The sequence below is a fragment of the Exilibacterium tricleocarpae genome, from assembly GCF_007004655.1.
Classification (GTDB): domain Bacteria; phylum Pseudomonadota; class Gammaproteobacteria; order Pseudomonadales; family Cellvibrionaceae; genus Exilibacterium; species Exilibacterium tricleocarpae.
On record NZ_ML660096.1, the window covers coordinates 211,401 to 269,071 of the forward strand.

Sequence of the window (57,671 nt, forward strand, 5' to 3'; positions counted from 1 at the left end):
AGTCTTCTATGGGATATTTCGACAACAGCGCCATACCGAACTGTCCGGGAAAAAAACCAAAGCCGTAGGCATCGCCGGGACCCGTAGTGGAACCGTCGTTATCGAAATCCTTGCCGGAGGGCACGCCAGTATTGGAGGGCGCGTTAAACGTGTAGTCGAAGTGAATGGCAGGCTGACCGTTCTGGCTGACGCCCAGGTAGTTTTCCTGGAACAACGCCAGTGCTTCACCATTGCCATCGTAATCAAACTCGTTCAGCAACAGCACATCGGGCCGCACCCGCTGGATAATCTCCGCCACCGCCTTTATCTGCACATCGGCATCGTTACCCGCTTCCATCTGGTCGTCCGGATCGCGCAGATCGGCGATCAACTGGCCTTCGGTGTTGCGATTGAGAAAAGCGTTGAAGGTGGCAAAGCGCACCAGACCGTGATCGCCGCGCTCGGCGGCCCGAGACAGATCAGCGCTCATACAGCCATAGGGGCCATCGGCCTGGGCATGCAGACAGAAACCGGCTAAAGCGGCAATCAAATACGACATCCTGAGGTGTTTCATAAACATTCTCCTGACATGGGTCATTAGATAACCCAGCATTAATGCCACTCAAACTTTACAGTCTGTTGAAGCTGGGATGAAGCTTTTGGGGCAAATATTAACTTTGCTCAGGATGTTGATCAGTCGCTGTTTTTTTGAGGTTAAACGTCGTGCTAACATGGCCGGCTCACGCCGGAGAGGAAAGAAAAAGAAAAAAACCGCCTGTAAATTGAAGTCACTCGGGCGACGGTTATAAACCTTCCCCGTCGCTGCGAAGACACCCAACACTTTCCCTTTTTGAAACAAATCAGTGCAGCGCGCACCACATGCGCGCACCGCCGCCCGCTGTTTACCCCAGACAGAAACCGAGAACTCAAACGATTTCAACCACTTATCCATGAGATAGAGATTGGCGCGCATATTGCTGCATCCGGTATTACCAAGACCTGAGATCGTAATACTGAGATCGTAATAAAGAGGAGAACCCGATGATATCCCTACCACGACTGGTATTGAGCCTTGCCGCAACGCTGGCACTGACCGCGGCAGTCCAGGCGGCGCCCCCCTTGAAGATCGGCTACAGCGATTGGCCGGGCTGGGTCGCCTGGGAGATCGCTATCGAAAAAGGCATGTTCGAACAGGCCGGCGTCGATGTGGAATTCGAGTGGTTCGACTACGTCGCCAGTATGGAAGCGTTTGCCGCAGGCCAGTTGGATGCCGTCGCCATGACCAACGGCGATACCCTGGTAACCGGCGCCACCGGTGCCCGCGGCGTGATGGTCCTGATCAACGACTACAGCAACGGCAACGATATGGTGATCGCCAAACCGGGTATCAATTCAGTCAAAGAACTGAAAGGCAAAAAAGTGGGCGTGGAAATCGGCTTCGTCAGCCACCTGTTGCTGCTCAACGCGCTGGAGAAAAACGGTCTCAAGGAATCCGAGGTGGAGTTAGTCAATGTGCCCACCAACGAAACGCCGCAGGTGCTGGCCTCCGGCCAGGTCGATGCCATAGTCGCCTGGCAGCCCAATTCCGGCCAGGCGCTGAAGCTGGTGCCGGGCGCAACACGCATTTACTCGAGCGCCGACGAGCCCGGGCTGATCTACGATGTACTGGCGGTAGCCCCGACCAGCCTCGCCACCCGGCGCGATGACTGGAAAAAAGTCCTGCAAGTCTGGTATCGGGCCATCGCTTACCTGCAAGCCCCCGCCACCCGCGCCGATGCCATCAAGATTATGGCCGCGCGCGTGGGTATTGCACCCGACGCCTATGCCGAGTTTATCGACGGCACCAAAATACTGACGCTCGAGGAGGCCCTGCCGTTGATGCGCAAGGCGGACGGCTTCAGATCACTCTACGGCTCATCAAAAATTGCCGACGCTTTCAATGTCGACAACAAAGTTTACGACAAAGCGCAGAAGATCGAGACCTATATCGATGCTTCGTTGATGGAAAGCCTTTAAGGCAACACGCCGGCAGCGGCACCCTGTACACTGATAATCGCCACAGCGGAACAGGCATATGGCAGTAAAAAAATGGTTCGCAATCCGCAAGACCCTGCAACCGCAGGCACGGATGGCCGTATCGGTCACCAGCTTTCTACTGCCGCTGTTGATCTGGAGCCTGGTAAGTTATGTGCCTTTTCTCTGGCACCCGAAAGTGGAAGTCGTGACACCAGGCGACGTCAGCTACTTTACCGAGGGAATGCTGGTCGACCGACCGCTGTTTGAAAAAGAAAAACAAACTGTGATCGAGGCCGGCGGGGTGACGCCCCGGGGCGTGCGGGCCAACCCGATCTATCTGCCCGCCCCCCACGAAGTGGTGACGGCGTTTTACACCGCGTTTACCACCGAACCGAAACGCCGCAGCGAAAAGTGGCTGCACGAAAGCCTGTGGGAAAGTGTGCAGGTGATTTTCTGGGGCTTCCTGCTGTCCTCCCTGATCGGCGTGCCCCTCGGCATACTCGCCGGCACCTATGATTTCTTTTCACGCCTGTTTGAGCCGTTTATCGAATTCTTTCGCTACCTGCCGGCACCGGCATTCGGTGCTTTGGCGGTCGCCATTCTGGGGATTCACCACGCCCCCAAAATCGCGATTATCTTTATCGGCACTTTTTTCCAACAGGTGCTGGTCATCGCCAACACCACTCGCCAGCTCGACCCGGCGCTGCTGGAGGCGGCACAAACCCTCGGCGCCAAAAACCGGGCGCTGCTGTTTCGTGTGGTAGTGCCGGGCATATTGCCGGAGTTGTACCGGGATATGCGTATTTTGCTGGGCTGGGCCTGGACTTACCTGATCGTCGCCGAGTTGATCGGCAGCAGCTCGGGTATCACCTGGTTTATCACTCAACAGGCGCGCTACAAGAATTTCGAAAACGTCTTCGCCGCCATCGTGATGATCGGCATTATCGGCCTGGCCACCGATATGATCATGGCCTGGTGCGGGCGCCGGCTGTTCCCCTGGCAACAGCAGGCCGGCGGCGCCGGCAAGTAGGAGGTCAATACTGTGACATCGAAGCCGAAACTACCGGACTATTTGTTGATGCAAAGCAGCACCGTCAAAGACAGGTTCGAGCGTCTGAAACAAAGACCGGTAACTCTCGAAGTCAATAACCTGGTGAAAGTTTTCGACACGCCGCAAGGCGATGTTACCGCCCTGCAGGCTATCAACTTCACCGTGCACCGGCGCGAATTTGTCTGTGTGGTGGGCGCCTCCGGCTGCGGCAAATCCACCCTGGTCCGCATCCTGGCAGGCCTGGAAACACCCAGCGCCGGCACCATCCGTCTCAACGGCGCCGCCGTCGAGGGCCCCGGCCCCGATCGGGGCATGGTGTTTCAGGGTTACACGCTGTTCCCGTGGCTGACGGTAAAACAAAATGTCATGTTCGGCCTGCGCTGCACCGGCCACAGTCGCTACACCGCCGAGCAGGACGCGCTGCAGTGGATCGACCTGGTCGGGCTCAACCGCTTTGCCGACAGCTACCCGCACCAGTTGTCCGGCGGTATGAAGCAGCGCGTCGCCATCGCCCGGGCGCTGGCCAACCAACCGAAAGTACTGCTGATGGACGAGCCCTTCGGCGCCCTCGACGCCCAGACCCGGGCCCGCATGCAGGCTTACCTGCTGGAGATTTGGCAAAATATCGACATTACCGTCGTGTTTATTACCCACGACCTGGACGAAGCCGTCTATCTGGCCGACCGCATCCTGGTGCTGAAAGCCAACCCGGGCGAAGTCCAAGAGATGATTGAGGTCCCGGTGCCTCACCCGCGCACACCGGCGCAGTTTTTGAGCGCTGAATTTCTCGCCACCAAAAGACGCCTGGAAGAGCTTATTCACCCGCCGGTCACCGTCACCGAGGACGCAGACCGCCTCAATATGGTGAGAATGGTTGCCGTCGACGACGCTGTCGGCAGTGTTTTTTAGTCTGGTCGTGATGTCTTTAACCTGTTTTAATCGGGAGAGTTTGCACCGCCAATGAATTCTCAAGCCCCCAAACCGCCGCCGTCGTCGCAAAAAGTCAGCCGCATCAGTATTTCCCTGCCCGAGGAACTGCTCGGGCAGTTTGACGGGATGGTGCTCGCGCGCGGTTTCGAAAGCCGCTCGCAGGCCATTTGCGATATGATCAACCAGCAACTGAACGACCACCGTCGCGACCTGGACGGCGGCATCATGGCCGGCACTATCAACCTGGTATACAACCACGCCGTCATCGGCGTGCAGAAAAAACTGCACGATCTGCAGTACGAGTATATCGATGAAGTGATCAGCACCCTGAATGTGAACCTGACCCACACCAACACCTTATCGGTGGTCCTGGTCCAGGGTCCGGCCGTCACACTGAAAACCATCGCCGATAAAATGATTACCCAGCGCGGCGTGATAACCGGCAAGCTGCTGCTCAGTTCGGCCATTATGCCGCCGCTGCACCCACTCCCCGCTCAGCACGGGAGCCAGACATGAGTAAACCTTACTACAGCACCACCCTGCCCGGCGCCAGCCACTGGTCGTTGCGCCTGCACCGGGGTGTTCAATTGACCCTCACCGATCTCAACGGCGGCGCCAACGTCGGCATGCTGTTTTACAACCCCGAGGACCTGCTCGAGCGCTACAATGCGCCGGATACGCTGAAGTGCCAGCACACCTTCAAACTCACCCGCGGGCATTGCCTCTACTCCGATATGGGGCGCATCTTCTGCTCGATTACCGAGGATACGCTGGGTTGGCACGAAACCGTCTGCGGCACCAGCACCGCCGCCAAGGTAGCGCAACGGTGGGGTGGCAGCACATACCAGGAGGCCCGCAACCAGCGCCGGCAAAACGGTTACGACAGTTTTCTGGTGGAACTGGCGAAGTATGGCCTGACGGCGAAAGATATGGCGGCAAACGTCAATTTTTTCAGCAAAGTCGCAGTGGACGAGACCGGCAACCTGAGCCTGGCCGCAGGGCATTCCCAGGCCGGCGCCCGGGTTTCGCTGCGCTTCGAAATGGACACCCTGGTCATTATGCACAACTGCCCGCACCCGCTGAGCGAAGCCGGTGACTATCCGCACACGCCGATCGGGTGTGAGTTGGCACAGGCGCAGCCGGTGGGTAGCGACGACGAATGCATGAACGCCTGTGCGGAAAATCGCCGGGGTTTTGAAAACAACCGCCTCTACCATTTCGGCCTTTCTTAACCGGCCGCGGGATCAAGCGATGATAAAAGCAAGCACTCTCAAACGCGAAGACGCGATATTCAGCCAGGTGGTGCCGGCGGGCGACTACCTGCTGCAGACAGTCGACAGCGGCCAGACCTGTCGCATCCTCGATCTCGAAGGTAACCAGGCCGCCGACACACTTTTTTACTGTCGCCACGATATTTCCGAACGCTACAGTGCCATGGATACCATTCGCGAACAGGGCAATGTGTATCTGACCGCCGGCTCCGTTCTACGCTCAAACCTGGGTAACCCCATGTTGACCATTAGCGCCGATACCTGCGGCCGCCACGATACCCTCGGCGGCGCCTGTGCCACCGAGAGCAACACCGTGCGCTACGCCCTCGACAAACGCTGTATGCACGCCTGCCGCGACAGTTGGCTGCTGGCGCTGGCAGCGCATCAGGAGCTGGGGTTGAGCAAGCGGGATATCACCCACAATATCAATTTCTTTATGAATGTGCCCATCACCCCGGCGGGCGGACTGATGTTTGCCGACGGTATTTCGGCCCCGGGAAAATACGTGGAACTGACGGCGACGATGGATGTGATCGTCCTGATTTCCAACTGTCCCCAGCTCAACAATCCGTGCAACGGCCACAATCCGACACCGATAGAGTTTTTGCTGTGGCAATAAAGCCGACACCGGCGCCACACCGCCGCGCAGGACGACCTGCACGGCACCTTTTCACCCGGGACGACCCGCCAGACGCAAGTAACCAACATGTTTACCAGAGTGCTGATCGCCAACCGCGGCGCCATTGCCGTACGTATCATACGCACCCTTAAAAAGCTGGGCATCCACGCCATCGCGGTGTATCACGAGGCGGACGCGCAGTCGCTGCATGTGCGCCGCGCAGATACGGCTATCAGCCTGGGCGCCGGCAGCGCTGCCGACACCTATCTGAATATCGACAAGATTCTCCGCGCCGCAGCGCAGAGCGGCGCGCAGGCCGTTCACCCAGGTTACGGTTTTCTGAGCGAGAACACCGACTTCGTAGCGCGCTGTGAAAGCGCCGGTCTGCACTTTATCGGCCCCAGCGCCGAGCAGATTACCCTGTTCGGTTTAAAACACGAGGCGCGCGCCGCCGCCGAGCGGGCCGCCGTGCCGCTGGTGCCCGGCTCCCCGCTGCTGACCGATATCGAAGACGCGCTTGATCGGGCTGCGCAAATAGGGTTCCCCGTCATGCTGAAAAGCACCGCCGGCGGCGGCGGTATCGGCATGCAGGTCTGCCACAGCACAGCGGATTTGCGCAGTGCCTGGGACAGCGTGCGGCGCCTCGGCGCCAACTACTTCGCCAATGACGGCGTGTTTCTGGAAAAATATATTGCCCGGGCGCGCCATATCGAGGTGCAGGTATTCGGCGACGGCGCGGGCAACACCGTTTCCCTCGGGGAGCGGGACTGCTCGGCGCAACGGCGCAACCAGAAAGTCATCGAGGAAACCCCGGCACCCAATTTACCGGCGCCGCTGCGCCGGCGGTTACACACCACCGCCGAACGCCTGATGGCGTCGGTCGACTATCGCAACGCCGGCACCGTGGAATTTATTTACGACACCGATGCCGGGGCGTTTTACTTTCTCGAGGTCAATACCCGCCTGCAGGTGGAACACGGCATTACCGAAGCCGTGTGGTCGGTCGACCTGGTCGAGTGGATGCTCAAACAGGCGGCCGGCGAACTCGGTGACCTGCAACAGCGCAAACACCAACTGGAGCCCGGCGGACACGCCATTCAGGCCCGCCTCTACGCCGAGGACCCCAACCGGGAATTCCAGCCCTGTGCCGGGCTGCTGACCGAAGTCCACTGGCCCGCGGCGGCCGGCCTGCGTATCGACCACTGGATCGAAGCTGGCCTCGAAGTGCCGGCGCTGTTCGATCCGATGCTGGCAAAAGTTATTGTCTGCGCCGCCGACCGCGAGACCGCCCGGGAACAACTGGATCGGCATCTGGCCGCCAGCACGCTCTACGGTATTGAAACCAACCTGGATTATGTGCGCGCCGTTCTCAACACCGAACCGTTCCGGCAGGGCCGGCTGCACACCGCCAGCCTCGCCGATTTCACTTTTACGCCTCACACACTGGATGTATTGCAGTCCGGCACCCAGACCACAATTCAGGACTACCCGGGCCGCACCGACCTGTGGCATATCGGCGTGCCGCCCTCGGGGCCCATGGACACATTAAACTTTCGCCTGGCCAATAAGCTGGTGGACAATCCCGAAACAGCAGCCGGCCTGGAAATCACTTTACACGGCCCCACCCTGTCATTTAACCGGCCCTGTCGCATAGCGTTAACCGGTGCGACCATCGAAGCCAGTATCGACGGCGCGCCTGTGGCCATGTACCAAACGCTTGAAGTGCCTGCCAAAGCCGTGCTGCGGCTCGGCGCTATCACCGGCAAGGGGGCCAGGGCTTACCTGGCACTGGCCGGCGGTATTCAATGCCCGGATTATCTGGGCTCAAAGTCCACCTTTACCCTGGGACAGTTTGGGGGGCATGGGGGACGCGCCCTGCGCAGCGGTGATGTATTGCATCTGGGCGGCAATACCAGCGAGGTTCTCTCCGGAACTTTTACCTCCGAAACTTTTACCTCCGGAACTTTTACCTCCGAAACTGTTACCCCCGAGACCGTCACCTCCCGGGCTCTCACCTCCGAGCCTTCCACGAAGACTCTCACCGGGAGTCCTGCCAAGACTTTTGCTGAAACACCTACCAATGCAAAAGCATCCACGCCACCGGCAAGCATCGCTCCCGAGCACCGGCCCGCACTGCCCGAGGTGTGGGAGCTGCGGGTCATTTACGGTCCCCATGGCGCGCCGGACTTTTTTTCCGACAGGGATATCGAACAATTCTTTTCCCACACCTGGGAAGTGCACTACAACTCCAGCCGCACCGGTGTGCGCCTGATCGGCCCCAAACCGCAGTGGGCCCGCGACAGTGGTGGCGAGGCGGGGCTGCACCCTTCCAACATTCACGACAACGCCTACGCCTTTGGCACGGTGGACTTCACCGGCGATATGCCGGTTATCCTCGGGCCCGACGGTCCATCCCTCGGTGGTTTTGTGTGCCCCGCGACGGTAGTTCAAGCCGACCTGTGGAAGCTTGGGCAGCTAAAAGCCGGAGCCAAACTCAAGTTCACACCCGTCACCCACGCCTGGGCAACCGCGCTGGAAGCCGCACAAACCGCCGCCATCGCCCAGCTTCGCGCCGATACCACCGCCGTTGCGGCAACCGCTTCACTGCCGTCGCCTATTGCGGGGCGCGCACGCCTTGGCGACGACGAGGTGGTATATCGACTGGCGGGCGATCACTTCCTGCTGCTGGAACTGGGACCACTCGAATTGAATATCGAGCGCCGCTTTCGGGTGCACGCACTGATGTTGTGGCTGCAGGATCACACGCTTACCGGTATCAGGGAATTGACGCCGGGCATTCGCTCCCTGCAAATTCACTACGATCCCCAACAGCTCGATCTGCAAAAACTGCTCGCCCACCTGGATACCGCCGTCGCCGCCGTGGCACAAAATCCGGACAGCTCGGTGCCGGCTCGCATCGTACACCTGCCGCTCAGTTGGGATGACGAAGCCTGCCAGCAGGCCGTCGACAGATATATGCAAACAGTGCGACAGGACGCGCCCTGGTGTCCGAGCAATCTGGAGTTTATCCGCCGTATCAACGGCTTGCCCGATATCGCCGCCGTCAAAGAGATCGTCTTTAACGCCGCTTACCTGGTGCTGGGGCTGGGCGATGTATACCTGGGCGCACCGGTGGCGACACCGCTGGACCCGCGCCACCGGCTGGTAACCACCAAGTACAATCCCGCCCGCACCTGGACGGCGGAGAATTCGGTGGGCATAGGCGGCGCTTACCTCTGTGTCTACGGTATGGAAGGGCCGGGTGGTTATCAGTTTGTCGGCCGCACCCTGCAGATGTGGAATCGCTACCGCCAGACAGAGGTTTTTGAAAAACCCTGGCTACTGCGCTTTTTCGACCAGATTCGGTTTTACGAGGTCAGCGCCGGCGAACTGGCACAGATACGCCGGGATTTTCCTCTCGGCAACTATCCTTTGAAAATTGAACACACTCGCTTTGACCTGGCCGACTACCAGCGCTTTCTGGATGCCAACGCCGGCGCGATCGAACAATTCCAGCAACGGCGCCAGACCGCTTTCGATGCCGAACTCTCTCGCTGGCGCGCCGGTGGCCAGTTGACTTACGAGCCGCAGGTGCAGTCCCCGACAGAGGATTCGCAACCACCGCTGCCGGCGGGTACCAACGGTATCGACAGCCCGGTATCCGGCAGTGTGTGGCAATTGAAAGTGGCGGCGGGACAGCAGGTCCGGGAAGGCGACACCCTGATGGCACTGGAGTCGATGAAAATGGAAATTGAAATCAATGCCGACCGCAGTGGCAAGGTGGTAAAAGTACTCAAAGATCAAGGCCAGGCGGTAACCGCTGGTGAAACCCTGCTTTGGGTGGAGGAGTCGTAAGGTGTGGTTCGTTGTTGCTCGCTTCGAGTGTTATTGGCGGGAGTCTAACCGATAGGCGCTTGCGTAAGAGAAAGTGTGCCATTTGATCGGTCTAGCGCGGGATAGGGGTTTCAGAAACACGTCGTAAACCCTTCCCTGGGGACTTCCCGACAGCATCCCTGCTGTCGAGAGTTTCTGAAACCCCTATCCCGCGCTAGACCTACCCGCAGTATTCTTAACTAATAAGGCTTAGGCAAGGAACGATCACCGGGTGCAAATCCTTTTAATTAAATACGATTGGCATCTGTACCAAAAATCCAGTTTCCAGCCATATCGCACACAGCGGAGTTCGGGAGAAAACTTTGACTATTTTCAATTTACGTTTACCAGTACTGCGGGAAAACTATCGCAACGGCGTCACCACCCCGCGCGAACTGATTTTCACACTGCGAAGGCAGGCCGAGGCACAAGCCGATTATAACGCTTGGGTTACACTGTTGGACGAACGACAGTTGGAGAACCATCTCGCATTTTTGGAGGGTCAATCACCCGACACCCTGCCCCTCTACGGCATTCCCTTTGCCATCAAGGACAATATCGATCTGGCCGGCGTCCCCACCACCGCCGGCTGCCCGGACTTCGCTTACACACCGCCACAATCGGCCCCCGTTGTGACAGCGTTGCTCGCCGCCGGCGCCATCCCGCTGGGCAAAACCAATCTGGACCAATTCGCCACCGGCCTGGTGGGTGTCCGCTCGCCCTACGGCGAGGGCAAGAACGCCTTTAACCCGGATTATATTTCCGGCGGCAGCAGCGCCGGCTCCGCTATTGCCACTGCGCTCGGGCAGGTTAGCTTTGCGCTGGGCACAGACACGGCCGGTTCCGGCCGGGTGCCGGCGGTGCTTAACAACCTGATCGGCCACAAGCCGAGCAAAGGCCTGATCAGCACCCGCGGCGTGGTGCCGGCCTGCCGGTCCCTGGATTGTGTCAGCCTGTTTGCTCTGCACACCGATGATATCGCGATACTGTGGGACCTGGTAACACAGTTCGATCCGCTCGATCCCTACGCGCGCAGCAACCACTATGCCAACCGCAACCGCTACTACGCGGCGGCCGCACCGGCGGCGTTTCGTTTCGGCGTGCCGCGCGAACTGGATTTCCAGGGCGACGGCGACATCCGGACACTGTTCGAAAAAAGTGTCGAGCACTTATCCCGCCTGGGCGGCACGCCTGTGCCGATAGATTTTGAACCTTTCCTGAGCGCGGCAAGACTTTTGTATGAAGGCCCCTGGGTCGCCGAACGCCAACTCGCTACCAAAGACGTGGCGCGGGAGGCTCTGCTGCCGGTGATTCGCCAGGTTATCGACGGCAGTGCGACCGGCAGTGCCGCCGACGCCTTTGCCGCGCAATACCGGCTGGCGGCACTAAAACGGCAGTGCGACAACGTGATGGCGGATGTGGATATCCTACTCACCCCCACCACACCAACGCTATACGCGCGCGCCGACATTGCTAAAGACCCGATCCGCCACAACGCCAGCCTCGGCACCTATACCAACTTTATGAACCTGCTGGATTACTGCGGCACCGCCGTGCCGGTGGGTTTTACGGATTGCGGTGTACCCTGGGGCGTTACCCTGTTCGCCACCGCGTTCGCCGATATCGAGGTATTGAGTTTTGCCGGCGCCCTGCAGCGCGCCTGCCGCTTACCCCTGGGCGCCACCCGGCACACCCAACCCGAACTGACATCCGCAGCCGTGCTCACCCCGCCCCGCACCATCGATATCGTTGTCTGCGGCGCTCACCTGCAGGGCCAGCCGTTAAACTGGCAGTTGACGGAGCGCGGCGGCAAGTTGAAAGAACTGACCGCCAGCTCAGCCAACTACCAGCTTTTTGCACTGGCTGACGGCAAGCGACCGGCCATGATTCGCAACGTGACACGAGGCTGCGCCATAGAGGTCGAGGTCTGGACCCTGCCGGCCGAGACCTTCGGCGATTTCGTGGCCGCAATACCCGCGCCCCTGGGCATCGGTAAGGTCGAACTGGCCGACGGCCGCTGGTTGAGCGGTTTTATCTGCGACGGCTATGGAACCGGCGGCGCCAAAAACATCACTGAGTTTGGCGGTTGGCGCAGTTGGCTACAACAGACAAGCTAACCCGGATATTGGAGCCCCGGGGCCTATTCGCGCCAGCGGGACTATGACCGGGTTTCGCCCGCCATCAGGCCGGGGCACCAGTCCGGTTGCAACGCGCAATCCCCATGTGAAAAACCGACAGACGAGTGGCCTGCGGTTCAGCGGCTGGCGTGGCCCCGCAGCCAAACAACATATTTTCTCAATATAGGACCGCACATTCGCATCGCTGCTATACTCGCTGCTTTACGGCAGGCTGCACGGCGGGCGCTCAGGTCTGCGCCGGGTGACTGCCGCGACGGACAGACGCTGCTGTACAAAGATCGAGACAAGGCATCGGAGCTATGAGGGTTTTTTGCATCTCGGATATCCATATCGACTATGAGGAGAACGCCGCCTGGCTCAGCGGCTTATCCCGCAGCGACTATCAAAATGACATCCTGATTGTGGCCGGCGATCTGACCGACAAACTGGCGCTGTTGAAAAAAGGCCTGCAACAACTGGCCGAGCGCTTTGACAAAGTATTCTTCTTGCCCGGCAACCATGAACTGTGGGTGCGCAACGGCGAGTTGCAAAACTCCCTGCAAAAATTCGATGCCATTGAGGCGCTCGCCGGGCAATTGGGCATCTTGACGCAACCCTTCTACAGCGAATCACTCAACATAGTACCGCTGCTCGGCTGGTACGACTACTCGTTCGGCCGACCCGGCCAGCAATTGCGCGACGGCTGGATGGATTATCGGGTCTGCCGCTGGCCCCATGGCTGGGATGCGGCCGCTGTCAGCCGTCATTTTACTGAACGCAACCCCCGGCAACTGCCGGCGCAGCGCGGCAGCGGCACACTGATTACTTTCTCACATTTTCTGCCGCGTATTGACTTGATGCCGAGTTATATTCCCGCCGAGCATCGATTTCTCTATCCTGTCCTCGGCAGCTATATACTTGAACAACAACTGCGCAGCTTACAAAGTGATATCCATGTCTACGGGCACAGCCACGTCAATCGGAAGGTCACCCTGAACGGGGTTTGTTATATCAACAATGCCTTTGGCTATCCCGGCGAAACGCGTATTGCGGCCAGAAAGCTGATGTGTATCCACGAGGTCTAGTGTAATGCCCGTGGAAGAATGGGAGTCTCAGCCGCAAAAAAGCACAGCTTGCCGAAGGCGTTTTTATCCGCTCGTTGGCGGTTTCAAACGCTGTCTGGTAAAGTTACGCTATTCGGCCTTAGTGTCACACGTGTCATCGAGCCATGACAAAACTGGTGAAACTACGGCAACAAGCCATGCGCCTGCAGTAAGCGTCATAAGCACAGGCATTAAATCGCGAGAGAGGAAATTAGCATGAACGATATTGATATAGGCATAAACGCTGAAGATAGAGAGAAAGTTGCCGAAGGACTGAAACGTCTTTTAGCAGACTCCTATACCTTATACCTCCAAACTCACAATTTTCACTGGAATGTAAGTGGCCCCCAATTCCGGGAGCTGCATCTCATGTTCGAAGAACACTATACCGAGTTAGCCGTCGCGGTGGACGATATAGCGGAACGTATTCGCACGCTGGGTATAGCAGCTCCAGGCACCTACAAAGAATTTGCCAGGCTTAGCTCTATCGAAGAGGTCGAGGGAACCCCAAGTTCAGAACAAATGGTCGACATATTGACAAAGGGACATGAGCAAGTGGTTAAGACTTCCAGGGAAGTGTTAAAACTTGCTCAGTCAGCAGATGATGAGTCGACGGTGGCATTGGTCTCTGACCGTATGCGGATTCATGAAAAGACATCATGGATGTTGCGAGCCACCAGGAGTTAAGCCGGAATAGCTATCAGTGCCTCTCTCAATCAGGAGCGCGAAGGGGACACGACCTATTTGGCCAGAGAATATAGGGGACATGACTTCCCACAGCTCTTTATTACCATGTTTCACACTATGGACTGAAGCTTTTTTGGGCGCGGAGGGGACACTGATAACTTAATAACTTGACCTGTTCTGCCCTTTTCTTGGCGATGGCGGATAAACATCTATGCCTTCGGTCAAGTTATAAGTTATCAGTGCTTCCCTCAATCAGAGAGCATCTTGAACGAGCGGGCCGAGGAGCCTTTCGGACTGTTGACGATGCTCGCAGCGATGGATATGCCAACAGCGAGCGAACGTCGCCGCTAGAGAGCTGAGGGGACGGCCAACTTCACAACTGTATGCCTTCAATAAATACCATATGTTTTGCGGGAAATTTCTTACCCTGAACCATATCCATCTCGCTGGGCCAGGCAAATAAGAGCATTATGATGTGATCTTTTTTCTTTAAAAAGGCATGTCGGACAATTTGTTTTCCGAACTTTTTATTGCTAAACAAATAGTCAACTGCATAGAAACTACCATTCGAGATAAGCATCTCGGATCGTCCCAAAACCTGAAGTGCGGGGTCTGAGTTGTATAACCCCTCAGACAGCACTTGCTCGATCAAACTGTCCTCTGCCAGATGTACATCCTGTTCAAACTCAATTCGAACAAGAAAGCTCGAGCCATCACTTTTATCGAAAAAGCCCACGAGAACGTCTTCTTCGGCATCATGTTCCTCAATTATTTTCCACACGTTTTCATTGTAATTTATGCTTATATCATGGTGCTTGGAGGACCAGGCTCCTGAATAGGCGCTGGAAATGCTTAGTATTTGCATAATTGTCAATATCAAGGAATAGATCAGTTTCATGGGTATTCCGTACAGAAGCAGAGGAACCTCAGGCTATGGCTCCTCTTACCACTGCCTGTTGGCCGTCTTGGTTAGGTGTACAGTCACCTCCGAATATGAAAGTAGTTGGCATTGGTATCTTGATTCTGCCAACCTCCGCAGCCACTTACATTGACCCTAATCTGTTGACTTGCGGCGAATGCCGCTAACAGCATAGATATTTGTTCTTTCTTATATCCGGTAAATTCAGACACACATACCAACCACTTCCACAAGGGGAGCCATCATCTTTGTGCGCCGCCGACGTTCTAAACCTAAATGCTCCATTTGATCCTCCAAACGTTTGCATCTCGGTAACAGTACCCCAGTCAGACCATAGACCCGCAGACGCTGGTAAAGTTAAGACAAGAAATAGACCCGCAATAGATAAGTTAGCCTTCATAGGCTGTCCCCTTGATATCAGTTTTGGCAGAACACTCGTTTGAATGGTAAATAGGCGTCTCGATGTTCGCACTTTAACCAGCGCAGCCCTGGTCTTCGGCGGACCTGATTCCGATTATCATCCACTGATCAGCTTCCAAGCATCATGAGGTTTCCTTTGTTTCTACCTCGGCTACCCCTTAACTCTTCGCCTGACTGACACACCCTACAACTTATAATAATCTAACATGCGCCACATCTGCATAAGACGTATTTTCCCAAACTGTCGTGCAAGTGCTGGCGACAAATATATTAACTGTCTTCTTAGCGGCATAAGCTGCAAGCAGTAAACTGAACCATGTCTTATTGGTTGCCGGGTTGAGAATAACATGTCCATTTTCATTTACCTGGCAATTGTCAGGATTTGTAAAAGATGAAAGTGTTATTATCACCGTCGTATCATTGACGGCGTAAATCCCTTCAATAGTTGCCTCGCCTGACCACCCTGCAGCAGATGCTTGATACGTAACTAGGCTTGTGGTTATTGCTAGTAAAAACCCAATTTTTCTAATCATAAACGTCCCTCTTAACACACTAAAAAAATGGCAATTCCATACTTAAGGCCACTGACAGTTCAAAAATTTTCCACAGACTACTTCAATCAGAATGCAGATGACAATTTTTTCTTGGGTCTAGCCATTATATCTGTCTGCCTTTTCTGTACCTACTACCACTAACGTCTGTCTCTTGATCTTTTTTCGACGGGTCCTTTTTTCTGGAACTTCTCTCCTCGGCAATTAGTCTCGCCCACTGTGTCCGACCTCTCATTTTCTGAATTTCTTCGAGTGGCGCCCTGATCGTCTTCCTACTCATTTCTTACGCTCCTTACTCCTAGCCGGTCTCATTTCTTTAACTTCCTGCTCTGTTAAATGAGGAGTATCTGGATCGGAAATTATTTGTTCAAGAATATCTACGTCGGTCGTTTCATCAAACTTCTCCTGATCAGACTCACTCTTCATTTTCTCCAACTCATCTAACGAGTATCTCTTCCTTTTAGTCATAGCACACTCCGCACATGAAATGTCATAGTCTCATATTCCCTTCATTCCCTTTTGTCTGCCTTTCTGGCCGATATGATCCGAATCACCTCTTCCCCATCTTCATAGGTACGCTCTGTGTAAACCACTAGTAATATCCCAAGCCTTGATTTTCCGATAGTTTGAATCCTGGTTTCACCATAATTATGGCGCAGGTCGACACGCTCTTGCCTCATTTGATCTTTCCATATTAGAGCCGCATCAATGAAGTCTATACCTCTATCCCTGAGCGTTTCCTCACGCTTATCTTCATCCCATTCGAATTGCATGACACCCCCTCCTTTTTATTCATTGTACTAGCAGCCAAATATAAAAAATAGCGAGCTTTATTACCACGACCAATCATAAAAATATATAAATGAAGTTCTTTCCTCTTGAAAAATCAGAGCTTAACAATTCGAGCTAGCCTCGGCGAGGCAAAGCCTGATTCTGTAGAGTAAAAAAGCCTTTCAGGAACCTGGAGATGTTTATCTGCAATTCTATTGCGAAAGTCAAGCAAATATAGGTTGAATATTTTTCAAAGACTTTTACAACAATCCTTGTCACTTAGCCGACAAGTTGCCAGGCGAACAATTAATACAGTAAAGATGGCTAAAAGAATATCGTATTGAGAAGGTCGTTTTTCACCGCTATGTGAACATCCTTCAACCCCGGATTCCACATCCAGCATAAATGACGGCAAGCCGCTAACGCACCAACCCCGGCAGCCGTTCAACAAGATACAAAGGCAGAGAGATAAGTTCGTAATCAACCTTAACCTCTTTACCGGCCTTGCGAATGCGGGTACTGATGGTTTGTACTGAGTGTAAGCCCGTATCAAATCGAACGGCCAAAGGGACCTGTCTTTCGCCCACAAACTGGTGCAGGGATTTCAAGCTGCCTGTGGCTCCTGCTTTAATTTCAATCGGGACGATCTGCCCGTTTAATCCCAGCACATAATCAACTTCGGCATTAGAGGAACGCCCCTCTCTAAGCCAATATGTGAGTTCTCTATTGGGAGCGCTCGAGAGAATATCTTGAAGATGTTGACCGATAAATTGCTCTGCGATAGCTCCCTCGTTGACAAGTTGGGCATCTTTCATTTGTGAAACGGTATTCCAGTCAAGGCCACACGTCGCATTCATCAAGCCCACATCCAGAAACAACAGCTTATAGCTCTTCTCCTCTAAATCTGCCTGCAGTGGCAGGCCGCTACAATGGCTGTGTATTACTTTGGACAGAACGCGAGCCATGCACAAAAGTTCGATATCTTTTTTAATGGTGGCACTTTTGTCTTGGCTCGAAAACTGAGCATATTTCACTTTTTTACCGACATTGCGCGCGGCAAAGTTAAATACCTGATGAATTCGGGACAAGTTTCTTGACCCCATATATTTTGGAAAATCCTCTCGATAAGTCTCAATAATGGAATTGTGAACCTCGCTGACTTCCTTCAGGCGTTTAGACGTTACGTAGGTTTTAACCGCTTCGGGCATACCGCCAACGAAAAAATAGGTTCGCAGCAGCTCCAACAGCCTGGTATGAAAGATCGGATTTACAGTGTCGCCGATATTAAAATTCTGAATGATCGAGGCGAGCTTGGTTTCATCCAGGGCATCGAGAAATTCAGTGAATGTCATCGGTCCCATATGCAGATATTCCACCCTTCCCACGGGCATGGAAAATTGATGGCCCGACAGGGCAAACTCAAGTAGAGAACCCGCTGCCAGAACTGGCAATTGACGCATATCCTCATAAAAATACCGCAATGCGGGAATAGCTTCGGGAACGGCCTGGATTTCATCAAAGAACAGAAGGGACTGCTCAGTCAATGCACCTGTGTGGGGCAGCGCATCCAGCAGATTCAGCAGGTGTTGCGGGTCATTGTGGCTAAAGGCCTGCGCCAGGTCTGCCTGCATGGGCCCCAATCGCTCTTAATTAACCTCTACCAGAGGCCGATTAAAGTGTTCGGAAAACAGCTTCACCAAGGTGGACTTGCCCACCTGACGGGCCCCTCTGAGGATAATGGGCTTACGTGTAGCCTTTTTTAGCCAGTTTTCTATATAAATCAAATGCTTATGTTTCAATCCAAACTCCAGAACTGGTTATTTTCTGTAATATTATTGAGGGTTGTACTTTTTTACAGGTCAAATACCAACCTGACAGGTCTAAAATATGGGTGTGTTTTAGACCTCCAGTAGAGTTGAATACACAATCTCCAGGGGTATCCACAACAGGGAGATAGAGGAAAGGGGTGAGGAAAGGGGTCCGAGGAAAGGGGTCGTAGTGCTTACATTCTAGCCAGTGCGGTCTTGCCTGCCGAGAGGTTTGATACCAGGTCTCGTTAGCTGATCAATTCCCATGCACTACGACCCCTTCGAAAGTCATGCGCCGGCGGGGCAGTGAAACCACTACCCCGCGACTATCGAAAAGGCTCTCTAGCCCCTTAATGGTAAGGGTACCACCAGCGCCTCTTCTTAGACTTGATATACAACCGCAGCCAACGGCGCAAATCCTTTCGATCGATAACACCGTCCCGGTTCACATCACTCGGGTCGTTGTCACCGTCGGCCGCCTTGTGCAAACGGGAGACCAGGATGCGCAGGTCCCTGATGGAAAGACGGCCGTCACCATTGATATCGCCCGCCCTATGGCTGAGGTCGAGCAACAGCACAATCGGATCGTGGTCCGACGCCCGATAAGGCCCGGCACTGTATAGATCCACCGCCTGTAGCGGCGACTTGTCCTCCAGGTTGTAATCGAGCGCGCGTGGCTCATCGGCATTGATCAACCACTCGGTAAGGTCCACCACCTGGCCGCCCATAGCCGGGTTGGCAAGCGCATAATCGAGATAGCCCGACTGGCCTCGGAATACAAAAGAGTGAGCCGCGGGCCCCACAAACTGCGCCACCAGGTCAGCATAACCGGCCGCCGCTAACGCCTGAATCGGGTCTTCCTTAGCGTAGGCATTGATATCCCCGATAATCAGAAAGTCGCTGTCGTTGCTGTTGGTGGGATCGGTCGCCACCCACCGGGCCAGTGCCCCGGCTGCCGAGGTACGGGTCAGGTTACAGTTGCCCTGGCCGTCGCCGATATCGGGATCACCGATATTGTCACAAGGGGTTCCCTTGGACTTCAAGTGTGTCACCGCAACAGTGAACACACCCTGGCTGGCAAAACTGCGAAACGTCTGCGCCAGCACCGGCCGGTTGCGGGTGTCGATAAAATCCGGGTCCACCGAAGCGTCGAGAATGGCGGCGGCATTCACCAGTTCGACCACCTGCGGGCGGTAGATAAAACCGACGGCAATCTGATCGGTACCAATGACGTTAACACCGGGGTCGACCAGGGCGTAGTCGGCACCCGCGGCATTGAGACCATTGACCAGGTCCTGAATCGCGCTATCGCTGCCGTAACCGTCGTTCTCGATTTCCACCAGGCCGATAATATCCGCATCCAGCGCCAGAATGGCACTGATGGTCTTGGCCCGCTGGCGTTCAAACTCCAACAGTGAATCGGCACCGCGCGAAGTCGGAAAACCGCCGCCTTGACCATCACCGTTAAAGTAGTTGAGCACATTGAGCGAGGCGACCCGCACATCTCCCTGCCCAACCAACTCCGGCGCCGCCGTGCGCGGGTTGGTGGGAATAAACACCGGCGTCTCGGTAGGCTGCAACCGGTACTCGCCGAAACTGAAATTCAGCACGCCGGTCAGCGGCGCTACACTGTCGCCGACGCGCAGGGTATTGTCCGCGGTCAGTCTCGGCGCCGGGTAGGGAATAGTCGCCGGATTTCCCGCGGTGCTGCCGTCGTCCAGAAACAGGCGGTTGAGATTGTTGGCCGCCAGCACCGCCAGGGCATCGGCGCCGGGCGTCGCCACCTGGGTCGGCTGCAGCAACCGGCTGTCGGCGGACAGCAACACTGAACCGAAACTCCCGAGGTTGAAGTTTTCGGAGATCACCAGCGTTTGCGACGTGGTCACCGCCATACCTTCGAAGCGCTCAAGTTCACCGGGAACAGTTTGCGGCAATGCTACCACAGCTGCCTCGAAACTCGCACCGCTGCCGCACACGGTAACGCCGGACAGGTTATCGAGCCGCGTCATACCGAAAAATTCCCTGACCGAGCCACCCACGCGCACAATATCACCCACATTGACGGCGACCGCACCGCTGCCGTCGAACACAAAAATGCCCTCGGAGGTCTGCGGGTCGCCGTCCTGGTCCGCCTGTTCCTCCTGCACGAAAAAGCCCTCAAGTGCATCCTCTCCCTGGAAGTCACCAACCACCACCCCCTCGATAATCTGGCTGCTGCCAACCAGGGGACTGACCGCACCCGCGCCTTGAATAGCATGGATGGCAGTGGCCGGATCACCGCACTGCCCGATCACCACCGGACTGCACCGGTTGGGCGCACCGGGGGTTGCCAGTTCCTGGATATAGGTGTCGGTGTTGCGCGGTCCGCCGCTGCCGTTCTCACAGCGCTGGTTGGAATGGCTGGTGACGTTACCGGCTCCAGCCTCGTTGACCTGCGCCTGCCCGGGGTTGAGCAGGACCAGCAAATCGCTGTCGTCGGCATCATTGGTGTCGTAGACCAGCGCGTCCACCAGGCCGGCGGTGGTCACCGGCGTGCCATTGGGAAAGTCGGCGGCCGCGGCCCGGTACAGCGCCACCGCGTCGGCACCGTTTTGCAAACCGTCATTGGGGAAAACCAGATCGACGCTGGCCACCGCACTGTTGCCCGCGACGAAGTAGCCGTTGCTGTCGGTCTGACGACCGCTGAGATCGAGGGTTCGATAACTGGCGTCGCCGTTGCCGTTGAAAAACACCAATACCAGGCCGTCGAGGCTGGTATTGCCGGCGCCGCCGTCAAACAGCTCCACAAATTCCAACATATCCCTGTCCGGCGTATCGGCATCGACTTCGTTAATCAGCACATCGCCGCCGGGTGGCGGGCCATCGCCGGCGCGGCCCAAATCGTCAAAGGTGTCTTGCGGAAAACCATCCCATTCCAGAGCCGGCTCAAAGGGATCGTTGGGATCGGTATCGCCGCCGTCCACCGAGGCCGCCCGGCGCAGGGTGTTGTTTTGGGTGCTGGCGTCGCCGCTGCCCCACTGGGAGCCGGGATCAAAACCGACCTGGCCGATGGCGTCTATCACCGCGCCGCCGAACAGCAGCACCACCGCATCGTCGCCGTTAAACCAGCCGGCGCCGTTGGTCTGATCGGCTTCGGCCAGTATTTCCGGGCCGGCATTACTCTGGGCGACCACATGCACCTCGCCGTCGGCGACGTTACCAACCAGGGGGATGGTCAGACCGGGATTGGCATTGCCGTTGAAATACATTTGTATTTCATAGCCGCCGAGGTCGATTGTGGCGCCGGTGTCGTTGAAAATTTCCAGCGCTTTGTTATTGCTCGACCCCTCTATATATTCAGAGAAAAACAAATCGGTGGCCGACCAGGCAGCCGCCGGCAATACGGCGACGACCGCGGCAACGGACGATAGCAGACGCTTCATTTGGATAGTCCCTATATTTAGATTGTGGCTTTGCTGAGTTAAACCCCGGGACTCTACTCGATCGGTATGAACGAAAAATGTGATTTCGGTGACGGTGCGGTTACAGTTGCGCCGGTTACTCACACTCGGGGCGTGCTGCCGGCGGCCCTGCCCGAATTGCAGCGGTATCCGGCGCCAGCCGAAATGGCGCGGAATGATTTGCGGGCTTCCGTCTGCCCGGCTCGGTGCGTTGCACCGGTGTCTTTTATATAACGCGCCTGCCGGCGGCGCAAGCGGGGTGGCTGTACTTGGGGTTGGAATGGACAAACTACTATCGCCAGCGCGATCGCTGCGAAAATGCGCGACACCGCCCAACCGATAACACGCCTGCTGGGTATATTGAACCAGACTGTCACCGTGCTCACACCCTCACGGAAGCGGCTGGTTGAGTGCTCACATCAACGCGCAGATACCACAACCCTCACCGGGCTAGGTGGGGCCGATCAGTGGCCCCTACTTTTTAAGAAATAAAAGAGCGACAAAAAACTAAAACTGCGTCATCCCCCCATCGACCACAAACTCCGCACCGGTGACATAAGATGCATCACTGGACAACAAAAACGCAGCGACAGCAGCCACTTCTTCCGGGCGACCAAAACGACCCAAAGGCACCTGGGCCTCAATGGCTTTGCCAAACTCCGCGATAGTGGCCTGGTCGAGCCCGGTCCGATCGAAAAAGTTGGTGCCAATGGGGCCCGGACTGACAGCATTTACCCGTACGCCCCGCGGCGCCAACTCTCGCGCCAGGGATCGGGTCAGGGTGCGCACCGCGCCTTTGGTAGAGGAGTAAATGGCCATATTCTGGGGCGCACTGTGGCGCGCCACCGAGGTGTTTAATACCACCGCGGCATCAGCCTTCAGCAATGGCGTCAATGCCTGCACCTGCAGTAAGGGCCCGCGCACATTGACATGGTATTGGGCGTCAAACTCCTCAGCGGTGTATTCACCCAGCGGTTGCATTCTGCCGAACCCGGCATTGAGGAAAGCACCGTCTAAGCTGCCCGCCCGCTTCTCGACTTCTCGAGCCAGTTCCACTGCAGCCTCTGGCAAGCCGGCATCATTGCTAATCGCCGCGGCGCCCTCGATACTGCGCTCGACCTCTGCGAGGCGCTCGGGATTGGTGCCGGTAACTATGACATTGGCGCCTTCCTCGACAAGTCGGTGCACGGTGGCCAGGCCAATACCGCTGGTACCGCCGGTGACTAACAATGTTTGGTTTTCAAAGCGTTTCATAATTGCGATCTCCAGGATTGTTTAACGGTGACGGGGTCTCCCGCCAACCACCTTGGCCAGCATATTATTGGTTGACACAATGAGAATAAACAGTGATATTTTCAATTTATTAATCTAATTATTAGAACAACCAGAATAGGATTAACTGATGAATCGTTTTGATGCCATGGAAGTTTATGTGGCGGTGGTGGAAGCCGGCAGTCTCAGCGCCGCCGCCGAGCGCCTCAACCTGGCAAAGTCGGCCGTCAGCCGGCGCATCGCCGAACTCGAAAACCACCTGGGCGTGCAACTGCTGACCCGCACCACCCGCCGGCAGACCCTGACGGATACCGGCCGGGCTTACTATCAGCAGTGCCTGCGCATTCTCAACGATGTCGCCGAACTGGAGTCGTCTATTGCCAGCCAGACTTCCGCCCTCAAGGGTCGGTTGCGCATCGCCGCCCCGTTGACGTTTGGTGTCTATCACCTGACCCAGGCCATCAACGAGTTTATTGCCAGGCACCCGGCGATCGAGTTCGACCTGGATTTCAATGACCGGCTGATTGATCTGGTGCACGAGGGCTTCGACGTATCGCTGCGCATCGGCAGTTTGGAAAATTCGTCGATGATCGCCCGCCGCCTGGCAGCGATTCACCATGTGGTCTGCGCAAGCCCCAACTATCTAAAGACCCGGGGCAGGCCGCAACACCCGGATGAGCTGCGCGGGCACCGGGTTATCCACTACAGCAACCTGCCGGACAGTTCCTGGCACTACCGCCACGGCGACGGCACCCAGGGCACGGCTGCAGTGCCGGCAAAAATTCTCGCCAACAACGGCGATTTTATTCGCTGCGCCGCCGTCGCCGGTCACGGCATCACTATGTTACCCACGTTTATCGTGCATGAGTCCATCCGCAGCGGCGCCCTGGTGCCGCTGTTGACCGAATACCGGTGGCGGGGCGTAAACGCTTATGCGATCTATCCACCGACACGGCATTTGTCCCTGCGCGTCAGGGCGTTTATCGACTTTCTGGCGGAGAGGTTCAGCGGCACGCCGAGTTGGGACCGGGACTTGCCGGGGCTGGCGTTTGAGGTATAAGGTGGATGCTGTGTTTGCCTAAACCCCCGATGGAAGGCAAGCCCTTGTTTATAACCTTGCTACTGGATAGCGGCTCCAGGACAGAGATTGGTATGACTGAATCAGGCTACAGGACACCACGGGTGTACCACCGCCGGAGCGCCAACCCTTTATGAGTATCACACACTACGTAAAATGTATAACCCCCGCTGCGGCGAAATCAAGAGGAGCACCACCGACAGCGCCAATTTCACACCTCACTACGATGGAGACACCAAGTTGAAGTTAAAACAATACACCATTCTATTTTTAAAAATATTTTCTTGCCTCATACTGCTCGCAGAATATTGTTTGGCCAGCTCAAAAGAATTGGCAGTTGAACAAGCGATTCAACGAATAACAAGTAACCTTATTGTGCAAACCTCTTTTGAAGGAGAGCCTCAATACAAGCCTTTAAACGAGAGAATGAAACACTACAACACCCCGGGCGTCAGCATCGCCGTTGTGGAAGACTTCAAATTAGAATGGGCAAGAGGTTTTGGGGTAAAAGAAAAGGGCAAGTCAACCCCCGTAACAGATACTACGCTATTTCAAGCTGGTTCTATCAGCAAACCGATATTCGCCGTCGGTGTAATGAAGCTTTTTGAGAGCGGCAGGTTTGAATTGGATGAAAACATAAACAACATCCTTACGAGTTGGAAAGTTCCCAGCAACGGAAGCTGGAGTCCCGTCGTTACCTTGAGGCACTTGCTTAGCCACTCAGCAGGAACAACCGTCCACGGCTTCCCGGGGTACACGACAAGTGAGGCAATTCCCAGCTTAGTCGATATTTTGAATGGCTCGGCACCGGCAAATACCGATCGGGTAGAAGTAAACATTATACCCGGCATCAATACACGCTACTCGGGGGGAGGCACCACCATCGCTCAACTGGCAGTCATGGATAGGTTGCAAATGCCCTTCCCGGAAATAATGAGAAAAACTGTTTTCGAGCCGTTAGACTTGAAAAACAGTACATTTCAGCAGCCTCTCTCCGGCAACTGGAAAAAAAGAGCGGCTACGGCACACCCATGGAAAGGCAGAAAAGTTGAGGGAAAATGGCATATCTACCCTGAAATGGCCGCCGCAGGGCTGTGGACAACACCCAGCGATCTGGCGCTTGTCGGGATTGAGATACAAAAAACACTAAGAGGGAACCACAAAAGTTTACTGAGCGATAAAGCGGTTAAAGAAATGTTATCGCCGGTTGTTTCTCAAGACATTGGTATCGGCTTTTTCCTGTCCGGCGATAAAAATTCCGCAAAATTTGGCCATGATGGATGGGATGAAGGTTTTGTCGCCCGCATGACAATGTTTAAAGAAACAGGACAAGGGTTCGTTGTAATGATCAATTCAAATGAAGGCGCCTCGATTATAAAGGAAATAGAGAATGCAATAGCAAAGGAATACGACTGGCCCGGCTACAACATTGAACCGACGGCCTTCAATATCCCTTTGGAAAAACTAAAATCCTACGCCGGCACCTATAAAACCGAATCAGGGCTGAGCGCAACGTTGACATTACAGAAAGAAAAGCTGACCCTGGCTATTGGTGAACAAAACCCTCTAAACTTGGCAGCCCATTCAGAGACAAGCTTAAGCGTTGTCGAACTAAATACAACCATGAAATTCCTACTTGAAGATAAAAAAGTCACCGGCTTCCATTTGAGCCAAGGCAACAGCGAGACGAAGTTTCTAAAGCAGTGACTTGCGGTGGCCGGCACCTTCTTCAGCAGGTCGTGGCAGATAAGACTTGTCCCACCTGCTGTCGGTCCGGCCTACCATACGCAACTTAAAACCGTGCGGACTTCACATCGACTCTGTTTAAGGTTTTAGCTCCATATCAACCCGATGCATACCCGGCCCCCAACCATCTTTAATTTCGCCAATAGCCACCGCACCATGCTTTGAGAAAAAGCCTCGGGACAAGTGACTCGCTGCAATACTAATACAAGCCAAACCATCTGCGCGGGCGGACTCCATAGCTCGTCTCATAAGGAGTGAACCAATCCCCATTCCCTGCGCCGTCGGCGACAGTAGAATCCAATTTAACCTGCAGCTACCTGCATCGCTGACAAGCAATCCGAATGCCCCGGCAACACGACCATCAGATAGGCAAAGCTCATATCCTGGCGGCTCCTGATCGAGAAACTGTTCGTAATCCAATCGTTCGCCCGGAGCAAAAAATTTGGGGCAGTTTTCGTCAAAAACCGAAAGGCAACACTCTTTCCAATCAGGTGAATAAGGTCGAAACGTTACTTCAGTCTTCATCTGTTCTCCGCAACCAGGGCAGACCTGACAGGCTGACAATACCCGTGTCCACTCTACCGCAATGCGCATGCGTCGTATTTCAGTATAAGAGGGCAAGGAAGCCGGGATTTCCGGCTCACTGCAGGAAAGCAAACAGGAAGTCAGTATAAGGCAAGCACAATAGATGGCAACCCTCAAGCTTAATATAAGCGAGGGCAGTGAACTTATCGCCCAGATTTACTCGAACTGAGAGGTCGGAGAATCCAGATCGAACCGTTCCACCTCCCTTGGAAACGATTTTTTACTGATGGCACAGGCAAACAGTATGCCGCTAACACGATAGCCAGGGTGGTTGCCAGACAAAGTCTACTATCTTTTTCAAAACTTGCTTTTAAACAATTTATCCATAAAGTGTAACCACCGACCAACAACCGGCAGGTGAAGTAAACATGGCCCTACGCGGCGTTATTCTCGATTGCGACAGCCTCGGACCGGACGACCTCGATTTGACGCCACTACTGGGGACCCTGCCCAGTTGGCAGCGCTATCCGGTGACGGCAGCGGCACAAGTCGCCGGGCGTATCAGCGACGCCGATGTTGTTGTCACCAATAAGGTAGTACTCGATGCCGCCCTGCTGGTACAGGCACCCCGACTCAAGCTGGTGTGCGTCGCCGCCACCGGCACGAATAATATCGATGTCGCCGCCGCCCACCGGCAGGGCATCTGCGTCACCAATGTTGCCGGCTACGGCGTCGGCTCGGTGGCACAACATACGCTGACCCTGATGTTGTCGCTGGCAACTCAACTGCCACGCTATGCGGCCGCGGTCGAACGGGGCGACTGGTGCCGCAGCCCTTTCTTCTGCCTGCTCGACTACCCCATTGTCGAATTGGCGGACAAGGCCCTGGGCATAGTCGGCTATGGCGCTATCGGGCAAGCCGTAGCAAAGCTGGCGCGGGCGCTGGGTATGAGGGTGCTTGTCAGCGCTCGACCCGGCGCCGAAGTTCCCGTGCCCGGACGCCTCCCCTTTGCACAGGTACTCGCCGATGCCGATGTCGTCAGCCTGCACTGTCCGCTGACCGAGACCACTGCACAACTGATCAATGCCGAAACGCTTGCGCAAATGCGGCCCGGTGCCTTTCTGATCAATACGGCACGCGGCGGACTGATCGATGAGTCGGCCCTGGCGGCGGCGCTAAAGCGCAGAGCACTGGCAGGCGCCGCACTCGACAGTATCAGCGTGGAGCCGCCTCCCGCCGATCACCCAATGCTCGCCGGTGACATTCCCAACCTGTTGCTGACGCCGCACTGTGCCTGGGGCAGCCAACCGGCGCGCCAGCGCCTGGTGGGGGAACTGGCAAACAATATAGAAGCGTTCAAACAAGGTACACCACGCAACCTCGTCCTGCCCTGATTGGAGTGGATCGCGCAGGCGCGCCCAATTTGACAGGTACCTGCCGGCAAAAACTGATTTTGGCATCTATTGTCACGCAACTGACATCAAGGTTTCATATAGCCGACATACATGGTGGTTACGGTAGCCCCAAGTTAGCAATCGAGGGTGCACTGTGAATCCGACCCACACAGTCCGCTGCCGCACAGCCTGGCTGTCGGACATTCATCTCGGCAATAAAGATTGTAAAGCCGCCTACCTGATCGACTTCCTCCGCCGCCTGGACTGTGAACGCCTCTACCTGGTCGGGGATATTGTGGACCTGCTGGCAATGCGACGGCGAGTGCACTTCAGCGGCGACCACTATCAAGTCTTGTGCGAAATTCGTCGCCTGGCAGACGCGGGGACGCAGGTGATCTATGTGCCCGGCAACCACGACGCCGAACTGCGGGATTTCGTCGGCTCCAACTTGTTGAACATCGAAGTACATCGACAATTCAACCACGAAACTGTGGACGGCCGCCGCCTGCTGATTATCCACGGCGATGAACTGGACCATGTCGTTGTCTACCACAATTTCATTCGCCTGATCGGCGACCACGCTTATAACCTGATGGCGTTTATGAACCGCTGGGTGGCGCGCGGGCGGCGTCTGCTGGGTTTCAACTACTGGTCGCTGGCCACATATCTGAAAACACATCTGGCCCAGGCCCGCAAAAGCATCGATATCTTTGAACGCGCCGCTGCCGCGCTGGCGGCCAGGGGCGGCTTCGACGGCGTGGTCTGCGGCCATATCCACAAAGCCGAGATCCGCACCATCGACGGGGTGCTATACTGCAACGACGGCGACTGGACGGAGAGCTGTACCGCGCTGGTGGAAAGCGACACCGGCGATCTGCAGATCCTCCACTGGATCGAGCAGCCCTCCACCTTGAAAACACAGCCGCCGCTGGCCGCCGCCGCCTGATAAGATACACTGAGGCGCGGCTACCAAAATAATAATCGCTCGGCGACAGCCGGGCGGATAATTTCCTGGCTCTAAATGAATAAACGTGTTGTGTGGCTCCCGCAGGAACTGCGCCAGTTGCGCCGGCTGTTGCGCCTGGATATTCCCGGCCTGCGCTCCCAGTGCCTGGCTCAAGTGACGGACGGCTCGCGCGCGCTGCCGGTGGAAGCGGTGTCTATCGGCGGCGACTCACCGGGACTCCCGACAGTATTACTGGTCGGCGGCGTCCACGGCGTGGAGCGTATCGGCGCCCAGGTGGTGCTGGCTTACCTGGAATCCCTGCTGCGCCGGCTGCACTGGGACGAGGGCCTGGCCGCAGCGCTGCAAAAGGTGCGGCTGGTTTTCGTACCGGTGCTCAACCCGGTGGGCGTCATACGCCAGACTCGCAGCAACGGCAACGGCGTGGACCTGATGCGCAATGCCCCAGTGGATGCCGAGGAGGCGACACGCTGGCCGCTCGGCGGTCAATACCTCAGTCCGATATTACCCTGGTACCGCGGCCGGCGGGACGCGCCGATGGAGGCGGAATCCCAGGCGCTGTGTGATCTGGTGGAGCGACTCTGGCAGGATACGCCGCTGCTGCTGGCGCTGGATGTGCACTCCGGCTTCGGCGCCGCCGACCGCCTCTGGTTCCCCCTCGCGGGCAGTCGCAAGCCGGTGCCGCACCTGCCGGAGTACTATGCGTTGGAGCGCCTGCTGCGGCGCAGCCACCCGCATCACGATTATCTGTTCGAACCCCAGTCCCACCACTATCTGTGCCACGGCGACCTCTGGGACTATTTGTATTTGAAAGCCCAAACCCAACAGCGCCTGCTGTTGCCGTTGACGTTGGAAATGGGCTCGTGGCGCTGGGTGAAAAAAAACCCCTTGCAGTTGAAAGAATTTGCCGGCATCTTCCATCCGGTCAAACCCCACCGGGTGCAGCGGGTGCTGCGCCGCCACACGGTGCTGCTGGAATTTCTCTGGCACGCGGCACTGTCGCGCAATAACTGGCTGCCCGACGCTCGACAACGCAGCCGCTGGCGGCGCGCAGCCAACCGACACTGGTACACATCGGACAGCGGCAACAGCCGGGCAGTTTGACGATATCTGTATATACTAGTAAGACGCGCGATAAATAAAAAAACGGACGAAAGACATGAGTGATACTCTTCAGTATCCTAGAATCCTTGCAGTTGACGATATCGAAGAGAATTGCCTGCTGATCGAATATCTGCTCGACGACCTGCCACTGGTCGTAGACCGCGCCACCTCGGCGGCAGCGGCGTTGCAGAAGGTCGACAAGAACGACTACGCGCTTATTATCATGGATGTAAAGATGCCGGAGATGGACGGCTTCGAATGCCTGCGGCGCATCCGCGCCCGCGAGGCCCATCGGATTATTCCGGTTATTTTCCTGACCGCCTCCCAGCACGACCAGGCAGCCATTGAAGAGGGTTACAGCGCCGGCGCCATCGACTATCTGGTCAAGCCCTTCGACTCAACGCTGCTGGTCCGCAAGGTGGAGTCCATCGTCAATGTCTACCGCAGCAGAAAAGAGCTGGAGCAACACCGGCAAGGTAGCATTGACCAGCAAAAAAGTGACCAGCAAAAAAGTGACCAGCAAAAAAGTGACCGCTTAAATACCGATAGTCTGCTCGACAATACCGCCGATGGCATTCTCGGTGTCGATCAGGATAATATAATCACCTACGCCAATACCGCGGCCAGCGTCCTGCTGACGGAGACCAAACAAAACATTATCGGCTCGCCGGTGAAGCAGTATATCGCCCCCAAGCTGTCGGATGCCGACTGGCAGCGCTCCAGCTTCTGCCGCATCTTCAAAGAGGGTCAATGCAACCAGGAGTTCGACGAAGTGTTCTGGCGCAACCGGACCACCCCGTTTCCGGTGCAGTACACCCAGGCCACCGTTTTCGAAGGCAACAACCCCGTCGGCGGCGTTATTTCCTTCCAGGACATCAGCGAGCGCAAACTGACGGAGTACCAACTGGTCAGCCTGGCCAAGTACGACCAGCTTACGGGTGTGGCCAATCGCACCAACTACTGGGAGTTGTTGAGCAACGCCATCTCCAACGCGACGCGCAAACAACACCGGGTCACGGTGCTGCTGATCGACCTCGACCGGTTCAAAGACGTCAATGACCGCCTCGGTCACGACGCCGGTGACAATATCCTGATCGAATCGGCAAAGCGCATAAAGAACTGCCTGCGTGAGACCGATGTCGTCTGCCGCATGGGCGGCGATGAATTTGCAGTGCTGATACCCCGCCCCAAAGACGACGCCGAAAACCTGCATGTAGCCCAAAAGATACTCGCCTGCCTGACCCGCCCCTATCGCATCCAGGGTCAGCGGATACAGATCGGCGGCAGTATCGGTATCGCCAGCTATCCGAAAAACGGGACGGATGCCTCCACCCTGACCAAATCCGCCGATATGGCCATGTACACGGCCAAAGCCGACGGGCGCAACTGCTATCGTTTCTTTGACGATGAAATACAGTTGCGGATCAACAGGCAAATCGAAACCGGCAACGACCTGCGCCTGGCGATTGAAAACAATCGCCTGCAACTGGTCTATCAACCGAAATTTGATCTCAAAAGTTTTGAACTGATCGGCGTCGAGGCGCTATTGCGGTGGCAACATCCGCAGCACGGTTTTATTCCGCCCTCAATATTTGTGCCTATCGCCGAGAATTACGGCCTGATAGACACCCTCGGCGATTGGTGTTTCAAAGAAACGATCAACCAGGTCAACCAGTGGTATCGGCAGGGCCTGATCGGCGCCAAATTTTCCATTGCCGTCAATGTATCTGCCGCGCAGCTGCGGACACCCGGCTTCGCCAGTCGCTTTATCCATCAACTCGATCAAAACCAGGTACCGGGCGCTTCTATCGAAGTGGAGTTGACAGAGACGGCGATCATGGAAGAGCCGGAAGTCACATCGGAGGAACTGGCCGAGCTGCGGCAGGCCGGCGTAAAAATATCAGTGGACGATTTCGGCACCGGTTATTCATCCCTCAGCTACCTGAAGCGCCTGCCTCTGGACATACTGAAGGTGGATCGTTCTTTTGTCGCCGATATCGGTCACGATGAAAACGATGAGGCCATAGTGCGAGCCATTATCCAGCTCGCCCACAGTATCGATCTGCAGGTGGTGGCCGAAGGCCTTGAAACCAAAAGCCAACTGAAATTCCTGCAGGGGTTGAACTGTGACTTTGCCCAGGGCTTTTATTTCAGTAAACCTCTGGCGGCCAAGGAAGTGGCGGGCCTTATACAACGGGACAAGGCACTGAGGCAAGTCAAGCAGGACAAGGTATTGCGCAAATGCGGGCAATACGCCGAGCGCGGCAATCAACAGGCCAATGCCTGACAGCGACCGATCTTGACTAAAAATACTGGGGATAGGTCTGCCCTCACCAGAAAATCACCAATACGCCAAACATTGCGACTAACAGCCCGGCCGCCAGATAACGGTAGTCCCGATAAGCTTCCGGTGTTGCCGGTTGCAACAGCGCCGGATGGTATACCAGGCCCTGTAATTGTTCCGCTGTGGCCCTGCCTCCCCAGCGGCTGGCGATAACAAAAATAACGCAGCTCACAGCAAACATAAGACCTACATTGATAGAGAAGTGAATCGTCCAGATCTCCAGCCTGGCGAGAATAAAAACCACCATCCCCAACGCTGTTCCCAGCAACAGCGTAACCAGGGCGCCGGTTCCATTGCCTTTGGGGTAAAAAACCCCGAACAGGAAAATCGCCGCTATAGGGGGCACCACAATGGCAAAAACCTGCTGAAGGTAGTTCCACAGGCCGCCGAAGTTGCCGATCATAGGCGCCCAGACGGCAGCCACGGCCATCAGCGCAAAGGTTGCGATACGACCGTATCCGGCAATCTGTTTTGGCGTGGCATTGCCCAGTCGCGGCTTCAAAAAATCCACGACTATTAAGGTGGAGGCGGAGTTGAGGGTGGAGTCCACGCTCGACATAATCGCCGAGATCAGCCCTGCCAATACAATCCCCACAGCACCGACCGGCAGCAGTTCGATCACCAGAGTCGGGAACACCATATCCCGCGCGGCAATGCCGGGCAGCACACTGATCGCCATGGCGCCCGGCAGCACCATGATAAACAGCGGAATTATTTTCATAAAACCGCCCAGCATCACTCCCCAACGGGCGTGGCTGACATTCTTCGCCGCCAGCACCCGCTGGACGATATATTGATTGGTCACCCAATACCAGAAGCCCAACACCGGCACACCGATCAGGGTACCGAGCCACGGCAGGGTGGGATCGTCGAGTGGTTTGATCACCGAGAGATGCCCCGGCGGCACCGACGCCTGCAGGACAGCCCAGGAAAAACCCATTTCCCGAAACAATAGATAAGTCAGGATGCTGCACCCGACAATCAGGATAACGGCCTGCAGCGTGTCGGTGTAGACCACCGCTTTCAACCCCCCCACAGCGGTGTAAAAACCGGCAAACACCGCCAGCGCCAGCGTGGTTTGCCACAAGACGAGTTCGGGGAAAAAAACTTTCAACACGATGGCGCCGGCGTAGAGCCCGCCGGCGGTATCCACCACAATGCTGATAAAAATGGTAATCAGCGAAAACACGGTGCGCGAGCGACGGTCGAAACGCAGCTCAAGAAACTCCGGCACCGTGGTAATCCGGGCTTTCAGGTACAGGGGCACAAAAACGGCCGCCATTAAAATCAGCGGCACCCCGGCCATCCACTCATAATTGGAAACGGCAATACCGGTGCTGTAGGCGGAACCCGACAGGCCGATCAGGGTGGTGCTGGAAATATTGGAGGCGAACAGGGAAAACCCGATAAACGCCCAGGTCAGTGAGCGCCCGCCGAGAAACAGGTCATCATCGGTTCTGGTTTTTAAACCGACCCCAATCCCGATCGCCAGCACGACCAGAAAGTAGGCGCCGATAATCCAGAGATCGACACTGCTGATATTGGCAGCCATGGGATAGGTGCTTAGTAATCGCTAGAAATCCCAAGTGACACTGGCCCGGTAATGACGCCCCAGGATCGGCCGGGCAGTAAACAAATTACCAAACTCGGTGCCGTTACCGCGGGGATTACCCTCCGTCAAGCCAACTTCATCGGTCAGATTAAACCCCTGCAATCGCACGCTAAAGTTTTCGCTCAGATTGTAAGATACCCCGGCATCGATAGTCTCGTAACCGGGCAGCTCCAGGTTATTGGCAAAATCGGCAAAGCGATCGCCGCCATTAAAATAGGTAAAGTAGACATAGCCGCTGTCGTCGCCGAAGCGGTAAGTCGGGGTGATACTGAAAATTGTCTCCGGTATGCGTCGCACCTGATTGCCCGTCAAGGTACCGAAGTCCTCGTACTCCGGCTCTTGATAGGTCGCCGTGGCCGACACCTGGACGTTGTCGGTGGGATTCCAGACGACTTCCGCTTCCACGCCGAAGGTCTCGGTGCCGTAAAGCAGATTGAGCTGCGTTTGGGTACCGTCGGACAAGACCACATTGTCGTTAAAGATCTGGTCCTCCACCTCACTGGAAAAGGCCGATGCAAAAACAGACCAGTCTTCCAGCGATAATTTATAGCCCACTTCGAGTTGCGTCACCTTCGAGGCTTCGACCAGTTTTCCGGTCGCCGGCACCACCACCCGAATGGTGTCCACCGCTTTCGGAAAATCGTAACCGACACTAAAGCGCCCGAACAGTGCCTGGTCGTCGGTCAGCGTCCAGTTGGCACCCACCGTGTAGGAAATCTCCCGCAGCGAGCGGTCGTAGTCGTCGAAGCGGTCGGGAATAGCCACAGTCACCCCGTCCCGGGCCAGGAACAGGGAATCGATGGCATTGCCGTCGAAGTCCTGCGAGCCGGGCGAGACACCGAAGCTGCCCTTGTAATCGTTCTGGTCCCAGCGAAAACCGAAATCCAGTCGAAACACGTCGTTTACCTGCCACTCGTCGTAGACATAAAGCGCCAGTGTTGTCATTTCATCGGTGCTTTGCTCATAGTTGACGCCGTAACGCCAGACACCGTTTTCGGTGCGCTGCACGGGATTGCCCTCGGCATCGAGCAGCGCCGCGCCACTGGCGTCGACGAAGGTAATATCCACCAGTTCGGTGCCGTCTTTGAGGTCGTGCAAGACATTGGCCCAGTCTTTCAGATTGGTGGTTTCCATACTGCCGAAGTAAAAACCGAAGGTGATATCGTGGCTGTCGAAACTTTTCGACAGCCGCCAATCGGTGACGACGTTCTCCACATCCCAGCGCACGTCCCAAAAGCCCGTCTCGTACACCAGCCCGTTGCCATTTTGATTGGCAATGTCGAACGCCTCGCCGCTGTTGGTGTAGCGGATGACCGCATCTGCCGCCTGGCTCAGGTCGATACCATTGCTGCCGTTGTAGCGGGGGTCGGCGCTCGCCCCCAGCGCCTGGGCCCGGGCCACCAGGTCGTCCACCAGTTCCCGCGCCGAGGTGGGCTGGCCGATGGAGATGCCGGAGATAAACGAGAAGTCACCGGAGGTGTAACGCGCCTTGCCGTCGAGCAGCCAACCGTCGGCCAACTCCAGTTCGATCGCCGCCGTAAACTGGGTGGTATCGGCACCGATACCGTCAGCCATATCCGGCGAGCGATCGTTGACACCATTGGGATGGCGCAGCAGCACGCGCTGGAAGTCGGCGCTGGTGGCGGTAAACTCGCTCGCATCGGTACCGGGAATAGAGTTGGGTTCGTCGCTGAAGGCGCCGCCGGTAGGGTTCGGATTGCTGACCCCGATCGGCAGGTAAAAGATACCGCTGTCGTCTATTTTTTTGACATCAAACCACAGCCGCCCGCTGTCGATATCGCGCGCTGCCCGGACGCGAAACTGGTAGCCCTTGTTGGCGGTGAAGCCCGGCTCCCGCACGCCGTCGTCCTGGCGATAAAAGCCCCCCACCAGCATATTCCACTCGTCACTCAAAGGGCCGGTGTGAACGAAATCGGTGCGAATGTGATTGTAGTCACCCAGTTGGACTTTTATTTGCGATTCGGGCGTATCACTCGGCTCCTGCGTCACCAGGTTGATCATGCCACCGGGCGCCCCGGTGGCGAATACGGCGGCACTGCCGCCGCGCACCGCTTCAAAACGCGACACGGTAGCGTCGACTTTGGCAAAGCCGTCAACCGGCAAAAAGTTCACGCTGGGCTCGTTCAACACCGGCAGGCCGTCTTCCAACTGCTGCATGAAAATAAAACCGCCGTCTTGCGGCAGCCCGCGGATAAAGACATTGCCGGCCCCCGACTCGCCACCGGAACTCTCTGCCCAAAAACCCGGCACCACACTGATCAGGTCCACCAGATTAAGCGGCGCTTTCTGATCGATATCCGCCGCACTTTTCGTGGTAATCGCAACACTCGATTCGAGCTTGGTCAAGGGGTTGCCGCCACCGACACCGGTCACAATCACCTCTTCCAGGGCCAGGGCATCGTAGGGCTCGCGCTCCTGGGCCAGGGTGCATAAGGGGGTGGTGAGCGCGACGCCCACGCCCAGGCTCAACAGTTTCTTGGCTGGCAGTTTCCGTCTCATCTTCTCAATCCTCTCTGTGTAGATTGCTTTTTCTGTTATGGCTGCTTTTTTTGCGACCACTTTTTTATAACGCAATATCTTCGGAGTTTCTTAAGACTGTTCTCAATTATTCTTTTCGTTCTATAACGATTAAGTTGGGGACCTTACGTTACCCAAAATCGCCGGCGCAAGGCAATAGCCAAAACGACTTAACTTAAACTTAATTTTTTCAGTTTTTGATTTTTATATGTTCCGGAAATTTGCAAAAATCTTTTTATTAAATTTATCTAATAGCCTTTGTTTTTTTCGACAAAAACCCAGGCTCCTGCTGGACACAGGATAGCGGTAGGACCCAAAGTTTCCGTCAGTTTTCGACGGCCAATTTCGTTTTATTAAGGGCAGCTCTCCCGCACCACAAGTTCAGTCGGCACAACCACACTCTCCTCCTCGCGCTGGCCGAGGAAAATTTCCGCGGCGATTGTGCCTTTGCCGACACTCTGTTGATGCACCGTAGTCAGTGAAGGGTGGTGGGTGCAGGATTCAGGGATGTCGTCAAAGCCGGTAATACGCACATCCTCAGGCACCTTGAGATCGAGATGGCGCGCCGCCTGCATGGCCGCCAGTGCGATACGATCGCTCATACAAAGCAGCAATTGCGGCCGCGGCGAGCACATCAACGCCTCGCGCGCCGCCTGGTAGCCCAGCGCATGGGTATTGTCGGGCACATGCCAGATTCTCTCGGCGGCCATCGTCATACCCGCACCCTCGATGGCATCGAGAAATCCGCGCAGGCGCTGGATGGTAATGGTACTGTCCGCGCGCAGCAATTCACGCTGCTGGATGCGGCAGACATAATTGGAATCGACAATACGCAGCCCTAGAATGGCGACGTCGCCAACGGTATTTTTCAGCGCGTGGACCGCGCACTCTCTGGCGCTGTTATAGTTATCGATATTGACCGAGACATAACCGTCGATGTCAAAATCGACGGTGATAATGGACTTGTGCTGATGGATCAGCCGCTCCAGCGTCTGCCGCTGCGGCGGGCCGTAGACGATAAAACCGTCGACAAAGGACTCGTAACCTTTTGCTTCTTTCATAGGGTCCCGCGAGGGCATCACCAGCAAGCTGTATTCGCGACTTTCGAAGACTTCCGCCAGCCCCTGCAGAAACTGGTTGGCCACCGGATCGGTAAAAGTGTAGCTCAGATAATTGGACAGTGTGACACCGATAATGCCCGTGCGCCCGGTGCGCAAACTGCGGGCGGCGGCATTGGGGCCCAGGTAACCGAGCGCGCGGCATTCGGCCAGAATATGTTCTCGCAGCTCCTTGGAAAGCTGGCTCGGGCAGTTGAAGGCGTTGGAGACTGTAGCCGTGGACACGCACAGATGCTCGGCCATATCTTTGAGGGTGAGATTGCGCGATTTGGTTCTCATCGCTTTGCGCCTCCCGTCATTGCAAGTCGGGGTTGAGGTAAAAGGTCGGGTAAACGTGGCGAGCGCCGGCCCCGCCCGGTTAGTCCGCCGCCAGCTCCGCAAACAGCGCCTGATAGGGTTCCAGTACAATCTGCTGTCGCTCTATGCGCCCGTTGAAACCGTGCCCCTCCAGCAGGTTCTCAATCTTTACCGGCAGCGGCGCCCGCAGTGTGTCGCCGGTCATGTTCAAAGCCACCAGCAACTGCTGCGCGGGGCAGCGGCGCAACCAGCACAGCATGTCGCCGGTGTCTTCCAGCAGCGCGATATCGCCGCCAATCAACGCCGGCTGTCGCTTGCGCCAACGCAGCAGCCGGCGCACCACCTGCAGCGTGCTGTCAAGGTCGCGCTCCTGGCGATCCACCGCCAGGGCCAGTTGCTGCCGATCGATCGGCAGCCAGGGTTCCACCGCCGAAAAGCCGCCGCCGCTGCTCTCCCACACCATCGGCGTGCGGCAGCCGTCGCGCCCCTTGTAAGCGGGCCAGAACGTCAGGCCATAGGGGTCGCGGATGCGCTCATAGGGTACTTCCGCCTCCGGCAACCCCAACTCCTCACCCTGGTAGAGACTGACGCTGCCGCGCAGCGACAACAGCATGGCCAGGGCGACAGGCACATAGGCCTGTGCGTCTTCGTGCTTCCCCCAGCGGCTCGGAAAGCGTTTCACGTCGTGGTTGCCCAGCGCCCAGCAGGCCCAGCCGTCGCCGATCTGATCCTCGAGCTGGCGCACCACGCGGCGGACATAATCGGCATCATTTGTGTCGCTCAACAGATCGAAGGTGTAGGCCATATGCAGCTTGTCGCCACCGGCGGTGTACCGCGCCATGACCGCCGGGGCGTCGTCGGCGCTGATTTCCCCGACACTGGTACTACCGGGGTAGCGCTCCAGCAGGGCGCGCAACTCGCACAGGAAAGCGATGTTTTCCGGTTGATTGATATCGAACACATGACGCTGGTAAGCGTAGGGGTTATCGCGCGCCACCGACAAGGTGCGCGTTGCGCCCTCAGGGAATGGCGGGTTGTCCTGTAACCCGCGACTGTGAAAATAAAAATTGACCACATCCAGGCGAAAGCCGTCGACGCCAAGCTGCAGCCAGAATTCCATATTGTCGAGTTGGGCGCGGCGCACCGCCGGGTTGTGAAAGTTGAGATCCGGCTGGCTGTCGAGGAAGTTATGCAGATAGTACTGCCGCCGGCGCGAGTCCCAGCTCCAGGCGCTGCCACCGAAGATCGACAACCAGTTGTTGGGCGGCGTGCCGTCGGCTTTCGGGTCCGCCCACACGTACCAGTCGGCGCGCGCATTGGTGCGACTCTGGCGACTTTCCTGAAACCAGGGGTGGCGATCCGAGGAGTGGCTGAGCACCTGGTCGATAATGACTTTGAGTCCCAGGCCGTGGGCTTTGCGCAACAGCACCTCGAAGTCCTGCAGGCGACCGAACATCGGCTCAATATTGCGGTAATCGGCGATATCGTAACCGAAGTCCCTCATCGGTGAGGTGAAAAACGGCGATATCCAGATGGCATCGACACCGAGTTCGGCGACATAGTCCAGCTTTTCGGTAATCCCCGGCAGGTCGCCGATGCCGTCGTTGTTGGAATCCATAAAGCTGCGCGGGTAGATTTGGTAAATCACCCCGCCTTTCCACCAGTTGGCTGCGTCGTTCATCGGCTGTCGGCATTCCGTGGATGGCTCGCAGCGGCGTCTAGCGGTACCGGCAAGCCCGTTTTTTTTATTGAACTTAAAGCATTAAGTTAATAGCAAAAAAATCTTACCGGCCTACTTGGATAGATTAACTTAAACTTTTAAGTGAACGCGCCTTTAGATTGTCAAACAGCCGGGATTATGGCAATAACGCTTGCCACTTAATTTCAGCTTAATTTTTTAGAGGCGGTCTTAATAGCCGCTGGCAGCGCGATACCCGCGGTCTATAACGACGTGTCCGCCGCCAGTACCGGTTCCAGCCAGATGGTGTGAACGCCGGCGTAATCGCTGGGCGGCAGCTTGTCGAGAGGGTGCTGCAGCAGCAACTGCAGGCAGGCCCGTATAACGCCGCCGTGGCAGATAACGAGGGTGTCGCCCTCCAGCATCCGGAGGCGCTCCAGTTCGCGCCCGATGCGGGCACAAAACTGCGCCCAGGGTTCGCCGCCATCGGGTGTGTAACTGCCGGCCCGCCAGGCGCGGTAAGCATCGGGCTCGAGTTCACTGATCGGCCGTCCCTCCCAACTGCCGACATCGATTTCACACCAGCCGGGCACCTGCCGGATCACACTGCTGTCACCCACCAGTAACTCGGCACTGTGGCGCGCGCGGCGCAGCGGCGAAGTCTCCACCCGGGCAAAAGCGCGCCAATCGAGACGCTCCTGTAACGCCTGGATCTGTGCCGTGGCGGGCGCTGCCAGCGGCCGGTCGGCGCGCCCCTGCAAACGCCCGTCACGATTCCAGTCGGACATCCCGTGACGCACCAGCACCAGTTTTTTACGCGGCAGCAGGCGCTCGTGTTGGAACACCGCATCGGGCCGTTGCGGCAGGCGCAGGTAGAGATCGCCGCGGGCGGGATCGATGCGGGTAGCGCCGATCAAGTCGAGCGCCTGGCCGGCCGCTTGCAAACGGTAGTGCCACTGCCCGCCCAGCGGCAGTACCTCGGTCACAGTAACCGGAAAACCGCCGCTGTCGGCGGCATCGAGCGACAGCCGCTGCGGGCGGTAATAGACCTTGAGATCGGCGGCGTAGCCGGGCGGCAGATCGAGTTGCAGCGGTTGCCCCAGACATCGATAAACACCGCCGGCCCGGCGGGCCGGCAACAGACAGCCGGGCGGACTGCCGAAGAAACCGGCCACAAACGCGGTGGCCGGCCGCTGCAACAACTGCTCGGCGGGGCCGCTCTGCACCAGCTCACCGGCCTGCATGACGACAATCCGATCGGCCACCGCCACCGCCTCCTGCTGGTCGTGAGTCACCAGCAGGCTGGTGGTTCCACACTCGCGGTGCACCTGCCGCAGCACCTGCCGCAGCTCGGTTCGCAGGGGTGGGTCGAGACTCGCAAAAGGCTCGTCCAACAACAGTATTTTAGGGCTGCCGGCCAGCGCCCGGGCCAGGGCCAGACGCTGCTGTTCACCGCCGGAAAGCGTCTCTGGATAAGCGTGCCGGCGATGGTCGAGCTGCACCATGGCAAGTAACTCGCGCACCCGCGCAGCCCGCTGCGGCGCGCCCACCCGCGCCAGTCGCAACGGCCAGTCCAGATGCGCCTCGACCCGCATATGAGGCCACAGCGCCAGGTCCTGGAACACAAATCCGATCTGGCGCCGCCCGGGCGGCAACAGGGTGGTGTTGGTGGAGTCCGCCGCCAGTCGATCGTCTATCAGGACGCGACCGCGGCTGGGTCCGACCAGACCGGCGATCAGGCGCAGCAAGGTGGTTTTGCCGGCACCTGAAGGGCCTACCAGGACGACGAAATCGCCGTGTTCAAGGTGCAGTTCCACACCTTTCAGCAATACCCGCTCGCCCAGCCGGTAATCCACACTGTCCAGGGTGATCACAGGCCGCGCTCCTCATACACGCGCTGCATACGCAGTGCCGCCAGCCGCGCCAGTACCGCCAGCGCCAGAATGATCAACGCCAGGGCCCGGGCAAACTGGGGAAAACCGTCGACGCTGAACCGGTAAGCCAGCACCGCCAGCAGCGGCATCATCGGCGTAAAGATAAGAATCACCAGGTCCAGATTGCGAATCAGGCGGCTGAAATTCACCACCACGCCGGCCGACACCGCGCGCAACGACAGCGGCAACACAATGGTTTGCAGGCGCTGTCGGCTGCTGGCCCCGCAAACCCGGGCCGCCTCCTCCATGGATGTCGGGATATAGGCCAGCGCGCTGTAGGCGCTCTGCATGGCATAGGGCAAAGTCGCGGCCACCCCCACCATAATCAACAGGGCAAAGGACCCGTACAGCGCCGGCAGCGGTCCGATAGGTCCGCCGTAGAGCGCCAGAAAAGCGGCGCCGAGACCGATGGACGGCAGCATGGCCGGCAGCAGGCAAGTGGTATTGACCAGTGACGGCAACAAGCCCGGACCGTTGTTGCGACACCATCTCGCCATGTAGAGCGCCAGCAGCGCGGCGATCAGCGCCGCGCCGAGACCAAATGCCAGCGTCACACCGAGGCCTTCATACACCACGGCCAGGCGCAGCACCCCTTTTTGTCCCTGGGCTATTAACGGATCGGCTGCCCCGATCCAATAGTGCAGCGTCCAGTCGCCGGACAGCGGGTTGCCGTCGTGGGCCAGACTCGACAGCAACAACGCCAGCACCGGCACCAGGGCGACCAACAGCACGCAGGCGCCGGCGGCGATGGTCACCGGCCAGCGCCAGCGGCCGAGCCGGAAACCGAGCGCGGGCCGTTTAATGCGCTCGGCAAACGGCGCCTGGTAGCCACCCCAGCGCCGGTAGACAAATGTCAGGCACAGTAGTGAAAAGACCGTCAGCAACAACAACAGCAGCGAGCCGCGAAACGCCTGCCCGCTTTCAAGCAATCGGTAGAGTTGCGTCGATAACGTGAAGAAGCGTACCGGCGTGCCCAAAATCGCCGGCACCGAAAAGTTGCTGATGGCCTCGGCAAAACAGATCAGGGCACTGGCGGCAAACGCCGGACGCAGGCTCGGGATAATCAGTGTGCGCAGTATCGCCCACTGACCGGCGCCGGCCAGCGCCGCCGATTCCACCATCGCCGCCGACAGGCGCGCCAGCGCTGCCGCCACCAGGAAATAGGCGAGGGGAAAGTAATGCAACCCGAGCACCAGCACGATGGGCGCCACACCCCAGGCCAAACCATCGTCCGCGGTGACCCCCGCCGCGCTCAGCAGGCCGGTACTGCCGCCGATACGGTTGTTGTCGAACAACGCCACCCAGGCCATGGCCAGGGCAAAGCTAGGCGCCAGAAACGGCAGCGCGATAAACGGCCGCAGCCATTTGGCGCCGGCGATATCGGTACGTTCAAACAGCAGCGCCAGCAGACCGCCGAGCAGCGTAGCGAGCAATGCCGCGCCCACAGCCACCAGCACACTGTTGGCAAACGGCCGCCAGAATAGATTGACACTGAGCGGTCCGGCCACCACCTCCAGCCAGTCATATTCGGTGCCGACACCGATGCCACGGGCGATCAGCCAGGTCACCGGCAGCACCACCAGCGGCAGGAGTATAGCGACCGTGGGCAGCGCACCCAGATAGCGACCCCAGGCTGCCGGCGCCGGCCTCAACACCATCGCCCGGCCTGTCACTGCAACTCCAGCACCAGGTCGAAAACCCGCTGGCGCAACGGCAGCACCGCTTGCGGGTCGACCTCCCAGGCCCTGAGTTGGGTGCGTGACAGCGACTGCGGGTGCGCGGCAATATCGACCCGGGTGATATATTCTCCAGGTTCAAAAAAAGGCGCCAGCGCGGCCCCCCCGTCGGCGCCGTCATCACCCATCATAAAATCCACCAGCAGCCGCGCCGCCGCCGGGTGCGGCGCGTCCCGGGCCAGCACCAGAACGACCGGGTAAACAATGCCGGGGGCCGGGTTGACCTCGTTGGCAATCTGCAGTGCCCAACCGCGGGTGCGGTTGTTGCGCAGATCCGAGTAGGTGCCGAAACCCACCGGCGGCCGGCGCTGGCCGCGCCGGCCGATGGCGGCGTTGAGACGTTCGGTGTTGGCCACCAGCACCAACTCGTTGGCGAACAGCTCGCGGATAAATTTCTCTCCCACCGAGGCGACACCCGCGGCCAGTTCCGGGGCGCGCCCGAAGTGATCGCGATAGGCCGACTCCAGCGCGGCGCTGCGGCGGATGAACGTCGCCAACAGATCGAGATAATCGCTGCGACTGGCCGGGTCGACCATCAACACCTTGCGCCGCCACTGTGGCTGGGTCAGCTCCCAGAGATTCGCCACCGGCGCTGCGCCGGGATAGGTGCCGGCATTATAGAGCAGCACCTTGGTCGACAGGCGGTGGCTGAGCAGCGGCTGGCGCAAGGGACCGGGAATTCGCGCCCGCATCCGCGGCGGCACAAAATTCTCCAGCGCCCGCCCCTCCCGCGCCAGCGCCAGGGCTGCCGCCGCGTCGTTGAGATAGAGCACATCGGCGTTGCGAATACCGGCGCGCTGCTCGGCGCGCAGGCGGGTGATCTGTTCGCGGGAAGAGAGCACGAACGCGCTCACATCAATACCGGGATAGCGCCGCTCGAACAGCTCTTCGATCAGGTGGATACGGCTGGTGACGGAGTAGATAACCACCTTGCCCTCAGCCATGGCGGCGCTGTAAAGCGGATTGTCGGTTAGCGAATTCGGGGGCGCAGCGACACAATCGAACAGCGTCAAGCCGTAAATCGACAGTGCGCTAATCAGCTTCCGCATGTTCAAATCTGCTGATCAACTCACCGAGCTTCTCGATCTGGGAGGACTTTATGTCGGCCTCGTTTGCCATCGTCAACACGATGGCATTCAAGATCAACATGGGCACCGCCAGCGTCTGGTATTCGGTGCTGTGCCCGCGGCTGGCACTGAGCAGTAAATCAGCGTGCGGCAACTCATCGGAACGGGGCAGATCGGTGATCAAAATCGACTGCGCGCCGGTGCCGGTGGCGTGATGCAACAGCGCCTCCAGACCCGGCGCGAGGCGGCGCAGCGAAAAACAAAACACCACATCGCCGGCCTCCAGGCTCAACACCCGCTCGGCCAGCTCGCGTCCCTGAAAGCGCAGGTCGGTAGCGACCACGCCGAAGCGACGCAGGCGCCGCAAGGCAATCTCCCCCAGGGCGGAAGCGTGGCCGTAAGCAAAGACATAGACACTGCGGGCACCGGCCAGCAGCCGCGCCGCCGCGGCCACCTGCGGCTGGGGCACCTGGTCGGCAATCAGCGCCAGATTCTCCCGCTCAATGGCGGCCAACTCGGCGATGATATCGCCGGAGCGAATACGCTGCAGGCTCTTCTGCAGGCGCCGCGCCGGATCGGCCTCCGACAACAGCGCGCTTTGCAGTTTGTCCTGCAGCGCCGGAAAGCCGCTGAAGCCGAGTTTCTTCGCCAGGCGCACCACCGTGGCCGCGTGCACACCGACCTTGTCGCCGAGCTTGGCCGCGCTGAGAAACGCGCTTTGGCCCGGGTCCTGCACCAGCACCTCGATCAGGCGCCGGTCGGAGGCACTGAGTTCTTTCTCGTGAGCGGCGATAATATCGGTCAGCGTCACCGGCTAAAGCTCCCTTTCATAGAGACCATAGTGCCCATACAGACCATAGTGCTCATGAAAACCGCAATGAAGGTCGCAACTAAAGTCAAAATACCGGCGGCCTCAGCCGCCCTCGCCGGCCTGCACCGTCCTGCCGGTTCGCCAGCGGCCGAGCAGCGGCACCAGGGCGATAAGCGCAGCGATGGCCATGATAAACAGGGTGCTGGGGCGGGCCCAGAGGAAATCGGGAGAGCCATTACTGATGATGAGGGCACGGCGCAGGTTATCCTCTAAAATATCCCCCAGTATAAAACCGAGAATCATCGGCGCCAAGGGCAGATCGAGCAGGCGCAGCCCGATCGCCACCACCCCCACCAGCACCATCAGCCACAAGTCGAAGACATTGAAACTCACCAGGTAGACGCCGATCAGCGAAAAGAACAGGATCATGGGCACCAGGATTTCCTTGCGTACCGCCAACAACCGCGCGATGTAAGGTATCAGGGGCAAATTGAGAATCAGCAACACAATATTGCCGACGTACATCGAAATAATCACCGACCAGAACACGGCGGGCTCTTCAATATACAACCGCGGCCCGGGTTGAATACCGAAACTGAGCAGTGCTCCCAACATCACCGCGGTAGTGCCGGAGCCCGGGATGCCGAGCGTCAACAGGGGCACGAAGGAGCCGGTGCTGGCGGCGTTATTGGCGGTTTCGGGGGCGGCCAGGCCGCGCAGGCTGCCTTTGCCGAACGCCTCCCGATCACGGCCGCGGGCGAGACCCTTTTCCATACCCCAGGCCAGAAACGAGGCGATGGTACCACCGGCGCCGGGCAGTACACCGACAAAAAAACCGAGCACCGAAGAGCGCCCCACGGCCGGCGCAATTTCTTTGACCTCGCGTTTTTTGAGTAACAGACTGCCCATGGTGCCCTTGGCGGCAGAGGCCGCCATTTGCGCCGAGTCTTCATCTTTTAAAATCGTCATCAGTGCCTCGGAAATGGCGAAACAGGCCATCGCCAGCAACAGGAAGCTGATGCCGTCGATCAAATCTATCTGCCCGAACGTAAAGCGCGGCACACCGGCGGTGGGGTCGGTACCCACCGTCGCCAACATCAAACCGAACACGGTCATCAGCAGCGACTTCAGTACATAGCCTTTGCCGGCGAAGGCGCACACGGCGATCAGGCCGAGAAACATCAGCGCAAAGTAATCCGCCGACTGAAAACTCAACGACACGCTGGCCAGCGCCGGTGCGGCAAAAATCAACAGCAGAGCCGCCACCGTGCCGCCGGTAAACGACGCATAGGCGGCGATCGCCAGCGCCTTGCCGGCCTGACCGCGCCGCGCCAGCGGATAACCGTCGAAGGTGGTGGCCACGGTACCGGCGACACCCGGCGCATTGATGAGAATGGACGAGGTGGAACCGCCGAAAATTGCACCGTAGTAGACCCCGGCCATCAAAATCATGGCCGCCGCCGGATCCAACCCGTAGGTAATGGGAATCATCAGGGCGATGGCGGAGATCGGCCCGAGTCCGGGCAGCATGCCGATAATGGTACCGGCAAAACAGCCGATCACCACCACCGCCAGATTGGAGGCGGTAAACGCGGTCGCCAGCCCGCTCTCGATGCCCTCCCACATATTGGTTCCCCTTATAAAAACAGCGCGCCCGGCGCCAGATAAATCCCAAGTAGCTGGTTCAGGATCAGCCAGAACCCCGCCGTTATCGGCAGCGCGGCCAAGAGCAACACTTTTGGTGAACGAATACCCAGCACCAGCATGGCGCCGATCAAAAACACGATGGTTGCCAATACAAAGCCGAGATAGGGAAAAATCGCCGCATAGACCAGCATCATGCCGCACAGCAACAGTGCCGGGCGCCACTTGAAGTTAGCGAGCTGCTCTGCCGGTGCCGGACCCGGTGCCGAGAACATCAACAACAGCGACAGCACCATGCCTGCCACCGCCAGAATCAGCGGCAGCGTACGTGGAGAAAAGCCGCCGGCGGCCAGGCCGCCGCCGCTGTCGAGCTGCAGGGCCATCAGTCCGTAGCCGAGGCTGAACAGCAGCAGTAACAATCCGCCGATGGTATTTTTATTTATCATTGTCTGTTTCCGTTAACTGCGACAAATCGCTCTTGCGGCGGCACGGTGCGGGGACGTAACTTTAGTTGCGTCCCCCTAGTATGGTGCCACTCCCCTTTCTTAGAGGCACCTCCTCCAGCGGCACGGTGCGGGGACGTAACTTCAGTTGCGTCCCCCTAGAATGGTGCCACTCCCCTTTTTTAAAGCCCCCCTAATAAAACCCAAGCTCTTTACGCAACGCTGCAATCAACGCTTCCTGCTCCTCCAAAAACACCGCAAACTCACCGCGAGGCCGATAAAAATTCACCCACCCATTACGCTCAAGCGCCGCCTCCCACCCCGGCAAGGCCTGCATCTCCTGCAACAGTTTCGCATAGCGATCGGCCAGCGCCGCAGGCAATTGCGGCGGCCCGAAAAAGCCGCGCCAGTTGGCAAACACCGCATTCTCCCCGTATTCGCTCAACGCCGGCACCTGCGGCAGTACCGACAGGCGCTCGGGCGCCGTCACCGCCAGAATACGCATCTGCCCGGCGCGCCTCTGCTCCAGCGCCTCGCCAAGACCGGTGCTGAGCACCTGAATTTCACCAGTAAGCAAACCTACCACCGCCTTGCCGCCGGTGTCGTAAGGTACATAGATCAATTTGCGCGGATCGGCGCCAAGGGCCCGGATCGCCAGCGCCGCGACAATATGGTCGAGGTCACCGCGCACCGACCCGCCGCCGATACGCACCTGTAACGGATCGCGAAGAAACGCCGCCAGCAATTGATCGATAGTCTGGTAAGGCGAATCCGGCAGTACGGCAATCACACCGTAGTCGCCGATCACCGAGGCGATCGGCGTCAGGTCGCGAAAGGAAAAAGGAAAGACTCCGCTGATCGAACGCACAATAATCGGCACGGAGTTAACCAGCAAAGTGCCGTGCTGGCGTTCAGCGGTTTTGATCAAATAACCGATCGCCTTGCCACTGCCACCGCCGCTGAGGTTTTCAAACGACGCGCTCTGCAACAACCCGCCCTTTACCAGCACATCGCCGGTCACACGGGCGGTGCGGTCCCAACCGCCGCCGGCCCCGCCGGGAACGATAAAATGCAGATGCTCCGGCGCCGGCTCGGCACCGGCCGCCGCCGCCCAAACCACCAGGCAGGCGGCAAGTCGGCGCCAGCATTCAGGCACCGATTTCGCCCCCATCCTCTTTGGTAATCGCCATCACCGAGGCCCGCGGCGGCATGCCCGGTTTGAAATCGGGCCACAGCGTCGTCGGGTTGGCAAAGTCCGCGCCCTCCTCGTCGCCCGGGTGCTGCACCGCCAAAAACAGCGTCTTGCCATCCGGGGTAAAACAGGGGCCGCACAGCTCTGCACCGCGCGGGCAACCAAAAAAGTGCTTGCACAGGGCGCGCCCGGGACCACCGGTATCAGCGGCCCAAAGTCCATCGTGAACGCCGAAATCGACAAAACCGTCGGTGGCTATCCAGAGCCGGCCGCGGGGATCAAAGGCAAAATTGTCCGGGTTGCAGAACCAGCCGTGCTCACTGGTGCCGGCGCCGTAACGGCCGCGGTCGGCGCCCGCCGCCTTTGGATCGCCGGCCAATACAAAAACCTCCCAGCGAAACTCATCCGCCAGGTGATCGCGGGCTCCGTCGGTGCCCGGCGGCGACAACTCCAGGATATGGCCGGCCAGGTTGCGCGCGCGCGGATTGGCGGCATCGGTAGCGGCACGCTCGGTGTTTCTGGTCAGCGAGACATAGACCCGCCCGGTTACCGGGTTGGTTTCCACATCCTCCGGTCGATCCATGCGGGTGGCACCCACCGCATCGGCGGCAAGCCGTGCGTCGATCAAGATATCCGCCTGGCTGGCAAAGCCGTCGGCAGCGGTCAGGCCCGGCTCGCCGTGGCGCAGCGGCAACCAACGACCGCTGCCGTCATCGTCAAAGCGCGCGGCATAGAGCGTGCCGGCATCAAGCAGGTCGCGATTGTTTTCCAGGTTGTCGGCATCGAACGCGGCGGCGGACACAAAGCGAAAAATATACTCATCGGGACTGTCATCGCCACTGTACACCACAACCGGTGCGCCGGGCTCGGCCACCACCGTGGCCGCCTCGTGCTGAAAACGACCGAGGGCGGTGCGTTTGATCGGTGGCGCCGCCGGGTCGTAGGGATCGATCTCCACCACCCAGCCGTAGCGGTTGGGCTCGAGGGGCTCCCGCTCGATATTGAAGCGGGGCTCAAGTCGCTGCCAGTAATGCCGTGACTGCTGCAAAATGTCGAAGCGCCGGTGCATCTGCGCCTCGCGGGGGTGGGTCGCCTCGATGGCGCGAGTGTCGCCGCCGAAATAGTGGCGAAAGTTTTCTTCTGCTGTGAGCACCGTGCCCCAGGGGGTAATGCCGCCGGAACAGTTGGCGAAGGTGCCCGGCACCTTGCGACCGCTCGGATCGGCGGCCGTGCGCAAGCGCGGGTGACCCGCCGCGGGTCCGCTGACGCGAGTTTCGGTCAGCGCCGTGATCCGGCGGTTGTAAGGGCTGTCGAGCACCACCTGCCAGCGCCCGTCGCGCTTTTCGATCTCCACGACGCTGTGGCCGTGGGCCGCCATATCCGCCTCAATCTGCACCGGCGTACTGCCGGGCGCCGCAGCGCCGGGCTTTGGAAACATATGGTGGGGTCGGGTGTGCTCGTGGTTCACACACAGCAGCCCGCGCTCGCTGTTGGCACTGGCCAGGTGTTCGGCCTTGTCGGCCCCGCTGTCGGCCGCCAGCGGCAGATAGCCGATAAAGTCATTGTTATTGCCGAACTGAAGCGCCTGGGCCGCACCGCTTTGCGCCAGCGGCGCAAACGGCGGGGCACCGGCAAACAGCGGATCGCCCCAGCGCAACAACACCTCGGCACGGTAACCCGGCGCGACATGGTGAGTCTCGTCGAGCCGGTGGGGAATTTCCCGGAACGTCAGGCTCGTCACCGGTTCGACGGCGGCATCGGAGCGCCTGCCGCAGCCGCCGAGCCCGGCCAGCACCAGCGCGGAACCACCGACCACCAGCCCCTGCAACACCTCGCGCCGCTTGAGACGACGCTCGAAAACCTCCACAAAATGCGCGCCCGCTTCGCGCCCTTCGGTTTGCCTCTCTCCACCCTTCTTTACTGTCGTCAAAATATCACCTCTAAACTGCCGTACAGACTCGACCCCAGGGTTACCTCAGGTCAAAAAGTGCCATGGTTGTCATGATATTGCAACATATTTTGCATAATATCGCCGCCGCTGCCAAGAAACCCAGAGTACCCCAGCATTTGGAAAAACTGCTTAAAAACCGGCAAATATTCTGGAAACATATTTTCAAGAACTATTTAAGCAGTGCAACAGATATAGGTTTCAATATTATTGCATTGCCAAAAATTACCAAAATGCAACATATGTTGCATTTAGCAAGGGCTGGCGCTATAGTCGACGAGCAGTCGTCCCCAATCCCCAGCGGGAACGACTCAGTGATCGCAGCCAACCACAACAAAATCTATACATCCGTATTGACAAGGCTATCGCGGCGGAGGAGAAGACACTTATGAGAGACACCAATAACCCCACAAACCGGGAGCCGTTGCGGCGGCGCCTTTCACTGGCGGCGGCCGTGGCCGGCGCCACAGCCCTGGCCACCCTGCCGGTAACCGTCAACACTGCCCGGGCCCAGGCCGGCGGCGACGAATCGGTGCTTGAGGAAGTCACCGTAACCGGCATCCGCGCCGCCACTGCCAACGCGTTGAGCCGCCAGCGCAACGCCGATAATCTGGTGTCGGCGCTGTCCACCGACGATATCGGCAATTTCCCGGACCAGAACGTCGCCGAGGCGACCCGCCGCCTGCCCGGCATTTCGGTGGAGAACGACCAGGGCGAAGGTCGCTTCGTTATCATTCGCGGTATCGACCCGAATCTGAACACCACCACCATCAACGGCTTCAGCGTACCCTCGCCCCAGCGCGACGGCCGCCAGGTGGCGCTCGATGTCATTCCATCGGACCTGGTGTCGGCCATCGTCGTCACCAAGCTGCCCACGGCATCGATGGACGGCGATGCCATCGGCGGCTCAATCGATGTGGAGACCCTGAACCCGCTGGAGCGCGAGGGCCTGTGGTTCAGCTCCCGGGTCGAGGGCGGCTACAGCGACCTCACCGACGATTTCAACCCCAAGCTGTCGTTTACCGGCGGCACCCAGTCGGATGACGGTCGACTTGGGGTGGCCGGCGCCATCAGTTGGTCGGATCGGGATTTCGGCTCCGACAATATTGAAATCGACGGCGGCTTCCGCGATAACGACTCGCCCAGCGAGCCGGAGTTTCGCAACTACACCATTTCCCGCGAGCGGCTCGGTGTCGCCCTCAATGTCGACTTCCGTGCAGCCGACAATACCCTGTTGTATGTCAAAAGTCTGTACAGCGACTTCGACGACTTCGAAGCCCGCCAGCGCACCGAGTTTGCCATCCGCGATGCGGATGCGGTTACCGTCAACAACGGCGTGACCCGCGTCACCGACAATCTGCGGGTCGACCGCGACCAGCGCGCCCGCCGCCAGCGCCAGAAAATTTACGCGGTGCAGTCGGGTATAGAGTTGGACCGGGATGTCTGGTCAGTGGATATCGGCCTCGGCTACGCCCGCGCGGAAGAAGATGAAACCGACCGGCTCTCCACAGAGTTTCGCCGCACCTTCGGCCAGGCCGACAGTCCGGACTTCCTGTTTGAGTACGACGCCCGCGACCCCAAGCGCCCCCGCATCGGCGGCGCCAATAGCACCACTCAGGCGCTGCTGCAGTCGGCGCAACTGTTCGAACTGGACGGGCTGGAATACGAAGACAACCGCACCCGCGACGAGGAGTGGGCGGCGCACATCGATATCGCCCGGGAGTTGCAAATCGGTGGCAGAAGAAGCGAAATACAATTCGGCGCCAAGGTCAGGCTGCGTGATAAAGACAACGATCAATCCCTGTGGGCACCCGACGAACTGCCCACCAAAGCTGACGGTTCGCCCTACACCGCCGCCGACTTTGCCCAAAGCGCCGACTACGGACTCGGCGACTTCGGTCCGGCAATCGGCGAATCGGCCGTGCGCCGCGAATTCGAAGCAATCGCCCGCAACGGCGAACTGGATGTATTCGAGAGCTTTGCCGCCGACTATGATGCCAGCGAAGATATCTACGCCGGCTATGTACAGGCGCTGGTCGAATTCGACCGGGTACGGGTAACCGGCGGGATAAGGGTGGAACGCACAGAGTTCAGCTCCACCGGTTTCCTGGTGGGCGAGGACCTCACCTCCATTCGCGACGACAATAGCTACACCAACGTGCTGCCAAGTCTGGTAGCGGTGTTCGAACCGCGCGAGGACCTGATTGTGCGCGCCGGCTACGCCCGCACCCTCTCGCGGCCGCTGGTGGATGCCGCCGTTACCCGCATTGCCATCGACGATGAGGATGCGGATATCGGCAACGCCCAACTCGACCCCTTCGTGTCGGACAACCTGGATATCACTATCGAGTATTACCCGGGCCGCTTTTCGGTACTGTCGGCGGGCCTGTTCTATAAAGATATCAGCGACTTTATCGTCGATCAGGACATTATCGGCACGGCGGCCTTCGCTCCCTTTGCCGACAACCCGGCGTTCGAGGACGTGACCTCGGCAATCCAAGCGCAAAACGCGGCCAGCGCCGAGCTGCTGGGTATTGAGCTGAATGCGCAGCACGCCTTCGACAACCTGCCGGCACCGTTCGACGGCTTGATCGTCGCGGCCAACTACACCTATAGCGACGGCGAGACCGAACTGGCCGACGGCCGCAAGGTACCGTTGCCGCGACAGTCGGAGAACCTGGCCAGCGCCACCATCGGCTACGAGAAAGACGGTATCTCCGTGCGCCTGGCGATGGCCTACCGCAGTCGCTACCTGGAGGAACTCGACTCCGAGGGATTTCGCGATCGCTTTGTCGAAAGCCACCTGCAATATGACCTGACCGCCAAATACGACATCAGCGACCAGCTGCAGATTTATGCGGAGTGGATCAATATCGACGACCGTCCCTACCACGCCACCTTCGACGGCAAGCGTTACCTGGCACAGATAGAGGAGTACGGTTGGTCGGCAGCGTTCGGGCTCAAGTTTACTTACTGACGGCAAACTTCCTGATGTAATTTACGCCGCTTTGTGCGGCGTTTTTTTCTCAAGCCGTGAGATCCTTGGTGCTCGGCACCCGCCGGCGCGACTCGAACAAAATGTTGCCGCCGCGCTGCTTGGCACTGCGCTTGGCCTCGGCCAGCAGCAGGGCGACGTCATGATGAGTCCGACAGCGCTCGGGGTCCGGTTGCGCAGCACCGATTGCCAGGGACAGGGGATCGAAGCGGCGGCGCCGGCCGGATCGGTCCGAGCCCCAGTAACTGCCCGAACCGTCCTCGCCCACCGGATAGAGCCCGCCCGACTCCCTGGCAAAACGCGTGAGTATGGCGTGGCAGCACTCGCGCCAGTTGGCGCTTCTGAACACCACAATGAAGTCATCGCCACCGACGTGGCCGACAAAATCCCGCCTGCCGTCAACACTCTCTGAGAGAATCTGGGCCAACAACAATATGGCATCGTCGCCACGGCGATAACCGAAGACATCATTGAATGGTTTGAAGTTATTGATATCGCAATAGGCGACATGAAACGGTTTGCCGATCAGCAACAGGCGATCGACCCATTCGTAAAGCGGTACGTTGCCCGGCAACTGCGTCAGCGCATTGCAGTGGCGGGCACTGCGCAACTGGTCGTCAGCGACTTTGCGCAGCAACGTGCGGATTTTACCCACACCGCGATAGCGCCCCCGGGCGGTCACCACGAAATCGATGCCCAGGTTCTGGCGCGGGTCTTCAGTCACCAGTTTACTGACATCGCGCAGCTCCCGATCGTATTCCACCATAATCGTCTGCGGGCTGATAAAAGACCGAATCGGTTTGTGGGCGTGCAACTCGTGGGCAAACCGCGAAGCAAACACCGCGAGCAGTTCGTGCCGACAGACAATACCGTAGGGCAGATCACCCTCCACCACCGGCATGCTGTTTAGCGCCGGGTTGTCGCTGAATATTTTCACCACAGTGCCGGCGTTGGTATCCGGACTCAAGGTGTCACAGGCAACGGCGATATCCCCGACCGTATGGCGAAACGCATCGTAACTGCGCGGCACGGCCGACTGTAGCCAGATCCGCACTTTATCGTTCAGTTCACGGCCGGGCGTGGTGGTGGGCCTGGCGACCAGAAAACCCTGCAGGTGATCGATGCCCAGGGCCAGCAAAGTGTTGAGTTCTTCGATACTCTCGACACCTTCGGCGATAACCTTGTTGCCGGTACGAAAACCGATATCGAGAATTGCCCGAACAAATTCCCGCTTTACCGGGTCCTGATCAATGCCGAAGATAAAGTGGCGATCGAGCTTGACAAAGTCGGGGCTCAACTCACTCCAAACCCGCAGTCCCGAGTAACCCGCCCCCAGGTCGTCCAGCGCGATCCCGAAACCCTGTTTTTGCAGTTGCACTGTGGCTGCGCGCAGCAAATCGGCATCTTTCAGAGGATGGCGCTCGGTCAACTCAAACACGATGCGTTCCGCATCGAGACCAATCTCCTTGAGCACTTCCTCGATCACATCCGCTTTGCAAACCCCATCGGTAAAACTCAAGGGCGACATATTCAGAAACAGTTTGCCGGGCAGCTCAAGTTCCATAAAACGCCGGCAGGATACTTCGCGGCAGGCAAATTCCAACGCCGCCAGCAAACGCGTATCGCGAGCGGCGGCAAAGATCTGTGCGGGGGTGTGGAGAGCGGTGTTTTCCGGGCCGCGTATCAACGCCTCGTAACCGAGGATTTGCGGCCCCTCCAGGCTGACAACGGGTTGAAACACTGGCGTCAGCCGGCGCTCGGCAATCAGATGTTGTAATTGCTGTTGTGTGGACTCCTGCTGCGACATTTATTTCACTTTATTCGAGCGCACCTTGCGGCGGCGCAGTTTATCGTCAAACTGTTACAGGGGGGTGACCGGCGGGCTATATGATTCTGGAACCCGCTATAGCATAGGGTAGCGGCCGACGCCCGTCTACCTCCACATTGATCGGGCCCGAGCTGCCGCGTCCTGCCCGGACCTGACCGAAAGCGCCGGCAACGTCTGAAATTTTATAGTTATCAGGAAGTTATAGATATTGCATACGAACAGGCCGCACCTGGCACAACGTCCGTAAAACGGGTCTTACGGCAGGACGCTTATTTGAAATATGGTCAAAACCGGCACATAATGGCTGCCGGTTTTACACCGCCAGGGGCCGGAGACTGCCCGGGACCGGAACTGCCCGGGGGGAAATCTCCGGTCAAACACCCCGGGTCAACCAACAGCCGGGGCTCCGGCAGGGCAAGTGTGCCCAAATTTTCTTTATACCCGGTTTCTCCATACCTGGTATCTCCATGCCCGGCTCGGGGCTCGCCGAGTGCGGCGAGACGACCCCGGGCACACCCGCGCTTCGAGCGAAACCCACAATCCGGATCGAGGAAAAAATGAATATGCGCAAAGCAATGGTATCAGCGAGTTTACTGTTCGCCGCCTGTTTGAGCCAGGCGACCGAGCAGCACTCCATGAACAACGGCAACCTCATACTGGAAGACATCCCACCGATTCCCGAGCAGATAGTCACCGACTTGAATCGCTTCCAGAACGTTCGGGCCGCCGGGTTTCGAGGCTGGTCCCAGGGCGATGACGGCCTCTATGTCACCACCCGCTTTGGCGATGTATCGCAAATTCACCGCATCGACAGTGCCGGTGGCGCACGGCGACAACTCACCTTTTTCCAGGAACCTGTCGGCGCGGTTGAAACACAACCCGACGGCGGCCTGCTGGCCTTTACCATGGACGCCGGCGGCAACGAGTATGCGCAGATTTTTCTACTCGATACCGGCAGCGGCGACTACGAGATGATTACCGATGGCAAGTCCCGCAACGGCGCCCTGCAATGGAGCGGCGACGGCAGCATGCTCGCCTACCAGAGCACGCGCCGCAACGGCCGCTCCAACGATATCTGGATTGCAACCATCAAACGGGACAACTCGAACAAGTATGCGCACAAACACGCCATTGCAGTGGAGTCGCAGGACGGCAGTTGGTGGGGGCCAAGTGCCTTCGACGCCAAGGGTGAAAGACTGTTGGTGCAGCAATATATCTCGGCCACTAATTCCCTGGTGCATATAAGGGATCTGCGCGGCAACACACTGACATCAATTGCCGGCGCGGCGGACACGGGCTCGCGCAACTATGGGGTCGACTTCAACGCGCAAGGCAATGGTGTGTTTCTGCTGACGGACAGATACAGCGATTTTACCCAACTGGTTTTTGCCGATCTTAAGAGCGGCAAGGAAACTGTCATTACCAAAGATATCAACTGGGATGTCACCGGCGTAACACTCAGCAAAGACAAGTCGCGCGCCGCCATGGTGGTCAATGAAGGTGGCATCAGCCGCTTGTATCTGCTCAATACCAAAACCTTCAAATACAGGCCGGTGTCGAACATTCCGACCGGCGTGATCGGCAGAGTGGCCTTCAATACCAAAGGCAATCAACTCGCCCTGTCTATCAACACGGCGAAAACGCCCACCGATACCTTCGTCCTGCAACTGGGAAGACGGGCAACTGCCGCCGGTCAACTGCAGCGCTGGACATACAGCGAAGTGGGCGGACTCAACACCGATGAATTTATTGAGCCGACACTCATTCACTACCCCACCTTCGACAAAGTCGGCACCGAGGCCAGGAAAATACCGGCTTTTCTCTACAAACCACAGGGCGATGGCCCGTTTCCGGTGGTGGTGGTTATTCACGGCGGCCCCGAAGCACAATACCGGCCGCGTTTTAGCAGCACGTTTCAGCTCTGGATGCAAAAACTCGGCGTCGCTGTCATTGCGCCCAATGTGCGCGGATCGAGCGGCTACGGCAAGGAGTTTGTGGCGCTGGACAACGGCTTTAAACGGGAGGACTCCGTCAAAGACATAGGCGCCCTGCTGGACTGGATCGATACCCGTAAAGACCTGGACAGCGGGCGGGTGGCGGTATACGGCGGCAGTTACGGTGGCTATATGGTGCTGGCCAGTGCGGTGCACTACAGCGACCGCCTCAAGGCGGGCGTCAATATCGTCGGCATCTCCAACTTCGTCACCTTTCTCACCAACACCAAAGACTACCGGCGGGATTTGCGGCGCGTTGAATACGGCGATGAACGGGAGCCGAAAATGCGCGAGTTTCTGGAGCGCATCAGCCCGAACAACAACGTCGATAAAATCAAGATTCCGCTGTTGGTGGTGCAGGGCCAGAACGATCCCCGGGTACCGGTAACGGAGGCCGAACAGATCGTGGCATCACTGCGCAACAGTGCGATCGAGACCTGGTATATGAATGCACTGAACGAAGGCCACGGTTATGGGAAAAAAGAAAATCGCGACGTCTACCAACAGGTGGCGGTGATGTTCCTGCAGACGTTTTTACTGGACTGATGCTGCCACCGCCAAAAGTCATTCTCTTCGACTGGCACGGCACCCTGGTCGATACCCTGGATGCCATGTATCGCACCATGGAGGAGATGCTGCCGCAACTGGAAGAACTGGACCTGGTGCGGCGGCTGCAGCCCGAAACCCGCTGCGCCGACCCGGACGATGCCAAGCTGGTGCGCTACATTCGCATTTTCCGACGCCTGCACCCGCGCATCCTGGCAGAGCGGCGGGTGTCGCGCACCGAGATTTTCAATGCCATTTTTGCCGGTGACCCGGAGGCCAGGCGTATCGCCCACGACGCCTACAACCGC

Annotated in this window: 43 protein-coding genes (2 of these 43 cut by a window edge); 20 read left to right on the forward strand and 23 right to left on the reverse strand. The window is 58.0% G+C overall.

All coding sequences use genetic code 11. The annotated features are described in order from the left end of the window. On the reverse strand, positions 1-553 hold the beginning of the coding sequence (locus FKG94_RS16670) for an endonuclease/exonuclease/phosphatase family protein (protein WP_218943555.1). Its footprint begins 758 nt before the window's first position; only the first 553 of its 1,311 coding nucleotides appear in the window; the start codon lies at positions 551-553; its stop codon lies off the left edge, out of view. Positions 554-601: 48 nt separating this feature from the next. Further along, on the reverse strand, positions 602-952 hold the full coding sequence (locus FKG94_RS16675) for a hypothetical protein (RefSeq protein ID WP_142905461.1): 351 nt from the start codon (positions 950-952) through the stop codon (positions 602-604). Between the two features lie 68 nt (positions 953-1,020). Between FKG94_RS16675 and FKG94_RS16680 the strand changes: the two genes are divergently transcribed. The 10 genes from FKG94_RS16680 to FKG94_RS16725 all read left to right on the forward strand — a co-directional run bounded on the left by FKG94_RS16680 (position 1,021) and on the right by FKG94_RS16725 (position 13,646). Then, on the forward strand, positions 1,021-1,995 hold the full coding sequence (locus FKG94_RS16680; RefSeq protein ID WP_142905462.1) for an ABC transporter substrate-binding protein: 975 nt from the start codon (positions 1,021-1,023) through the stop codon (positions 1,993-1,995). 58 nt (positions 1,996-2,053) lie between these two features. Further along, positions 2,054-3,025 (forward strand): ABC transporter permease, encoded by a 972-nt coding sequence (locus tag FKG94_RS16685; protein ID WP_142905463.1) that lies wholly within the window; start codon positions 2,054-2,056, stop codon positions 3,023-3,025. Between the two features lie 12 nt (positions 3,026-3,037). After that, complete coding sequence (locus FKG94_RS16690) at positions 3,038-3,955, forward strand: ABC transporter ATP-binding protein (protein WP_246125212.1); 918 nt, start codon at positions 3,038-3,040, stop codon at positions 3,953-3,955. A gap of 51 nt (positions 3,956-4,006) precedes the next feature. Then, on the forward strand, positions 4,007-4,492 hold the full coding sequence (gene nikR, locus FKG94_RS16695) for a nickel-responsive transcriptional regulator NikR (RefSeq protein ID WP_142905464.1): 486 nt from the start codon (positions 4,007-4,009) through the stop codon (positions 4,490-4,492). Beyond that, on the forward strand, positions 4,489-5,208 hold the full coding sequence (locus tag FKG94_RS16700; RefSeq protein WP_142905465.1) for an urea amidolyase associated protein UAAP1: 720 nt from the start codon (positions 4,489-4,491) through the stop codon (positions 5,206-5,208). The genes nikR and FKG94_RS16700 overlap by 4 nt, the downstream gene beginning before the upstream one ends. Positions 5,209-5,227: 19 nt before the next feature. After that, positions 5,228-5,866, forward strand: coding sequence for an urea amidolyase associated protein UAAP2 (locus FKG94_RS16705; protein ID WP_142905466.1), 639 nt, complete (start codon positions 5,228-5,230; stop codon positions 5,864-5,866). A gap of 87 nt (positions 5,867-5,953) precedes the next feature. Further along, positions 5,954-9,721, forward strand: a complete 3,768-nt coding sequence (locus tag FKG94_RS16710; protein ID WP_142905467.1) for a 5-oxoprolinase/urea amidolyase family protein — start codon at positions 5,954-5,956, stop codon at positions 9,719-9,721. Between the two features lie 341 nt (positions 9,722-10,062). Then, entirely contained in the window at positions 10,063-11,856 is a 1,794-nt protein-coding gene (gene atzF / locus FKG94_RS16715; RefSeq protein WP_218943556.1) for an allophanate hydrolase, read from the forward strand. A gap of 320 nt (positions 11,857-12,176) precedes the next feature. After that, positions 12,177-12,941 carry a metallophosphoesterase gene (locus FKG94_RS16720; protein ID WP_142905468.1) on the forward strand — a complete coding sequence of 255 codons (765 nt, stop codon included), beginning with the start codon at positions 12,177-12,179 and terminating at the stop codon, positions 12,939-12,941. 234 nt (positions 12,942-13,175) lie between these two features. Beyond that, positions 13,176-13,646, forward strand: coding sequence for a Dps family protein (locus FKG94_RS16725; RefSeq protein ID WP_142905469.1), 471 nt, complete (start codon positions 13,176-13,178; stop codon positions 13,644-13,646). Between the two features lie 373 nt (positions 13,647-14,019). Here the strand turns inward: FKG94_RS16725 and FKG94_RS16730 are convergent, their stop codons facing one another. From FKG94_RS16730 to FKG94_RS16760, 7 genes are all read right to left on the reverse strand, one after another. Further along, complete coding sequence (locus FKG94_RS16730; protein WP_142905470.1) at positions 14,020-14,544, reverse strand: hypothetical protein; 525 nt, start codon at positions 14,542-14,544, stop codon at positions 14,020-14,022. A gap of 632 nt (positions 14,545-15,176) precedes the next feature. Next, positions 15,177-15,518: a hypothetical protein gene (locus FKG94_RS16735; RefSeq protein ID WP_142905471.1), complete on the reverse strand. Its 342-nt coding sequence runs from the start codon at positions 15,516-15,518 to the stop codon at positions 15,177-15,179. Between the two features lie 294 nt (positions 15,519-15,812). Beyond that, on the reverse strand, positions 15,813-16,004 hold the full coding sequence (locus FKG94_RS16740) for a hypothetical protein (protein ID WP_142905472.1): 192 nt from the start codon (positions 16,002-16,004) through the stop codon (positions 15,813-15,815). Positions 16,005-16,045: 41 nt separating this feature from the next. Further along, positions 16,046-16,309 carry a BrnT family toxin gene (locus tag FKG94_RS16745; protein ID WP_142905473.1) on the reverse strand — a complete coding sequence of 88 codons (264 nt, stop codon included), beginning with the start codon at positions 16,307-16,309 and terminating at the stop codon, positions 16,046-16,048. Positions 16,310-16,726: 417 nt separating this feature from the next. After that, positions 16,727-17,938: a DUF4143 domain-containing protein gene (locus tag FKG94_RS16750; protein WP_218943557.1), complete on the reverse strand. Its 1,212-nt coding sequence runs from the start codon at positions 17,936-17,938 to the stop codon at positions 16,727-16,729. A 527-nt stretch (positions 17,939-18,465) separates the two neighbouring features. After that, positions 18,466-21,537 (reverse strand): ExeM/NucH family extracellular endonuclease, encoded by a 3,072-nt coding sequence (locus tag FKG94_RS16755; protein WP_142905474.1) that lies wholly within the window; start codon positions 21,535-21,537, stop codon positions 18,466-18,468. Positions 21,538-22,062: 525 nt separating this feature from the next. Beyond that, on the reverse strand, positions 22,063-22,809 hold the full coding sequence (locus FKG94_RS16760) for an SDR family oxidoreductase (RefSeq protein ID WP_142905475.1): 747 nt from the start codon (positions 22,807-22,809) through the stop codon (positions 22,063-22,065). Between the two features lie 148 nt (positions 22,810-22,957). Between FKG94_RS16760 and FKG94_RS16765 the strand changes: the two genes are divergently transcribed. Next, positions 22,958-23,887 carry a LysR family transcriptional regulator gene (locus tag FKG94_RS16765; RefSeq protein WP_142905476.1) on the forward strand — a complete coding sequence of 310 codons (930 nt, stop codon included), beginning with the start codon at positions 22,958-22,960 and terminating at the stop codon, positions 23,885-23,887. 258 nt (positions 23,888-24,145) lie between these two features. Next, complete coding sequence (locus FKG94_RS16770) at positions 24,146-25,612, forward strand: serine hydrolase domain-containing protein (RefSeq protein WP_179957685.1); 1,467 nt, start codon at positions 24,146-24,148, stop codon at positions 25,610-25,612. A 117-nt stretch (positions 25,613-25,729) separates the two neighbouring features. Here the strand turns inward: FKG94_RS16770 and FKG94_RS16775 are convergent, their stop codons facing one another. Beyond that, entirely contained in the window at positions 25,730-26,176 is a 447-nt protein-coding gene (locus FKG94_RS16775) for a GNAT family N-acetyltransferase (protein ID WP_142905478.1), read from the reverse strand. Between the two features lie 428 nt (positions 26,177-26,604). On the opposite strand from FKG94_RS16775, the gene FKG94_RS16780 reads away from it, so the two are divergent. The 4 genes from FKG94_RS16780 to FKG94_RS16795 all read left to right on the forward strand — a co-directional run bounded on the left by FKG94_RS16780 (position 26,605) and on the right by FKG94_RS16795 (position 31,925). Further along, complete coding sequence (locus FKG94_RS16780; protein ID WP_142905479.1) at positions 26,605-27,570, forward strand: D-2-hydroxyacid dehydrogenase; 966 nt, start codon at positions 26,605-26,607, stop codon at positions 27,568-27,570. A 154-nt stretch (positions 27,571-27,724) separates the two neighbouring features. Continuing rightward, complete coding sequence (locus tag FKG94_RS16785) at positions 27,725-28,516, forward strand: UDP-2,3-diacylglucosamine diphosphatase (protein WP_142905480.1); 792 nt, start codon at positions 27,725-27,727, stop codon at positions 28,514-28,516. Between the two features lie 75 nt (positions 28,517-28,591). Beyond that, positions 28,592-29,638 (forward strand): M14 family zinc carboxypeptidase, encoded by a 1,047-nt coding sequence (locus tag FKG94_RS16790; RefSeq protein WP_142905481.1) that lies wholly within the window; start codon positions 28,592-28,594, stop codon positions 29,636-29,638. A 55-nt stretch (positions 29,639-29,693) separates the two neighbouring features. Next, complete coding sequence (locus tag FKG94_RS16795; protein WP_142905482.1) at positions 29,694-31,925, forward strand: putative bifunctional diguanylate cyclase/phosphodiesterase; 2,232 nt, start codon at positions 29,694-29,696, stop codon at positions 31,923-31,925. Between the two features lie 43 nt (positions 31,926-31,968). On the opposite strand, the gene FKG94_RS16800 is transcribed toward FKG94_RS16795, so the two are convergent. The 12 genes from FKG94_RS16800 to FKG94_RS16855 form a co-directional block, all read right to left on the reverse strand. Then, on the reverse strand, positions 31,969-33,534 hold the full coding sequence (locus FKG94_RS16800; protein ID WP_142905483.1) for a sodium:solute symporter: 1,566 nt from the start codon (positions 33,532-33,534) through the stop codon (positions 31,969-31,971). 21 nt (positions 33,535-33,555) lie between these two features. Then, positions 33,556-36,114: a TonB-dependent receptor gene (locus tag FKG94_RS16805; RefSeq protein WP_142905484.1), complete on the reverse strand. Its 2,559-nt coding sequence runs from the start codon at positions 36,112-36,114 to the stop codon at positions 33,556-33,558. Between the two features lie 371 nt (positions 36,115-36,485). After that, positions 36,486-37,529, reverse strand: coding sequence for a LacI family DNA-binding transcriptional regulator (locus tag FKG94_RS16810; RefSeq protein WP_142905485.1), 1,044 nt, complete (start codon positions 37,527-37,529; stop codon positions 36,486-36,488). Between the two features lie 79 nt (positions 37,530-37,608). Continuing rightward, complete coding sequence (locus FKG94_RS16815) at positions 37,609-39,228, reverse strand: alpha-amylase family glycosyl hydrolase (protein ID WP_142905486.1); 1,620 nt, start codon at positions 39,226-39,228, stop codon at positions 37,609-37,611. 260 nt (positions 39,229-39,488) lie between these two features. Continuing rightward, on the reverse strand, positions 39,489-41,099 hold the full coding sequence (locus tag FKG94_RS16820; protein WP_142905487.1) for a histidine phosphatase family protein: 1,611 nt from the start codon (positions 41,097-41,099) through the stop codon (positions 39,489-39,491). Next, positions 41,096-42,832, reverse strand: coding sequence for an ABC transporter permease (locus FKG94_RS16825; RefSeq protein ID WP_142905488.1), 1,737 nt, complete (start codon positions 42,830-42,832; stop codon positions 41,096-41,098). The genes FKG94_RS16820 and FKG94_RS16825 overlap by 4 nt, the downstream gene beginning before the upstream one ends. Then, a complete protein-coding gene (locus tag FKG94_RS16830; RefSeq protein ID WP_142905489.1) occupies positions 42,829-43,944 on the reverse strand; it encodes an ABC transporter substrate-binding protein in 1,116 nt (371 codons plus the stop codon). Before FKG94_RS16830 ends, FKG94_RS16825 begins: the two co-directional genes overlap by 4 nt. Next, on the reverse strand, positions 43,928-44,773 hold the full coding sequence (locus tag FKG94_RS16835) for a MurR/RpiR family transcriptional regulator (RefSeq protein WP_142905490.1): 846 nt from the start codon (positions 44,771-44,773) through the stop codon (positions 43,928-43,930). The genes FKG94_RS16830 and FKG94_RS16835 overlap by 17 nt, the downstream gene beginning before the upstream one ends. A 102-nt stretch (positions 44,774-44,875) precedes the next feature. Beyond that, positions 44,876-46,399: a tripartite tricarboxylate transporter permease gene (locus FKG94_RS16840; protein WP_142905491.1), complete on the reverse strand. Its 1,524-nt coding sequence runs from the start codon at positions 46,397-46,399 to the stop codon at positions 44,876-44,878. 11 nt (positions 46,400-46,410) lie between these two features. Further along, positions 46,411-46,863 (reverse strand): tripartite tricarboxylate transporter TctB family protein, encoded by a 453-nt coding sequence (locus tag FKG94_RS16845; protein ID WP_142905492.1) that lies wholly within the window; start codon positions 46,861-46,863, stop codon positions 46,411-46,413. A gap of 190 nt (positions 46,864-47,053) precedes the next feature. Beyond that, positions 47,054-48,016 (reverse strand): tripartite tricarboxylate transporter substrate binding protein, encoded by a 963-nt coding sequence (locus FKG94_RS16850; RefSeq protein WP_218943558.1) that lies wholly within the window; start codon positions 48,014-48,016, stop codon positions 47,054-47,056. Next, positions 48,009-49,982 (reverse strand): PhoX family protein, encoded by a 1,974-nt coding sequence (locus tag FKG94_RS16855; RefSeq protein ID WP_179957686.1) that lies wholly within the window; start codon positions 49,980-49,982, stop codon positions 48,009-48,011. The genes FKG94_RS16850 and FKG94_RS16855 overlap by 8 nt, the downstream gene beginning before the upstream one ends. A gap of 62 nt (positions 49,983-50,044) precedes the next feature. Between FKG94_RS16855 and FKG94_RS28765 the strand changes: the two genes are divergently transcribed. Together FKG94_RS28765 and FKG94_RS16860 are read left to right on the forward strand one after the other, a co-directional pair. Next, on the forward strand, positions 50,045-50,392 hold the full coding sequence (locus FKG94_RS28765; RefSeq protein WP_179957687.1) for a hypothetical protein: 348 nt from the start codon (positions 50,045-50,047) through the stop codon (positions 50,390-50,392). Then, complete coding sequence (locus tag FKG94_RS16860) at positions 50,389-52,977, forward strand: TonB-dependent receptor (protein ID WP_142905495.1); 2,589 nt, start codon at positions 50,389-50,391, stop codon at positions 52,975-52,977. Before FKG94_RS28765 ends, FKG94_RS16860 begins: the two co-directional genes overlap by 4 nt. A gap of 49 nt (positions 52,978-53,026) precedes the next feature. On the opposite strand, the gene FKG94_RS16865 is transcribed toward FKG94_RS16860, so the two are convergent. Beyond that, a complete protein-coding gene (locus FKG94_RS16865; protein ID WP_142905496.1) occupies positions 53,027-54,802 on the reverse strand; it encodes a bifunctional diguanylate cyclase/phosphodiesterase in 1,776 nt (591 codons plus the stop codon). A gap of 584 nt (positions 54,803-55,386) precedes the next feature. Here FKG94_RS16865 and FKG94_RS16870 point away from each other — a divergent pair. Then, a complete protein-coding gene (locus FKG94_RS16870; RefSeq protein WP_142905497.1) occupies positions 55,387-57,363 on the forward strand; it encodes a S9 family peptidase in 1,977 nt (658 codons plus the stop codon). After that, positions 57,363-57,671, forward strand: the beginning of a protein-coding gene (locus FKG94_RS16875) for an HAD family hydrolase (RefSeq protein ID WP_142905498.1). The gene runs 1,374 nt beyond the window's last position; only the first 309 of its 1,683 coding nucleotides appear in the window; its start codon is at positions 57,363-57,365; the stop codon falls past the right edge of the window. The genes FKG94_RS16870 and FKG94_RS16875 overlap by 1 nt, the downstream gene beginning before the upstream one ends.

Coding starts and splice junctions, on each gene's coding strand:
- FKG94_RS16675 (WP_142905461.1), bottom strand. CDS start 952: ATGCGCGCCAATCTCTATCTCATGGATAAGTGGTTGAAATCGTTTGAG.
- FKG94_RS16680 (WP_142905462.1), top strand. CDS start 1,021: ATGATATCCCTACCACGACTGGTATTGAGCCTTGCCGCAACGCTGGCA.
- FKG94_RS16685 (WP_142905463.1), top strand. CDS start 2,054: ATGGCAGTAAAAAAATGGTTCGCAATCCGCAAGACCCTGCAACCGCAG.
- nikR (WP_142905464.1), top strand. CDS start 4,007: ATGAATTCTCAAGCCCCCAAACCGCCGCCGTCGTCGCAAAAAGTCAGC.
- FKG94_RS16700 (WP_142905465.1), top strand. CDS start 4,489: ATGAGTAAACCTTACTACAGCACCACCCTGCCCGGCGCCAGCCACTGG.
- FKG94_RS16705 (WP_142905466.1), top strand. CDS start 5,228: ATGATAAAAGCAAGCACTCTCAAACGCGAAGACGCGATATTCAGCCAG.
- FKG94_RS16710 (WP_142905467.1), top strand. CDS start 5,954: ATGTTTACCAGAGTGCTGATCGCCAACCGCGGCGCCATTGCCGTACGT.
- FKG94_RS16720 (WP_142905468.1), top strand. CDS start 12,177: ATGAGGGTTTTTTGCATCTCGGATATCCATATCGACTATGAGGAGAAC.
- FKG94_RS16725 (WP_142905469.1), top strand. CDS start 13,176: ATGAACGATATTGATATAGGCATAAACGCTGAAGATAGAGAGAAAGTT.
- FKG94_RS16730 (WP_142905470.1), bottom strand. CDS start 14,544: ATGAAACTGATCTATTCCTTGATATTGACAATTATGCAAATACTAAGC.
- FKG94_RS16735 (WP_142905471.1), bottom strand. CDS start 15,518: ATGATTAGAAAAATTGGGTTTTTACTAGCAATAACCACAAGCCTAGTT.
- FKG94_RS16740 (WP_142905472.1), bottom strand. CDS start 16,004: ATGACTAAAAGGAAGAGATACTCGTTAGATGAGTTGGAGAAAATGAAG.
- FKG94_RS16745 (WP_142905473.1), bottom strand. CDS start 16,309: ATGCAATTCGAATGGGATGAAGATAAGCGTGAGGAAACGCTCAGGGAT.
- FKG94_RS16750 (WP_218943557.1), bottom strand. CDS start 17,938: ATGCAGGCAGACCTGGCGCAGGCCTTTAGCCACAATGACCCGCAACAC.
- FKG94_RS16755 (WP_142905474.1), bottom strand. CDS start 21,537: ATGAAGCGTCTGCTATCGTCCGTTGCCGCGGTCGTCGCCGTATTGCCG.
- FKG94_RS16760 (WP_142905475.1), bottom strand. CDS start 22,809: ATGAAACGCTTTGAAAACCAAACATTGTTAGTCACCGGCGGTACCAGC.
- FKG94_RS16765 (WP_142905476.1), top strand. CDS start 22,958: ATGAATCGTTTTGATGCCATGGAAGTTTATGTGGCGGTGGTGGAAGCC.
- FKG94_RS16775 (WP_142905478.1), bottom strand. CDS start 26,176: ATGAAGACTGAAGTAACGTTTCGACCTTATTCACCTGATTGGAAAGAG.
- FKG94_RS16780 (WP_142905479.1), top strand. CDS start 26,605: ATGGCCCTACGCGGCGTTATTCTCGATTGCGACAGCCTCGGACCGGAC.
- FKG94_RS16790 (WP_142905481.1), top strand. CDS start 28,592: ATGAATAAACGTGTTGTGTGGCTCCCGCAGGAACTGCGCCAGTTGCGC.
- FKG94_RS16795 (WP_142905482.1), top strand. CDS start 29,694: ATGAGTGATACTCTTCAGTATCCTAGAATCCTTGCAGTTGACGATATC.
- FKG94_RS16800 (WP_142905483.1), bottom strand. CDS start 33,534: ATGGCTGCCAATATCAGCAGTGTCGATCTCTGGATTATCGGCGCCTAC.
- FKG94_RS16805 (WP_142905484.1), bottom strand. CDS start 36,114: ATGAGACGGAAACTGCCAGCCAAGAAACTGTTGAGCCTGGGCGTGGGC.
- FKG94_RS16810 (WP_142905485.1), bottom strand. CDS start 37,529: ATGAGAACCAAATCGCGCAATCTCACCCTCAAAGATATGGCCGAGCAT.
- FKG94_RS16815 (WP_142905486.1), bottom strand. CDS start 39,228: ATGAACGACGCAGCCAACTGGTGGAAAGGCGGGGTGATTTACCAAATC.
- FKG94_RS16830 (WP_142905489.1), bottom strand. CDS start 43,944: ATGCGGAAGCTGATTAGCGCACTGTCGATTTACGGCTTGACGCTGTTC.
- FKG94_RS16840 (WP_142905491.1), bottom strand. CDS start 46,399: ATGTGGGAGGGCATCGAGAGCGGGCTGGCGACCGCGTTTACCGCCTCC.
- FKG94_RS16845 (WP_142905492.1), bottom strand. CDS start 46,863: ATGATAAATAAAAATACCATCGGCGGATTGTTACTGCTGCTGTTCAGC.
- FKG94_RS28765 (WP_179957687.1), top strand. CDS start 50,045: ATGGTTGTCATGATATTGCAACATATTTTGCATAATATCGCCGCCGCT.
- FKG94_RS16860 (WP_142905495.1), top strand. CDS start 50,389: ATGAGAGACACCAATAACCCCACAAACCGGGAGCCGTTGCGGCGGCGC.
- FKG94_RS16865 (WP_142905496.1), bottom strand. CDS start 54,802: ATGTCGCAGCAGGAGTCCACACAACAGCAATTACAACATCTGATTGCC.
- FKG94_RS16870 (WP_142905497.1), top strand. CDS start 55,387: ATGCGCAAAGCAATGGTATCAGCGAGTTTACTGTTCGCCGCCTGTTTG.